Here is a 48,600-nt window from a genome sequence, read left to right as displayed (position 1 = left end):
TTGCCGGTGACTGTCTTGACTGACTGGTCAACCGTGTCACCAAGCTTCTTTGCAGAAGCGTCAATGCTCTTTTGAACTGTATCGTCCGAAAGACCAACAAGCTTCGTCGTTGCTGCATCCGCGCCAACCTTGGCCGCATCCGCCGTCGTCTTTACTGTCGCAAGATTGCCGGTGACTGTCTTGACTGACTGGTCAACCGTGTCACCAAGCTTCTTTGCAGAAGCGTCAATGCTCTTTTGAACCGTATCATCCGAAAGGCCTGCAAGTTTCGTCGTTGCTGCATCCGCGCCAACTTTGGCCGCATCCGCAGTCGTCTTTGCTTCGGTAGCCTTCTCTACAACCTTGTTAAACTGCCCCTTGTTCACCGCATCCGTATCGACAGTACCTTCCGCAACATTGCTGATTTTCGTACCGTTGCTGCCCTTGAGCTGAAGCTTGGTATAGTCAACAGTTTCATTGCCAGCCGCATCCTTGGAGACGCTATATTGCACTGCGCTATTACCAAGCCGGTTAATGCCGTCATAGGCAGCATTGAGTTGGCTGCCGTTAACAGCATCCGTGCTGGTCGCGCTCACCTGCCCCGGTGCAACATTGATGATCTGGCGTTTGACATCTGCTTTACCAACACTGACAACGGCCGTTGCTTTGGTGCTGTCAAATGCGTAGTCCTTGCCATTCAATGTAACGCTATCCACCTTATGCACATCTTCGGTTTCCGCATTTGAGCCCAGCGCAACACTGTTCTTCTTGCTCGCTTTGGACGAAGCACCAACTGCAATGGCGTATTCCTCTGATGCTTGCGAACTAGTACCAATGGCAATTGCTTTAGAGTTATTTGCCCCAGACGTATCGCCGATAGCTATAGAAGATTCGCCGTCAGACTTTGCTTGGGGGCCTATCGCCGTGCTCTTTTTCTTTGTCGATTTCGCTTCCCAGCCTATTGCAGTCGATGCCTCTTCCGTTGCCTTTGTGTCAGTACCAATGGCAGTTGCTCTCAGTTGATTTGCCTCAGATGAAGCGCCTATAGCTACAGAATATTCGCCGTCAGACTTTGCTTTTTTACCAATCGCCGTGCTATTTTTAGCAGTCGCAGACGTAGACGCCGCCCAGCCTATTGCAGTCGATCCCCAACCCAATGCCTTTGAGCCAGAACCAATGGCACCTGCATTATAACCTGCAGCCTCAGATGCATTGCCGAGAGCTATAGAAAATTGGCCGTCAGACTTTGCGCCAGAACCCAACGCAGCGCTCGAAGCACCACCCGAAGACGCTAGGATACCTACCGCCGTGCCGTGTTCAGCACCTGCAGACGCCGACCAACCTATTGCAGTCGATCCCCAACCCAATGCCTTTGAGCCAGAACCAATGGCACCTGCATTATAACCTGCAGCCTCAGATGCATTGCCGAGAGCTAGAGAATAATTGCCGCTCGACTTTGCACCAGGACCAAAGGCACCTGCATTCAAACCTTGAGCCTCAGATGCATTGCCGATAGCTATAGCAGAATCTTTGCTTGCTTTTGCAGCCCAACCTAATGCCGAACTGTTAAGTCCACTTGCATCACTCCCTGAACCAAAAGCAGAACCACCTACACCAGCATTTGAATTCGGGCCCACTGCAGTGCCGCCAGCGCCCGCCGCCTTGGCGTTGTCGCCGATAGCTATTGCGGGTACAGTGATTGTCGTTACTGTAGGCGCAGCAGCACCTGCTACTGCGGGTACAGCGGCACCTGTTGCTGCGGGCGCAGTGGCACCCGTTGTTGTGGGCGTAGAAGTAGCTGCTGCGGGCGCAGTGGCATCTACTGCTGCGGGCACAACAACCGTCGTTGTGCCACCTTTTGCCCCTGCATTAGTGCCGATGGCGATGTCGCCAAGAACGGTCGTGCTCGTGGTCGCTGGCTGACTGTTTGCATCGGTGTTAATCTTGATCTGCGGAAAGCGAGTTTCCGGAAGTGCGGTTGGCGTGGGAAACGATATGGTGTGGCCACCATCAGTTCTTTCTGGTGTAACAAATTCTGCAGTTATTGCAACGCCGGGCACCACCGCGTTTGACACACCACCACTCGGAAATGTGGTGCCGACTGGAAAAACCGTACCGACAGGAAACCGGAGAGGAAAACCAGTTCCGCTCGCTTTCATGACGACAGGTCCCTTAAAGAAAGTGCCTTTGTAAAACTCCCCCTTTTCCTGTGGGAAAAAGTAATCTTTATCGAGTGGCACGTTAAGCGGCACAACTACGCCATCAGCCTTAACCACGCCGTTTGGCGAAGTAACAACTGTTCCTTTGAGTGCGGTGAACGATATATATGATCTATTCAGGGCTTGCGCCTCAAAACCAAAGCCATTTTCTAGCCTGACAAACCCCGCTGGCACACCGGCCACGCCCACAGCCGGAGAAGAGGCAGTTACGGATTGAGCCAGCACGGGCGAAGCCAGAGAGACAACCAGCGCAGCCGCCATCATCCCCAAACCCTTGCGGCGCTTGAAGCCCAGTACCATGCAAGCAAGACGCAGGATAGCATTGAGACGGCGACGGGCGGAACGGCTCTCAGCCGAACCGGCGAGCCAATTACCGGCAAAACGAGCAGGCATGCTGGAGGAAACAGGTGCGTTGACTTTGGTCATATCAATCTCGCTCAAAAATAATATAGCAAATACTGAGGTAAATATCGGATATGCTTACAGAAATGCGTTCACAGAAGTTTATTACTGTGATGGATCAATAAAATTTAAATGCGGGAATATTTTTTACTTGGAAAGGCTAATGTGCCAGACCGGAACTTAATCATTGCCGCGATTATCAACGGCTTATTAACGTGTAAACAAGCAAAATACAAGAGTAAAAACTAGTTTTCAGTGTGTTAAATTCTGTTTTATGGAAAAATTTTATTATACTTTAGTATAGTAAACCCATACTAAAGTATAATACCTTGTCGCAATTTGTTAATTATCGAGCGTTCCGACCAGTTTTTTGAGTTGCTGTTTTTCAACGTCGGAAAGAGGTCCCGATTCTATTGAAACAGTGCGGCGGCGCCTCGCCGAAACGACAAGAGCCAAAGCACCGATGAGCAAAGCGCCTATTGGAAAACCCCAGAGCACGACCGTGCTTAATCGCAGCCGGGGCTTGAGCAGGACGAATTCGCCATAGCGGGCGACGAGAAAATCCAGCACCTGCTGGTCAGTATCGCCAGCCATAAGCCGCTCGCGCACCAGGACGCGCAGATCGCGGGCAAGATCCGCATTGGAATCGTCAATGGATTCATTCTGGCAGACCATGCAGCGCACCTGCGCAGAAATGGTGCGGGCACGTTTTTCAAGGACCGGGCTTGTCAGCATCTCGTCGGGGGAAAGCGCAAATGCGCTACTTGCGCCGAAACAAAGCAGCAGGACAAGGAAAGTTGCAATTGCGTTGCGGGTGCGGCTCATTGGGACACGCGGTTTTTTGCGGGGGCAATGCGGATTTTTGCGGTTTGCATCAGAGCTGCTTTACCCTTGGCGGGTGCACCGACACGCAACCGGCGGTCAAGCAAAGACAGGCAGCCGCCCGCCATCATAAACACGGTTCCAAGCCAGATCAATGTTACCAGCGGCTTCCACCATATTCGCACGACGATGCCACCATCGGCAGCCGCATCACCCAGAGCCACGTAAAGCTGGCTGAAGGCGAAGGTGCGGATACCGGCCTCGGTTGTCTGCATATTGCGAACAGGGAAGAAACGCTTGGCCGCCATGAGCGACGTTACCGGCTGTCCCTCATCGCTCAAAACGGTAAACCGGCCTTGCTCTTCGCTGAAATTGGAACCTTTGAAGGGCTCGATTTGATCGAAACGCAGCGTATAGCCGCCCGCCCGGATGCTTTCACCCGGTTTCATGACCAGAACGCTTTCGGTTGCGAAGGTGGTGGTTGCAACAATGCCCAGCAAAGTGACGCCAAGACCGAGATGAGCAAACGCGGTGCCGAAAACCGAGCGTGGCAGGCCAATGAGGCGCTGAAATGCGACTTTCAAAGAGGCTTTTCCGATACCGGCTTTCAGCGCAAGGTCTGTGAGCGCGCCGAGCATGAGCCACACGGCAAGCCCTATGCCGAAAGCCGCCAGAACGCCGGACGCCGAAGTTTGGTAAAGCACGGCAGCGACAACCAGCAAAGCACCGAGGAAAGCAGTCATGAGGCGCTGTGCCACGGCCAGGAGATCGCCGCGCTTCCACGCCATGAGTGGCCCGAATGGTACGGCGGCCAAAAGCGGGATCATTAGCGGGCCGAAGGTGAGATTGAAAAAGGGCGCGCCGACCGAGATTTTTTCGCCCGTCAGAAACTCGAGCAGAAGTGGGTAAAGCGTGCCGATCAGAACGGTCGCTGCAGCCGTGGTCAAAAACAAATTGTTGAGAACCAACGCACCTTCACGCGAAATCGGCTGAAACAGGCCGCCGGGTGCCAGACTTTGGGCACGCCATGCAAAGAGCGCCAAGGACCCGCCGATAAAGATAACAAGTATGGCAAGGATGAAAAGGCCGCGACCGGGATCGGTGGCGAATGTATGGACGGAGGTCAGTACGCCGGATCGGACAAGGAATGTCCCGAGCAGTGACAGGGAAAAGGTGAGGATTGCCAGAAGCACAGTCCAGATTTTCAGCGCCGAGCGCTTTTCCATGACCAGCGCAGAGTGAAGCAGAGCGGTGCCTGCGAGCCAAGGCATGAAGGACGCATTTTCAACCGGGTCCCAGAACCACCAGCCGCCCCAACCCAGCTCATAATAGGCCCAGTAAGAGCCCATAGCGATGCCGCCTGTCAGGAATGTCCAGGCCACGAGCGTCCACGGACGGACCCAGCGCGCCCAGGCCGCATCTATCCGGCCATCAATCAGCGCAGCAACCGCAAAGGAAAAGCACACGGAGAATCCGACATAGCCCAGATAGAGCAGCGGCGGATGAATGGCGAGACCGATATCCTGCAGGATCGGGTTAAGATCACGTCCTTCGACCGGTGCCGGGTTAAGGCGCGCAAAGGGGTTTGACGTGGCGATAATAAAGGTAAGAAATGCAGTGCCGACCCAAGCCTGAACCCCAAGCACATTGGCTTTCAGCGATGGCGGCAGATTATTGCCAAAGAAGGCGACGAGCGCGGTGAAGAAGCTCAGGATCAAAACCCAGAGCAGCATTGAACCTTCGTGATTGCCCCACACGCCGGTAAATTTGTAAAGCAGCGGCTTTTGCGAATGTGAATTCTCAAACACATTCTGAACGGAGAAATCGGAAAGCACATTGGCGCTTGTCAAGGCCGCAAACGAAATCGCGACAAGGGCAAGTACAGTGAAGGCGGCGGGAACGGCAACTGCCATCATCTGGTCGTCATTGCGACGCGCGCCCAGTATCGGCAGCACGGATTGAACGATGGATAAAGCCAGAGCGAGTACCAGCGCGAAATGTCCAAGTTCGACAATCATGGCTTCTTGCCCTCTTCCTGCCAGACACCTTTGGCCTTCAGGCTATCCGCAACTTCCTTGGGCATATAGTTTTCATCATGTTTTGCCAGCACGCTGTCGGCGATAAATTTGCCCGTGGGTGAAAAGCCACCCTCGATAACAACGCCTTGATCTTCGCGAAAAAGATCCGGCAATATGCCTTCATAGGTGACGGGAATGCTTTTTATCTTATCAGTAACTGAAAAGCTGATCTTGGTTCCCTCGCCGCGAACCACTGTTCCTTTTTCAACCAACCCGCCAAGCCGGAATCGCGATTGCGACTGAATGTCGGAAGCTTGAATATCGGAAGGCATGCGGAAGAATGCGATTTTCTGTTGCAGAGCAAAGAGTACGAGCGCAGCCGCCAACCCCAAAACGGCCAAACCGCCACCAATGACCGTCAGTCTTTTTTGCTTGCGCGTCATCAATCGTTCTCCGGCTCGTAAGCTAAACCGAGATCATCCGCCACGGCATCAAGACGGGCCATCTTTTCAGCGCTCAACGCTTTTTTGGCACGATCCAACGCTTCAATGGCATCATTAGGCCGGTTAAGAACGACATAGGATCGCACGAGCTTCTCCCAGCCCTCAACATCGTCCGGAGCTTTTTCCAGTTTCGCAGCGAGGCTGGTAACCATGCCTTCGATCATTGTCGCACGGCTTTCGCTGTCGGCATCCATCATTGCCTGCACCTGAGCCGCATCCGGCGCGGTCTTGTCGACATCGCTGACATCTGGCGCATCACCATTGATCTCGGTGTCCAGCCTGGTCAACGCTGCTTGCGCCTGATCGCGCCATGGTACATCAAGTGGCGCCTCCACCAGCAGCTTGCGGATGAGATCACGCGCTTCGGTCAGGCGGCCTTGCTGCATCCACCCGTCAATGATGTAGAATTGCGGGCGCATGTCTTTTGGATCCAGCGCCAATGCCTTGTTGAATGCTTCTTCGGCGCGGACCGTGATTTTACCGCCCGCTTCCGCGACCAGCGCCTGGCCCAGACCAAGCTGCCGCGCGGCGCTGTCGCCATTCAAGCGTATTGCATTTTGATACGCGGCAACTGCATTTGCAGGGCGGCCCATGCGCGTATAAATCGGCGCGAGGACCTCCCAGCCCTGACCGTCATCAGGGTTCAGTTTCAAATGCGCTTCTGCTCGGGCAACCAGCTCGTCAGGCGTGCTTTGATCGGCAGGGCGCGCAAGCCTTTCCGCCAGTGGCTGGCCGGGCAGATCCGGATTACCCGTACTTGCATAGACAGCCCATGAAATCAGGGGAATTGCGATGACCGTTATAAGTGTCATCCACTCACGGGTGGCGCTCTTGGCTGGGCGAACCACCTGTCCGTCTATTGCGGCGGCCTTGGCGGATTTCAGAAGCCGGCGCCCGATTTCCGCACGTGCCTGTTCGCCTGCAACTGGATCGATCAAGCCACGCTTTTCGTCAGCGTCTAGTTCACGCAATTGGTCTCGATAGACCTCAACATCATATTGATTGTCCGACACTGAAGCCGTGGTGCGCCGTGTTAACGGCAAAAGCACCAGCAACGTTGCGACAACGGTCAGAAATGCGGCAGAAATCCAGAAAATCATGCGTGAGACATAGACTCTCGCTTATCCAAAATCCAAACGCAATTTATTGATAGGGCAATTCGCCGCAAATGCACTTCGTTGACCGATCCCGATCACAGCCGCGTCCAGCTGCCGTCCTCATTGCGACACGCCGTTCCACGCGCAGATTGCGGCGTGCCATCAATACGGATGGTATGGGTATATTGGCGGCAGTTCTGCGATCCAACTTGGTAGGGCTGAGCCGCCACAACCTCGCCAGAACGATTGTTGCTGCTTTTCCACTCTACAACCTTGCCGGCCGGAGAATATTCCAAGGTCTGATACTCAGCCTGCAATGCCTGCTTGCGGTCTGCCGGTTCAAGCGATGCATTGCCGACCAGTCCATTACCGAGGGCGGCAAGAACGCTCGTTTTTGCAGCTTGTTTCGAGCCGCCGGTCCAGGAACCTAGAACCGCGCTATCGCCCTTGCCGCCGGATGTCGTTGAACAACCGGCAAGCGCAGCAATTGCGAGAAAGGGAATAGCGACATGAAATTTCATCACAAGCTCATTTTCAGATAAATCTTCAGGCCTTTATGACCTGATTGAATGGCGGCTTGCAAGCTTCATTCAGTTCGCAGCCGTTGGTAAAATCAGTCTCGCATGTAACCCGCCGAGTAGAGAACTGCGTTCAAGCGTTAGGGTTCCGCCATATTCGCGCACAGTGTCGTTCACAATCGACAGGCCCAAACCTGTGCCCGGCTTTGTTTCATCAAGCCGCTTCCCGCGTGCCAGCGCGTCCTGTATCTGCTCGGCAGCAAGACCCGGCCCGTCATCCTCGACGCTGATCTCAAATCCTTGCTCGACGCGGGCAAGTGTCAAGGTGATAATCCGGCGGCCCCACTTTCCAGCATTCTCCATCAAGTTGCCGACGATCTCCTCAAGATCTTCCTGCTCACCAGCAAAGATTGCATCGTCCATGTAATTGTTGAACTTGATGTCCATGTGGGGATTGAGCTTGGCGGTAACGCGCACCAGCCGCTCCAGTATCGGCGTTACGGGAGCGCGGAAGACAACACTATCACGCTGTGCGGCAACGCGGGCACGTTGGAGATAATGCTGCACCTGAATTTGCATAGCGGCAGATTGTTCGGCGATAAGGCGGCCTTCCGTGCCACCGATTGTCCGGCTTTCATTCACCAGAACCGATAAAGGCGTTTTCAGCGAATGGGCAAGATTGCCGACCTGCGTGCGTGAACGATCCATGATACGGCGATTATTGTCGATCAGCGCATTCATCTCGCGCGCCAGGGGCGCGATCTCGTTGGGCAAGTCTTCGTCAAGACGCGTAACCTTGCCCTCGCGGATATCGCCCAGTGAACGGCGCACACGATCAAGTGGGCGAAGCCCGAATAGAATAACGGCAGCATTGATCAAAGTTCCGCCCAGACCAAAAATGCCGAGATAGAAGTACAACGTATAGCGGAAATCTGCGATTTCTCCCTCGACTTCGCTCAGATTTCCCATCACCCTGAAACGTGCGACCCGATTATCCGCGTCAAGCACCACTTCGGTTTCAACGACCGACAATTGCTGGCCGTTCGGTCCGGCTTCCGTATATTGGCGCTGGAATGATGTATCGAAGGGAACATTGAGAGTTGAGGGTGAATCGATGTTTCGCTCTCCCAGAGAAACGGAGCGCAGCGAGCCCTTTAAATTATCCGCCGCAGGCTCGACTGACCAATACCAGCCTGAAAGCGGGCTGGAATATCGCACTTCACCGGGGTCAGGACGTCCTGCCAACGTGCCATCATTGACACTGACTGATGCGATAACACTGAAAAGATGGGCTGAAAGCAATTGCTGAAAGCTTTTCAGGCGTGCTTCGCCATAGAGCGTCGAGATGATAGTGGCGATGGCAATGAATGAGATGATGGTCCAGAGGGTCGAGAGCGAAATGACGCGGAACGACAGAGATCGCAAGCTTGGGAGATAATTTCTCAGCCGGATTGCCACGCAATACCCTCTTTAAAAGGCTTAAGATCCTAAGCCTTGCTGTCTTGCGACTTGATACGATAGCCCATACCGCGAATGGTCTCGATCAGGTCCATGCCCATCTTCTTGCGCAACCGGCCGACAAAAACCTCAATAGTGTTTGAGTCCCGGTCGAAATCCTGATCGTAAAGATGCTCGACCAGCTCGGTTCGCGATACGACTTCGTCCATATGATGCATGAGATAGGAAAGCAGGCGGAATTCATGGGAAGTGAGTTTCAGCGTGTTTCCATTGACAGTGGCTTTTGACGTTTTCGTATCCAGACGCAACGGACCGCAGGAAATTTCGGACGAAGCATGTCCCGCCGCGCGGCGGATCAAGGCGCGTAAGCGCGCAAGAACTTCCTCAATGTGAAACGGCTTGGCGACGTAGTCGTCAGCACCCGCATCAATCCCTGCCACCTTATCGCTCCAGCGATCGCGGGCTGTCAGCAAAAGTACGGGCATGATACGGGAATCCTGGCGCCATTTTTCAAGCACGGTCAGCCCATCCATCTGCGGTAGGCCGATATCCAGGATAACAGCGTCATAGGGTTCGGTATCGCCGAGAAAATGCCCTTCTTCGCCGTCAAAAGCCTTGTCGACAACATATCCAGCCTCCGTCAGCGCATCCACGAGCTGACGGTTGAGGTCGCGATCATCCTCGACGACAAGTATTCTCATGCAGTATTTCCTCGCGGACTTATGAGATCAGTTTGCTGGAACAGCAACTTCCACACGCCGCGGTCGTTCGCCGTCCTTACCGGGAACCAGAACGACCACTACGCAGACCTCTTTGCCGTTTTGGACAACAGATGTTGCACGCGCAAGGGTCCCCCCTTGCGAGTCCGCTACCTGCTGCCCCACCGACGAGCAATCCGCAGCTAAAGCAGGACCGGCGAAGACGACGCCGGCGCCCGAGATCAGACCCGCTAGGGGCAAGGAGAAGAGTAAGTGTTTCATCATGTTGTCATTAATATCGATTGCTGTCTGAACGATGAATGAACAGTTGGTGTCTCGCTGCTACAAATGCCACAGGTTCACGTCTTTTAACATCATATTTCTTTACGTGAAATGAGAGTTGTCGCGCTGATGCGTCCAAATAGCGCTACAACGCCGCTAATGGCGGTTAGGAATTGGACTATCGTCTCTGCAAGAGATGCATGATCGGCCCCTTCAAGCGAGCCATTGAAGAAGCCGGAGCACGACAAGCCAATTGTTACTATCGATGCCCAGATGGTCTTGGAAGCAAACCATGATTTTTCGTTGGTCATTAGCAAATTCCTTTAAATAATTGTCGGTTCAAAAAATACTGGAGAAAATTTACAGTGGGCCTCCTGACCAAGCCCGACTGAGGCGGAAATCATCGCTACTTTAAAGTCAAAAGCGACGGACGGATTGCCCAGATCCTTCAGCCGCTCAGAAGCACTGTAAGTCCAGTTGCTGGCAGTCACTTCAAATGACCTGACAGCCCGCTCTTCAAACAGTATTTCTATATGATAGGCCTCGCGCTCTTCCCCCAGCGGTATTTCTGGAGAAAGCCAGCTATCGGCATCAATTCTCCCGCGCCTGATCCAGACTATATCCATATCGCCATTTGGGCGCATTCTGGTGCTGATATGGACGGGCGAAAGCGGTTGCAGTACCCGCAATCCTCCCATTTTTGTTTTGGTGCTGTAAAACTGGTCGGAAAACTCTTCGCCTGAGCATCCAATGCGCCAGTTTAACTCCAATCCCGCCTCTTGGGGTTTCAAGCCTGCCGGAGAAACAGCATCATTGAGCAAAATGAAGGGTGCTCCCTCCTTTTTGAGCTGCATGGCCTCACGTTCGGTCCCGCATTGGCCACGCAACAGCCCGGTGAGTCGCCATACGTCGCTGCTTATTTCCTCCGCATTGAGAAATTGCAGCAATTCCCACTCTCCACCAGACGTTCCAACAAGTGCACTATTGGCACCGTTAAAAAGTTGGGAGCGTGTCACCGAACTCAGCTCTCCATCGTACAGCCTGACTGAAAGAGCCTGATTATTAAGCCAGCGCCCGCTGGCGCCTTCATTCAATGGTGCAACCAACTCGCCCATGACAGCGCTATGCGCCAACATTGCGCGCTGTTCAAAACCAGTCTGTTCCGGAGAGATAAATGCGCTTACTCCGTTCCAGGGCCGCGCAAATGCGGCAATCCGGAATTGATCGGCAGGACGCTCTATCCCCGGCCACATCGGAAGGTCTATCAACTCAAAATAAGGTCTGCCGCGAATAGCAAGGTCCGCACCTGATGCAACAGGCAATGCTGCCTCGGCGGGATACCGAACGTGTTTTGGTACTGCCCGCGCCTCCAGACGCCTCGTCGCCCCATCTTCAATCGAGGTGATTACAAAAGCACCTGCGGGCACTGTACCATGCGGGTCGGCAATTCTGATCCGGTCTCCAACTTTCAAATGCGCCTGTTTCCAGGGTAGCTCTAACGTTACTGATCGCCGGGACGCACGGCGCGACTGCATCCATTCTTCGGCAAGTGACTTGGCCTGACCGCTTTCCAGCATGGCTGCAATGCCGATGCTTTCCGTTCCTTTGCCGTTCTGGCGCTCGGCAAAGGCCATCGCCGCCTGATAATCCAGCATCGGGTCGCGATAGGCCAGCTCAACGCGTTCCGGCTGCTCCATTATTTCTGTCAGCCGCCATGTCAGCGCGGCAGCATCCTCGCGCTCGACGAACTCTTCAATCAATGGTGTTTGGGAATCTGTGCGGGTATTGCTTTGAAAGACAAGCGTTTTTCCGCTTTCAAATGCATCTATCCCGTAGACTGCGAGCAATGGCTCGATTGCGGATCGAACACTCGTTGGTTCGTCCAGCACGTAGCCACTGACAAATCCATCGACGCGACACGTATCGAAATCAACGATCCCATAATCTTTGAGAATGGCAGCTACCAATTCATCGAGCGCCACGCCTGAAAGCCGACCGTTCAGCCAATGACCCGATGTCCAATTGTCGCCATCAGACCACAATTTTCGGTTTAGCGGAAATTCCGGATGAGGCCGTGTATCCCAAGCCCAAACATAGAGCCGATCCTTATCAAGCATGCTACCGGCAAGGTCTGACCAGTGCGCAATATGTGCCCGCAAATAGCGATTCTGGGCCAGGTCATTTCGTCCTCGATCTGAAAAATAGGGAAATGCCCCCTCGGATGATTTCATATCGGGAAAAACATTGGGCTGGTTCGGGCCCTTATCGACAGCTGGGCAGCCTAGTTCCGTCAGCCAGATTTGCTTGGCAGCGGGCTGCCATACAGTAGGTGCGGTCTGTTCCACGCCACCAATCCGATTGTAATGACTGTTCCTCCACCATGAAGAAAGGTCTTTGAAACGATAGACCCATGGCTTGCCGGAGCCATCTGAAATCGGTGTTCGCACACGCATGGTCCGGTCATTCGGCGATGCATAATACCAGGCATAACCTTCCCCTGCAGTAATCTGCTCTTGCAACGCCGGCAGATCATAGGGTGCCACAAAGCCATCCGGATTAGGCACCCCATAATCTTCGTCACGCCAGTCACTGAGCGGCATATAATTGTCGATGCCAATGGCGTCGATTGCCGGATGCGCCCAAAGTGGATCAAGGTTGAAATAAACATCGCCTGAGCCGTCTTGCGGATGATGCCCGAAATATTCAGTCCAATCCGCGCCATAGGTGAGCTTACATCCAGCCCCACAACCCGGCGGATATCGGCGGCAAGACTGCAAAGCCCATTTACGAATGGGAAATGATCGTACGGCCCCCGAACCATGGTAAGCCCCCGCAGTTCCGAACCAAGGATAAACGCATCCACGCCGCCTGCACAGAGAGCCAGATGCGCGAGATGCAGCACAAAACGACGATAACCCCAATCTTCACCATTGCCTTGATAGTGGACGCGTTGATGCTTGATCTGATAATTTTCTGCCGTGGCGCTCCCTAGAAATTCGGCGATCTGGTTCACCGCCGCTTCTGTCTCGTTGACACTGCCAGCATGGTAAGGCGCAGGGTGACAGGTAATGCGTCCACGCCAAGGATGTGTCGCCTGATGTGTTGAACCATAGGGATCCGGAAGCTGGTTGTCCGCCGGTATATCAAGCATGATGAACGGGTAAAGCGTGACGCTCAGACCTCGCGTTTTTGCGTCCTCGATGGCGGCGATAATGCTCTCATCGGATGGCGTTCCACCATAGATCACCCCCTTGTCATCGCGGGAAATGAGGTGTGCACCGATGCGATCAACGCCTCCAGCGCACCATTTCTCGCTTTCGTTGTTCTGATTCCTGTCCATGACGCCCGGGCGAATTTTGCAATTCCCAGCACGCAAATCCGCGGCAAACCAAGGCACTACGATTGCAACATGCTTAAGGGCAGGACAGAGCCCCTGCAGCTCGTCCATCGACGCCTCCCAGTCCGTATCACCTCGCAGGCAATTATGGTTCAAAGCAATCGTCTGACCTTTACCCGGCTCATTGGTTACCAGTTTCGGCGAGAGTCCGAACTCCGTTGAGCCGGGTATAAGTGCTACCGCCTTGAGACTGCTGGCGACGGCTCCGATTGCTCTGATCACTTCAAACTGAAACTGCGGTATGCGATTGCCAAAATCATCGAGTGGAAAATGCTCGAAAACCACATAGGCCGTGCCCCGATATGCTGGTGCATTGCCGCTTCCCTGTTTGGCTTCAATCAATGGATCCGGCATTTGATTTTCGCCGCCGCAATGGACGCGGATTGTGCCTCGCGTCTGGTCGTATTCCTTACCGTCAGCCCATATGCGACGGATAAGGCTTATCTCTCCGGCGGCAACCGCAATGGCGAAATTGCCGAAGTAGGAATATTCAGCGACCTTCCGTCCGCCTTTACTGCCCTGTCGCTTTTGGGTTTTCTGCTCCTCGAAACGCGTTCCCCATATCAAAACGCCCGGCACCCGCGCCGCGCCATAAATGCGAGGAAGAGCAGCTCCCTCCTCGCCCATCGTCGGACGCATGGATGTCATGCGTGGCCCTTCGGCATTTTGTCCGAACAGCGCACGATCGATCAAATAGCCCCCCACCGAAGCAGCGGCTGTGGCTATTGCTGCTGTGACGGTACCTGAACCGAAAATAGCCGTAGCAGTCGTGGTGAGAACGAGTGTCGCCATATCATCAAGTCCCGTGGCAAATACTTCAAATTATTGAGGAAATCCAAACACGCCAGCAATCCGCCTGCGCCATTGCGGGATCAGCGCTGAATCCATGACGCAGTGTCCTTCATAGGCATGTGTAAAACTATCCGGGCTAGTCAGTATGCCCAGATGCTTTGCGGAAACTCCGTCACGCCAGCGGAATACAAGCATGTCGCCGGGGATTGCCTCTGCCGGATCTTTCGGAATCATGTGCCTGTGCGCAGCCTCCAGCAATGCGTCACCACCGCCTGATTCAGCCCAGTCCGGAGAATAAGCTGCGATGTCCTGCGGCTCGCGGTAATAAAGTGCTCGCCATATTCCGCGGACAAGACCAAGGCAATCGCACCCGACCTGACACTTGGAACCTTGGTGACGATAGGGTGTGCCAAGCCAAAGCCGGGTTTCAGCCAGAACGTCCTGTGCGATCGTCATGGGACCAGCGGCCCGCCATCAAAATTGCCTTTGCCGTCTGCAAAATTGTAGACTGCATCATTGCCTGGCAGATGAGGAAAACCACAAAAGTTCAAGGCATTTGCAAATTTTGCCTTGCACTGCGCAAAGCTCTTGTCACAACCGGCATCAAGCAGAAATGTATCGCCTATTTTGATGTCTGGAATTGGAGAATCCCGCAAGCTCAGGCGGATACCCTCACTGTGAGTCTGGTATGCCAGTACGACATTCCTGCTGCCATTGTCCCAGGTCAACGTTCCATTGCGAAACCAGTTGTTGTCCGATGGCTGCAAACCGGCAACCACAACCTCGCGGTCCGAGATCAGCCTAGTTACACTCCCCTCCTGTGCGCGGCTTTTGTAACCGCACCGGCTGTCACCCAGCCGCGCATCGCATTGCCGGGTTACCCGACGACCGCTTATCTTGTCGAGATCAACGGAACTGCTTTTGAGTTCTGCAACAAACCGCCCGCCCGAGCGGGTGATTGCGCCGATACGCGATGAACGCAACAAGGCATATTGTTCAGGCGATGCCCAATTGACGAGAAACGTCTCGACCGCCGCCCCATCGAATGCACCCCGCTCAATGTCATTATCGGAAATAGCAAGCGAAGAAAGCGCTCCTTCGATTTCTGCGGTATCGACACTCAGACCCAATGCGCTTGTGGCTTCACTGGCACTCAATCCAGTTTGCGGTTCGCAGGATACGCCTTCAATACGCAATGTTTTGTCGTGATCGGTGAAGCCATATACAATCTTGTCTGTTCGCCGGATGATCCAGCAAAAACAATGCGTTGTTATCTCGCCTGAAAGATGTGATTCAAGCGTTGCCGGCAAAGAGCTCATGCCTTGACCTCAATAATGGGAATGGACGGAATATCACCGGCGCTGAATGATCTAAGGCTGATCATCAGGCGGTCTGTGTCGAACCGCGCGGGTACATCGAAACCGAATCCCGCACTCACTGCTGCGCCCTGTTTGGGTATTTTCCCGGGCTGGAAAATGATCTTCCCGCTGATCAACTCAACAACAAAGTCGATCGCCTCTTTGTGCTCTATGCCCGCTACGGCCACCCGCACGCTGTCTTTTTCCACCTTGGTGATAGGCCTTACGTGCTCGCCATAACGCTTGATGAGTTGGAACACTCCATTGTGCCCGTCTCCCAGCCCAAGCATCTGATCCGTGGCAGCGATTGGCATGCCGGATTTGCCCGATAGATGATCAAAGGGATCGCGAAACCGGAAGGCATGCAGCGAGCCCCGCCGCGCCTCAAAAAATGCCATCACCTCTTCAAGGTCCGCCAGCGAACGCAATCCGGTACCAGCGTCATAGTGGCGTCGCGACTGGGACCAGCGTGCATTGCGCTGCTCGAATCCGGACGTGAGCGGCACGATTTCATTGCGCCATTCCGGTCCACCGGTCGCACCAAAGGAGACAGCCGCCGGAAAGCGGACGTCGTGAAAATCTGCCATACTTTATCCTTAAAGCGTTCTTGCGCCCCGGCGTGCGGCGCGTGCCAGCATGCCCGTTACTTGCGCCTCGGATTTGCGGAACGAAGCAGCATCCGTCGCAGTGACGTTAAATGTGACATGGACCGGCGAGCTGCCGCCCTGTGTGGCCACGCCAAGGCGCCCATCCGGTCCTCGTGCGAGTGGCATGATCGCCTCGCTGCCCGCTTCGCCCATAAGCCCAAGGGAGCCGCCAGCATTGAAATAGGTCGGAGTGTCGATAATGCCGCCTTTCGCAAAGGCTGTTGGCCGGTCAGCTGGGATCGGTACCGGTCCCTTGAAGGTACCAGGATTTGCCATGAAGCTTCCAATGAAATTGGAAAACAGGTCCGAAGCCATGTCCTGCAATGGTTTCAATCCGGAATTCAGCGCCATACCGGCGATGTTCATCGCCACTTGCTTCAGAACATCGTCCAGCCCTTTGCCACTTATTGCGGCGCTTTTCAGCGAACTGGTCAGGGTGCGTCCGAACAAATCGGATTTCTTCTGCAAGTCATCCAGTGCGCGATCCATTCCGCCGGTGTCAACGTCCATTTTTACTGTTAGATTTTCAGGCATTGATTTCCTGCTGTTTATCCGGAAAGACTTGCATCATTTGCTGAAGCTCACACTGCGTCAGTGCAGCCCGTGAGGGCGGTCGATAAAATGCTGCGTTCAGTTCACGCGGCGTCATCGCCCAGAATTCAGCCGATGAGAGTCTCAACACACCAAACCCGGCTGCCATCATCGCTGCCCAGGGAAATGGCTCAGTAGAATTCCCATCCATTATCAGAGGGTTACCTCCGCCGGTTCCGATTTTGATTCACCGAAGGTTGCGCTTAAAATTTCACTGACAATGCGAGCAAATCCAGTCGCACCGCCTTCAGCGCGCATTTGCGATACTTCATCAAGAGCCACAGCGTTTCCGCCGCCGCGTAGTCCCGCTGTAATGATTTTGAGAATGTCACCGGCTGAAAGCGGGCTGGTAGAAAACCGCTTCAGCAGCACAGCCAGATCTTCGGCGCCAAATGACGCTTCAAGCTCCGCCAATGCACCCAGGGTCAAACACAATGTCCATTCACGCCCATCAAGCATGGCGCTAATTTCGCCGCGATGCCGGTTCACCATCATGCGATCTCCGTGAACTTGACTGGCCCGGCCGACTCCAGAGCAATTTCAAACGTGACCTCGCCATTATGCGCGCCGCCATATTCCAGCGCGACGATCTGAAATAAACCCTGCAACAGGCCAAAGCCCGGAAGTACGATCTGCCAGTCAGGGATAGAGCCGTCAAAAAATGCCTGCCGGAACAGATTATCCGAATGTGCATCCTTGAAGATGCCCGAACCACTGATTGATGCCCGTTGAACAGCACTGCCGCCGAGCAGCTCCCGCCAGCGTCCGGCTGCGTCAGCATCTGTCACATCAACAGTTTCCGTGTTGAAAGCCAGGCGTTTGGAGCGCATGCCCGCGCAAGTGACATAGCCACCTTCCGCACCCGCAATCTTCAATAGAATATCCTTGCCTCTTTGGGCGACCATTGGTGTTCCTTTCAAATGGATTTTTCAAATCTCAACCGGACAGGTCTTCTGTCACCGCCCGGTAGCGCAATACGCCCAGATACCCATCCTGAGCGTCCTCGGCGCGTGCCTGCGAATATTGCAGGTTCAAATTCGTGAGCCGGTGGCCGCTCAGCACCAATTGTGAGCGCTCCAACAGGTGTTCGATCACATTCATGATCTCGAACACGGTTTTACGACCGCTCGCCCTGTTCCAGATATTGAGCGTAAACAGGTGCTCGCTGCCGCGTTCGGTCGCCGTGCTCCAGTCGTAAATATTGGAAGAACCCAACGTTACATAGGGAAACTCGGCTTTTAACGGCACGCGGTCATAAACCCGTCCCGCAATCAGCCTTTCCAGCGCACCGTCGATTTTCAAACACGCCAGCAATGCCTTTTGCAGTTCCAACCCGGCACTTTTCATGACTTGTCATCTCTTGGGGGTGGGGATTGTTTTTGAGCCCTGCTCGCCTTTTCAGCGGCTTCTTCCATCAGCTCCATCGCTTGCCAACGCAATGTACGGACCAGATCGGCCAAAGTGAGTTGCATGGTTACCTTCATCTGCCCTCCTCGCTCACACGTGCGACCAGATAGCGTCCCGTCTCGTCAGGGTCATACAATGTCAGTATCTGAAATATGCGCGCACCCTTGCGAAAACGCATGCTCGTGGAAATATCGGCGCGGTGCCGCAATGTAATCCTGTGGCTCAGCTCGGCAAGTTGCTGCTCGCCCAGCAATCGCACTCCCGGTCCAACTGGTTCAATTTGAGCCCAAAGGTTGGCGATTTCGCTCCAGCTTTCCTCCAGTTCGCCCGCTTCTCCAGCCAACATGGAAGATTTTTCCAGCAGCAACCCTTGGTTGAGACTGCCCGGATCAATGAACAGCGTCGCCATCAAAATGAAACCTTGCGCCAAAGTCCTACCGCCCGCTCGAACGCAGGAGGATAGGAGACAGGCTGTTGCGCAGCGCCATAAACGCCGCGAAACTCGTACCAATGGGCCACAAGCGTCAAGATGGCATGGCGCAACGCATCGGGTACATCCTTGCCTGTTTCACCGAAACCGGCAACGAAATCCACTTCCAAGGCAACGGAATTGGCCGTGCGTGAGCCAAGGTATAATCGTGCTGGGCGTGAAGCAGATTCCAGATGCAAATCCTCAGCCGCTACCTGCACCGGCGTTCCGTCAACATGATATGCACTCACCGAAACAATGGACTGGACCGGACATTTCCGCAGTTTTATCACTCCGGCGGTCGGCCATTGATCGATGTAAAGCCGGAAGGTTTGGCAGATCAGAGCAAGGCCCGTCTGCGTTTCCAACGTTTCGCGCGCTGCTTTGATAAGTCCATCAAGCAGTCCGTCTTCGCTATTATCTGTGAGGCGCAAAAATTGGCGCACCTCTGCCAGCGTCACCGGCTCAAGAGCCGGCGGCTTTATCAGTGTCATTGTCATGTTCAGGGTCTCGTTCCGAGTTGGAATTATTCGGTCTCGATCAAGGCATCGCAGCGTTGATTGAAATGAGATTAGACGGCTAGCCGGTCGGCAGGTTGGAGCAGTCTTCTATTTTGCGTTCATGATCTTTTGCCATGTTGATCATAATCTGAGTATCCAAGGATAGGCTGTATCCGCCATAGAGTGCACTCAGCAAAAACTCAGCCACTTTGCCGTAAGCAGCGGGTTCGGGACTATCAATAATCGCCTGATAATTACCTTGCGTACCATCCATCGAGAATCCCAGTCTTGCCAGACTATCGATCCCGTTCGGGTCCATTTGGTAATAACCCGCCTCACCTTCCTTCGGGCCAAAAAAACCTGAAGATGCCTCACACAACATGCGCTTATCATCATCGACGAACCTGCATTGCACATAGTTCTGCGAACGTTCGGTGGAAAGAATTAGATAACGGTCAAGTTCAGTCTCGCGACCTGCACTCGAATGAATTTTTGCCAATCGCGCAATGACCGGACACCGATACCGCTCAAGGAATTCGGCCAACTTGTCCGAAACCGCAATTTCCCCTGCGAAACAAGTCGATGGACCTGTGCAGCCGAGTGTCAGGCTAAAAATCAGCACGATAATCCGTTGAAAACGCATCCTTCAAAACTATGTGAATCTTTAGTGCGGTCAATTCGACATTGGTAGAAGAAGTCCGGACGGCCGCAAGACCGCCCGGACTGGATGATCAGACGCCGAACTTAAGCAGCTTGATCGCATTGAAGTCCTGAAGGCCACCGCCCACACGCTTGGTCGTGTAGAACAAAACGTAGGGCTTGGCGGAGTAAGGATCGCGCAGGACGCGCACGCCTGTGCGATCCACCACCAGATATCCTCTTGCAAAATCACCGAAGGCAATGGCAGCAGATTTGTCGGCCATGTCAGGCATATCTTCAGCCTCAACGAGGCCAAAGCCCAGCAGTGATGCCTGCGTGCCGGGCGTTGCGGGCGGCGTCCAGAGATAGTTGCCATCCTTGTCCTTAAGCTTGCGGATAGCCGCCTGCGTTTTGCGATTCATCACCCAATTGGCATTTTGGCGATAACCGGCTTTCAGCGCATAGATTGTGTCGAGCAGAACATCCGAAGCATCATTGGCGGAAAACGCCCCGGCGACGCCAGTCGATAGCGAGCCGAGTTTACCCCAGCCCCAGGCGGACTCTGCCACTGTGTCATAGGTCAGGAAGCCGCGTGGTTTGTTGACCCCGTCGCCATTGATAAAGGCCTTGCCTTCCTGCTCGGCAAAAGCCGTTTCCACCTCGGCAGAAATCCATTGTTCCACATCAACCACGCCGTCATCGAGCAGCGAGGATGTTGCCGCCGGCATGGCATAGAGCTCCATGGTCGGAAATTGCAGCTCAGCCAATTTGGAGCCTTCAGTCTGCGGACGTATGTCGGTCTCGCTAACCCAGCCTACGGATGGTCCCTTGATCGAAAACGGCTTCTTCAAAACTGAACCGGATACCTGTCCTACCGTGGCGATACTGCGGATGGGCGATATTTGCGCCAGTCGCGTTCCGATTTCGGTTTCAAGTTCCTGGGGCACCAAATAGCCGCCATCGGAAGCCGAACCGATCGAATGAGCCTTGGCCTCAAGTGATCGTACGCCGCTTTCATCGCCGCGCCGGACATAGCTTTCAAAAGCGTTCTTATGCTCCAGCGAGCGCAACGGGCTGACACCGCCATCCAGAGCGGGACGCACCTGCTTCAGTTCAAGCTGCTCCATTGCCCGCTTTTGCATGTCCAGAGCTTCGTCAAGTCGCTGTAGCTTTTCATTCGTGAGAACATCTACACGGGAACTTTTTTCGAGCGCGCCCAGGCGATAGTCATTGGTTGCTTTGTACTCGTCAAATGTTCGGGCAAATTCGTCGAAGCTCTCCATGCCTTCCAGAGTCTTTGTTTCCAGTACGTCATTGTATTCGTTCATTATTTTTCCTTCGGTTGTTAAAGAGGACATCAGAATGCGCATAGGCAATCGCTTCGCCCCAAGGTTTGGGGCAAAGGCAAAGACGCGCATGTCTGGCAGGGTTTAAGCGACCAGAGATCAGCCGCCGTTGATCAGCTCTGTACCGTTCGTAATTTTACGATGGTTCGGCCTTTGTTTTGACAGCGGCCAGGATTTTGCTGCCGATTGTTTAAATAGAGAAGATAGGCATTGTCGGGAAAATTCCGCTCAGAGACCCCGTCTTCTTCGAAAAGAAAATTTGTTACCAGATAAAGGTCTTTAGGAATTCCGACAGGTGTTCTGCAATCATTCCAATTTGCCGCCTCTCTGCCGAAACGCGTGGCTGGTTCGGATCAAATTTCAACGAAAGCCAGTGCTGGAACGCCTCATAAAGCGTCGAGCGACGCTTCAGCTCCAGATTTTCCGCTTCCAGATTTTCGATCCAGCGGCGGTTATAATGACTTGGTGTTGCGCGCTTCAGTGCGCTCAGCAGCAGTTCATTCGCTTTGATGTTCCACAACAGCCTTAGTCGATGTGTATAGGCCGGCATCTGCCTGGCGGGCGGTTGGCTTTTCACCTGCCCCACTCTGGCCGAAGGCAGCATGGGAAAGGTGACTACAGAGATTTCCCAAAGGTCCGCCTCGTGGATATGCCGCACGCCAGCGCCATCCGTCTTGGCGCGCACGGTTTTGAAACCGATGGAGAGGCCATCCACCGCGCCGGAGCGCATGAGTTCCAACACCTCCTGCGCCTTGGCAACGCCCTTTGCCAGCTTGCCCTCGACATAAAGTCCGCGCTTGTCCTCGCGCACAACTGTCCACACGCCAATTGGCTGGTTGGGATCGTGCTGCCAGAGCATGCGTATACCGCCTGCTCCCCGTTCGCGCACCGATTTCAGAAAAGCGCCCGCTTCTATGGCGTCCTTACCAAGGTCGATTTCGCCGAACAGACTGGCATAGCCGGTAAAACTGCCATCCGCAGAGACGTTTTCAATCGTGAGGCCGGTAAACTTCCTCTCAATGCCCGCAATGGCTTTTTGCGCAAGGTCGAGGCTAACCTGCATTGGCGGCATCCCCCTTGTCGGAGGAATCCGACCCAACAGGCGGTGCTTTTGTCTCGCCCATACGTGCAGCGATCCGGGCGAATACGCCCAGCGCTGTCCAGGCTGCGAGGCTTGCCGCGGCAGACCCCATCAGCATCAGTTCGCCATCACCAAGCTGGCCGCGAATATCGAGTTCCGCGGCGATCTTGATTCCGGCAACACCGCCGAAAGCAAGGCCGCAGACAATGCCAACGATGAAGCGGATGGCCGCATCGCTTTTATCGCGCGGCAGCATATAGGCGAGAGAGACAGCAGAGCCAGCAATAGCTCCCGCCGCCTTTGCCGCCAATATCCAGGCGGCATCGGACCAGTTTGTCATGATTTTCTCCGTCAATTTTCCTAGAGCGTTTGGCGTTTTGACAGATTCAAAACGACACTCTAAGTCTTTGATTTTACGCATCATTGCCCGCATTATTGCGGCGCGTAGCCGACTGCTTCACGCTTCTCCTCGTCGCTGAGGAATGGAGCAGCGGAGATACGCGCCCATAGCGCGTCGCGCTCCTGAGCCAGACCATCAATGCGGTCGAGATCAGGCTCAAGACGCAGATCCTTGCCGAACACAGGGCCAAGCCAGTTACTCATTGCCTTTGCCGTGCGTATCACCAAGGGCAGCACAGTCAGGCGATAGAAGGCGCGATTAGCCTCGGCATAATTGGCATAGGTATTGTCGCCCGGAATGCCTAGCAGCATGGGTGGAATGCCAAAGGCGAGCGCGATATCCCGGCTTGCCGTGTTCTTTGCCGCAATGAAGTCCATGTCGAGCGGCGAAAGCCCCATGCTTTTCCAGTCAAGTCCGCCCTCCAGCAGCAAAGGTCGCCCAGCCTTTGCCGCACCCGTATATCCTTCTTCCAGTTCGCTTTTGAGCCGCTCAAATTGATCTTCGGTGAGGTGGCTTGTCTCGCCCGGCGCATAGACCAGCGCACCGGAAGGTCGCGCCGAATTGTCTAAAAGCGCCTTGTTCCAGTTGCCGGAAGCATTGTGAATATCCAGCGCCATCAAAGCCGCTTCCAGTGGAGCAAAGCCGTAATGGTCATCGAGCGGATGAAACAGTTTCAGATGCAGGCCCCGCCCTTCATCAAGCGGGATTGTGCGCTTTTGCGCTCCCGCGTCATAGGCCAGAGCGACCGGCCAGCCATTGTCATCGGCGAGCACACGCACACGATCCGGGCGCAACAAATGTAGTTCGCTTGCTCCCCTGCCGCCTTGCACGCGCTCGATATAGGCATTCCCCGACAGAAGAATATGCCCGTAAAGCGCCTCAAAGAAGCTTGCTCCATCCGTGCCGCGATGTGGATTGGCCAAAAGCTCAAGCAGCGGGTGCTCGCCATGTTCTGCCTTGCCCTCATAAAGCAGCCATGGTGTGGCTGCGGCTGCTTCCGCCAAATGTCTTATGCAGCGATAGGCGACCGGATTGCGCATGAAACCTTGCCGCGAGAGGCCGACATAGCCGCTTTGCGACCAGCGGGCTTCCCGGTCAAATTGCAGAGCAACGAAACCCTGCGCCGACTTTTGCTGCAGATGCGGGTTCTGGTTCGCAGCGCTTTTGCGCCACGGCCAATTGATTGCCATGAGTGAAATTCTTTCTGTTGTGGAGTTTACAAGTGCATTATCGTTAGCCGACCACACGCACCCGTGGCCGGCTTTCGCGTCTGCCGAACAGATCGCTTAATGCCCAGACCAGCGCATCCACGCGGTCAGGGGAGCGGCCATTGGAAAGGCCCGTGTGGGAGAAGTCACACATCTCGTCCTCAAGCAGTGGAAATCGCGCCGCATGACGCACCCTGCTCTGCTCATAGAGCGCGGCAACCGGCTCGGCACGCACCGCCTTGCCGCGATTGGCGCGCACAGGTTTTACAGGAACATTCATATCCTCGGCTGCAATCACCGCCGACACCATGTCGCCGCCCTGATTGATCTCCGCGATCAACAGATCAGCTTCCAGCCTGTAATACAAAGCGATAGCACGCCGCGCCCATTCATGCGGCTTGGCCGGTGCGAAGCTTTCATCGGCAAGCACCCAGCCAATACCCTTCTCATCAAGCCCCGCGGCTACGATCCCGCAAGCATCGGACTTCTTCGTGGCGCTTGCGGGTGGATCAATGGCAATGACAATGCGCTTCAATTCCGGCACGTTCGGGCAGAATACCTCCTCCATCATCAGCCGCGACCAGAGCGCGCCTTCGCTCTCCTCGATGAGTTCGCCATCAAGTTCCTGTCTGCCAAGGCGGGTATCGCCATAAAGCCCGCTAATATGTTTGACAAAACCGGGAGCGAGAAACTCCGCATTCTCGCACATCTTCATGCGGCGCACCGGAATGCTCGGATCGGCCAGCATCTTCTTTAACAAAGGCAGCGGCTTCGGTGTGGTTGTGATCACTTGCTTCGGATTTCGGCCAAGACGCAGCCCGAACTGCAACATGTCCCATGTCGCCTGCACATTTTTCCACTTTGCCAACTCATCGCCCCAGCCAGCATCAAATTGCGGTCCGCGCAAGCTTTCAGGGTCTTCTGATGAAAACATCGACGCCGTCGCTCCACTGTTCCAGAGTAGACGACGCCTTGTCATTTCAAAGCGAGGGCGCTCGGCCCGTGAAACCGACATGATGCCGGATGGGCCGTCGATCATAACCTCGCGGACATCGGCCAATGTTTCGCCGACCAGAGCGATATGCATGGATTTCGATGTATCAAAGGGCGCAAACCCAAGGGCCATGCCATTGACCCATTCCGCCCCCATTCGTGTCTTGCCGGAGCCTCGCCCGCCAAGGATCAGCCATGTATGCCAATCAGTTCGCGGCGGCTGTTGTGTTGTCCGCCCCTGAAAAAGCCATTCCGGATGGGCCGCCAGTATCTCCCGCATGCTTAAATTTTGTTTCGACCAGCTCGCTTGCACGGATGTTGGCAAGTTCATCGATCCTCTCATCAATTCGTTTTAGAACCGCCGCGACCTCGTCGGGCGAAAGACCGCTGGCGCTCTGTGCTCTCGCCGCATCAAACCTCTCTTGAAGGTCGCTCACCTTGTCGATAGTGCGGGCCAGCAAGGCCAATGCGTCGAGCCGTGCCTTGCTTGGAATTTCGTTTTCAAAACTGGACAGTGTTTCCAGCTCCTTGCGCAAAAGCTCCATGATTTTTCTCGCAGCATGTAACTGGCTGTTACCCTGCTGTATCTCATCAAGCGAATAGCCATCGCGATAAATGCCGTTTAGAAACTGCTGTTCGTTAACGCCCAGCAATGGTGCAATCTCGTGGGGGGCAATGCAGTATTCGCGGCACAACGCAAAGGCGCTGCGCCGGCGCATGGCCATCGCATAAATAGCAGTCATAAAAAATCCCTGAAATATCGCGGCTAACCGGCGAGGAAGCCTTGGTCACAATTCCGACGATGACTAATATCTACAGCAGGACCGTTACGCAGTCAAGGACTATTTTCCTATAAAGGTAAATTTTCTTATGCTGCCTTTTTCCATGTGGCAGCCAGCAACCCCGCACCTATCATCAGCGAGCCGCCGGTACGATTGACTACGCGCTGGACGCTAGGCTTGCGAATTGTCTGCCGTGCCATTGAGGCCATCAATGCATAGGCCCCGGCATTCAATGTTGCCAGCACGAGGAATGTTGTTTCGAAAATGATCATCTGGGTGAGGATCGGCCGTGTCGTATCGAGAAACTGCGGCAGGAACGCCACGAAGAAGATAATGCTTTTCGGGTTGAGCGCAGTTACGACATAGGTATGCAGGAATATACGCAGTGCCTTTTCATTTTTTGCTGGCGTCTCACCTGTCACAGCATCCGCCACGGGCGCACGCCATAGTTTGATGCCGAGATAGATCAGATAGGCCGCGCCGATCCATTTCAAGGCGGTGAAAATCGTCGCTGACGCGGCAAGCAGCGCGCCAAGGCCGAGCATGGAAGCAGTCATGGCAGTGAAATCGCCGAGTGCAACGCCCGCGACAGTCGCCATTGCAAAGCGCCTCCCATGGCCAAGCGCATAAGAAATTACCAGAAGAATGGTCGGCCCGGGGATAGCAAGAAGTATTGCCGATGCTGCGACAAATGCCAACCAATGTTCAATAGCCATGTTCCCGCTCCTGTATATCTGGCGCTCAGAAGTCCATAAGAAGCAGCCATTTGCAAATGAAAAATTCAAGCGGCATTTCGATGCTCGAAAGGCAAGTTTTTCAGGCTTCTCTTGTCGCAGGACATAAAAATGAGCTAATCTGTCCTCTGGGGTGAAATGACAGGGCAACGCTTCAAAATAGCGAACTTCAGAAGCTGTTAAGCGTAATCGGATACACCATATTCTTTATAAGAATGTGGATATAGGGCAGGCACAGAGTTTCGATGAAAGAGACCAAGCCAGACAAGCGTAAACGTTTCAGAGTCTCGCCATTGCTAGGGCTTGATGCATGGATCGATTCAACGCTTTATGAGTTGCGCTTCCGTGCCGCCGAAACCTGGGAAGATCTGACGATATTTTTCCGCCGGTTCCATGTTTCCGGCTGGCGGCGTGCCATTATTGAAGTCTTGAGCGAAGGGTTCACCTGGGGCACGGCTGGCTCCGTGGTCATGCTGACGCTGGCGATACCTGCCTTTCACGAAACTGATAAGAACTGGCGCACGCGTGACGATTTCGCCGTCACCTTTCTTGATCGTTATGGCAATGAAATCGGCCAGCGCGGGATTCTCCACCGCAGTGCCGTTCCGATTGACGAATTGCCGGATCACGTCATAAAGGCTGTCCTTGCCACGGAAGACCGGCGCTTCTTTGACCATTTTGGCATTGATTTTCTTGGTCTTTCCCGCGCAATGACAGAAAATCTGCGCGCCAATTCGGTTGTGCAAGGCGGGTCGACAATTACCCAGCAGCTGGCGAAAAACCTGTTTCTGACCAATGAGCGCAGTCTTGATCGAAAGATCAAGGAAGCCTTTCTGGCTCTTTGGCTTGAGGCCAATTTGAGCAAGAAAGAAATTCTTCAGACCTACCTCGACCGCGCTTATATGGGCGGTGGCACATTCGGCATAGCTGCCGCATCGCAATTTTACTTCAACAAAAGCGTCAAGGACGTGAATCTTGCTGAAGCGGCGATGCTGGCCGGACTGTTCAAGGCACCGGCAAAATATGCCCCGCACGTCAATCTGCCTGCGGCCCGTGCTCGTGCGAACGTGGTGCTCAGTAATCTCGTTCAGGGTGGTCTGATGACGGAAGGACAGGTCGTCGGGGCCCGGCGCAATCCTGCGACAGTGGTTGATCGCGGACGTTTGGAAAGCCCGGATTACTTCCTCGACTGGGCCTTTGACGAAGTTCGCAAGGTCGCGCAGAATTTCAGCACCCATACATTGGTTGTGCGCACCACACTTGATACCGGCATCCAGAAGGCCGCCGAAGAATCCGCCGAGTATCATCTGCGCCAATATGGCAAGGAATATCACGTCGCGCAGGCTGCGATTGTTGTTCTGGAAAACAATGGCGCCGTAAGGGCGATCGTCGGCGGGCGCGACTATGGCCTCAGTCAGTTCAATCGCGCCACCGCCGCCTTGCGGCAGGCGGGCTCGTCCTTCAAGCCCTATGTCTATGCTGCCGCCATGGAAAAGGGCATGACTCCGAAAACACTCGTTTCGGGAGGCGCAGTGTCTTGGGGCAATTGGTCACCGCAAAATTATTCCCGCAAATATCTGGGCAAGATTGATCTCACGACTGCTCTGGTCAAATCGATCAACACGGTGCCCGTACGTCTCGCCAAGGATTATTTGACCACGGCTCCTATCGTCGCATTGGCAAAAGCCATGGGCGTTGAATCACCGATCAGCTCGCACAAGACCATGGTGCTCGGCACCTCCGGCATGACAGTCATGGATCAAGCCACGGGCTATAACGTCTTTGCGACCGGCGGCATTGTCGGCATGCGCCATGCGTTCACGCAGATATTGAGCCAGAATGGCGACATGCTTTGGGACTGGCGCAAGGATGGCCCAAAGCCCCATCGGGTTCTGACCGAGACTGCCGCAAATAACATGAACATTATGCTCTCGCAGGTGCCGGAATGGGGTACAGCACGGCGCGCCGTGCTTCCCATGACGCGTGTCGCGGGCAAGACGGGAACGACCCAGAGCTATCGCGATGCCTGGTTCGTCGGGTTCACCGGTAATTTCACGGCGGCGGTTTGGTTTGGCAATGATAATTTCACGCCAACCAAGGAACTGACAGGCGGCATTCTTCCCGCAATGACGTGGCAGCGTTTCATGAATTATGCGCACCAGAATATCGATTTGAAAGCTATTCCCGGCATCGATCCAACCATGCCCAAGCAGGAAAACGTAGTGGCTGAAAACAGCACCACCGATGCCGATAGCGAAATTATCAAGGCTGGCGAGCGTCCGCGCGTTCTTTCGAATGCGACTGTGCAGGTGCTTCGTGAGATTGATCAGGCCCTGAAAACATCACCGAAGCTGAAATTGCCTTTGCTTCCTACAAAAGTTTCCGCGCGCTAATTGCACGCAGCAGCGCCGCCGTGTAGTCATCATTCATGCTTCGTAATGTCTTCCTCGCCCTTATTGCGCTTGTGATTGCCGTCGGCGGCGGAACACTGAGCGCATGGTATGCGGTGAATCGTTTCGATGGCTTCAACGCGCTCGCCATTGGGCAATGGACTGCCCATCCGGATGCAGGCACGCCGCTTTCCGACCCTTACGCCAAGGCGCGCGCCGCCCGCGAAGGCGCTTTTCCGCTGGGTTCAGCCGAAGGTCTGGCGTTTTACGCTTACAATGATGATACGGGCGCAGCGCTTGACCGCCAATGCACCTACAGTTTGAGCGGAAATAGCCCGAATTCACGCTTTTGGACACTTTATGCGGCAGATCGCACCTTATTACCACTCGATCCCGGCACCGGCCGCCTGCCTGCATTGCATTCACGGCAAATTCTGCGCGGTGAGAATGGCGCATTCGTCGTTTCCGTTTCGCCAAAGGCACAGCCTGAAAACTGGCTCGCCACCTCGGGCAGCGGGCGGATGACCTTGGTGATGACATTGTACGACACGCCGGTGGGCAGCAATTCCGGTCTTGTCGACATGACCTTCCCGGCAATCACAAGGATTAGTTGCGATGGGTAAGCTATTGCGCGCCCTTCTGTTCGGTCTGGTCGGCGCAGGTATTATTCACATCGCCGTTGTGTTGCTCGTCCCCTATTACTCGGATCGAAATGCCTGGTCGCGTATTTCGGCCTATGGCGAGGATTGGCAGTTTCATACGGCAACCGGCGAACCCAAGCCCGGTATGGCACGGCTCGCATTTGACCCCTTGTTTCAAGCCGCCGCCTGCCGTTTTGATATTACAGATCTGCCCGCGCATATAACTGGTATCGGCACACTGCCCTACTGGTCGATCTCGGTTTACAATCGCCAAGGCGAAAATATCTACTCGATCAACGATCGCACAGCGATCGCCGACCAGTTGGATCTCGTCATTGCAACACCTCTGCAAATGATTGAACTCAACAAATCCAAGCCCGTAGCCGCTGAAAACTCCGTGCTGATCGAAGCCGATATGGATGAGGGTTTTGTTGTTATCCGTAGTTTCGTTCCCGATGAATCATGGGGCGAACAGGTTGCGTCCTTCCTGAAAAATGCCAACTGTTCGCCGCTGCTCTAGAACCCGGTTTTGCGTCTGGATAGGCAAATTTTCTTTGGATTGTAGCTTCGCTGTTACAGAATATGTGTACGACCAACCGACCCGATAAAGAGAGTGGACACTATGAAGAAGATTGCTGCTGTAACCCTTGCCCTGACGCTAAGCACTTCATTTGCCTTTGCCTATGACACGCAAAACGCCGAGCGTATCAAGACTTTGGTCGATACCGGCATGCAATATTACTGGTCGGGCGGTGACGTGAAAAAGGCCGAAGCCGAGATTTTCAAGGGCATCACCCTGCATGGCCGTTACGATGTGGTTGAGCAATCCTTTGCAGAAGCTTCCAAGCTGGCGCCCGAACGGCTGGATTTCCGGTTTGCAGTCGCGTCATCGCAAATCCTGCAGAAAAACCTCGACGGAGCCCGTGCGACCTATGAGGAAATCCTTGCCAAGGACCCAACCTCTTTTGATGCACAGGCATGGCTGGAGGCTCTGGGCCGTATACGCAATGACGAAACCGAAGCAAGCCTAGCGCATCAGGCGTTGGCCGGTCTCGACCGCGAGCGCGCCGAGGCATATCGCCAGCGTTTTGTTCGTGCCGAACAGATCATTGCTGAAAAGCCGAACACCGATGTGCCTATCCTTCCAGGTAAAGTCATGATCGTCACCTTGGGTTATGCTTTGGCCAAGGATGGAACAGCTGAAAAACCCTTGCTGGACCGGCTTGATGTAGCGCTGAAAGCTGCGCAGGCTAATCCCGAAGCGCGTATCATGGTGACAGGCGGCCAACCGCAATCCGGTGTCACCGAAGGCGACGTCATGATGAAGTGGCTGGTGGAGCGCGGTGTCAGCCGCGATCGCATTCTCATTGAAGACAAGTCAAAGGATACTGTGGGCAATGTCCTCAATGTCGCCAATCTTCTTAACCGCCACAGCGCTGACAGCGTCGTCCTGGTCACAAGTTCAAGCCACATGCGCCGTGCCCGGACATTGCTGGAAGATGCGCTCAAGCAATATGATCTTGACGCCAATGTCGTACCGGTTGTGGCTCTGGATGCCCCTTCCGTGGAAGAAGCAGCGAAGGTTTCAGCCGATGAACGCCTGGTGATTTACAGGGATCTGATGCGGGTATCCGGCCTTTGGGCCTATCCGGGCGTTCAGCAGTAATATTTGCATCCACCGCTTGGCACGAATGACATGCGTGGTTCGACGAGACGAACCACGCACTGTGCTACTGCAAGCCCCCAGAAAGAGGGATTCAAAGCAATCCCTCAAGCCCCGGCTGCACTTTTGACGGCGCGAACTCCTGCACGTCAATATTGGCGAGCTTGCGTGTGTAAAACGGGTCTTCTTCAAGCACTTTGCGCAGGACTGCTTCACTCTCAGCCTTGGCGAGAATGATGCCGCCGGTACGCGGTATTTTCCGGCCCGAGGCTACAAACATTCCGGTAGCGTAGTGCTTTTCGAGGAAGGCGACATGATCTGCCATTGCTGCATCGAGATCGGCTAGCGGCGCGATGTAGGTAAGGGAAACGATGAACATAGGGGACTCCTGATATGCGAGTCCTGATAGTTCCATAGCTGCATTTACAAGAACAGGTTCAAATCAACCCGGCTGGGGCAAATTGTCGAAAAACTGACGACGAAGCTTTGCCTTGTCACGTTTTTGCGGCTGGGCTGAATAATGTTCATAGCGCACGCCGGGAAAGATTGTGATCTCGGCTGTCGCCTGACGTTTCTTCTGATCCCGGTTGCTTCGCGTTCTGGCGCTTCCCGGAAATGCGATTACAAATCCCATTTGGTCCATCCGTAAGGTTCGTTGCTCTCCTGAACTCGAATGCTACGCAGATGCCTATTGGTACTTATGCCGTATGCGCGTGATTTGCGCCATTATTTAATAAGACACGTCGATGGTTAACGACTTGCTAACGCTTAGCGGCTAATTTTAGAAGCTGTTATTGCGTTGCGTGCAGTGTTGGAGTTTGTTCGTGAAGTATCCTGAGTTTCGGGCGCTTGAAGACCGCAGCGGCGGCAGCAAGGCTGACGATCTCCTGACCGCGTCCATTACTGCGTTCTGCAGCGTCGCGAGACCGGCAAAAAGCGATGCGCAGCAGCTTGAAGACCTCGCTGTTCCTCTCCTGCCCCTCACCTCTCCGCGCGTGCGCCGGCATGCGGCAGCCGTACTTTCCGAATTACCCCATGCGCCCCACCGTCTCATCATGGCTCTTGCCGAGGATGATGTGGATATTTCTGCGCCCATCCTGCTGCGCTCTCCCGTGCTGAAGACCGGCGATCTTATTGACATCATCCGGCGCAAAGGCCTTGGGCATGCCCGAGCGATAGCACGCCGCACAACATCTGATCCATTATTGCTGGATGCGCTGCACAGTTTCGATGATCCCGCGCTCGAACGCACATTGGCATTTCAACTGTCGACCGATGTTGACACGGTTGCGGCTCCAGAGTCCGAGCGCCTTCGCGAAACGCGGCAGGCACTGCGGGAACTGATGCTTAGCACTGATATCGGGCAATCCGACGATCAGGCGCTTGCCGACCGATTGATCGATGCAGCCCTGCTGGACCAGACCACTCAATTCCAGGAAGAATTTGCCCGCGCGCTTGATCTTGGCATGGAAAGTACAGTGCGCATCATTGGTCACGGGCTCAATGCTGAATTGACAATCGCCTTTGCCTCGCTTGGCCTTTCAGCGGAAGCGTCACACCTCATCCTTACCGGTCTTTTCGGGCTGGTGCATAAGGATCTGCATTCACTGCGGCTGTTCATCCAGTCTTATCGCCAGATTGACCAGGAAAAAGCCCGGGCTACAGTCGCACGCTGGAAGATTCAGGAAAACTCTGCGGCACTGCGCCAGAAATTGCGTGAGATGGCCAAGGATGTCGAGAATACAGCCCGAAAGGTTTCCTGACCGCTGCAATTTCCCCACATTGGCAAGGACGATCATTGCATTCAGCTTTTTAATCTAAACATCAACCACCGAAAACAACTCAGACCTATCCCCGCGATAATCCTCAATTTCAACAATCCAAAGATCGCGGTCCCAGCGCTTCTGCTTTTCCAGATCATCATTGATGTCCATCTCAGCCGAGCCTGATTTCAGTCGTGTAAACAAGCGCTCGTCGGGCTTTGTCTCATCATAGACCATTTGCGGAGCCGGACCGAACAGGTCATATGTGCCATCGGAATTGCGAAGTTTGATGAAAATCGCTCCGGCTTCCATTGCTCCCCTGTTGCTTAATGCAGCAAATGCGCCGGTGTCATTGACCCTCCGCACCAGTGCTGAAACCCAAAAGTCAGATGTCAGGCGCATGGGCACAAATCCTTGCTGGGACGGAAATTTGCGTCCTGATGGGCCGAAAATGGTGGATTTCGAGCACCGGAGCAGTGAACTTTTGGGTTCATAAGCACCGGAGCACAGAAAAACGACATTTGCAGGCCATCAGGGCGTGAATTAGTTGATAAGGCCGATTTCCTGCATCTTGGCCAACAGCGTCGCGTCTGGCTCGCCCGTTACTGGCAGGCGGAAGAGTTTCTGAAATTCACTGACGGCTACCTTCGTGGATTCACCGACCTTGCCGTCGATTTCCACTTTGTCGTTGCCGAATGCGCGTAAACCGGCCTGGACGCGTACGATTTCCGGTGCGGATAGGCCGCCTGTTGCGGCATCGTTCACCTCGGCATTGGCCGACGAAGCAGAAATTTTCTGTACCGTTGCTTTTTCAGGAGCAGAATCCGGCTTCTTGGCCGGAACAGCAATGCTTGCCGTCGTGTCGTCCGCATTGCCAACTGGAGCCTCGGCCTCAACACCGAGCTCAGCGCTGGCCTTGCGGTAGGCCTCGATAGCCGCGCGTGTGCCTTTGCCGGAAATACCGTCCACCGTTCCATTGTAGAAGCCGAGGGCCAGCAGTTTCTGCTGAAGCTGTGCCACTTCCGGATCGCCGCCCGGCCCCAATACCGGGTCACCATTGATGGCAGCGGCAATTGCATCCTGGCTTTTCGGAACCGGAACAGAATTGACCTTGCGGATTGGTGCATCCACAGATGTCCGTTTTTCTCCCGATAAAGCAGGCTTTTCCTGCTTTATCGGCTTGAACACCAATTCGGGCCGCGTCGAGAAAAAGACGCCCTCATGCACATGCGGCTGATACCACAGCGCATTGGCCGAGATGAAACCAAGCGTGACCAGAAAGGCGGTTGTGCCGCCTGCGATGCCAGGATTGCTGGCGATCAAACCACCGGCTGCAATCAAAGCCCGCAATGCAGGGCTTCGTTTAGGTGCGCGGCGCTTGGCGGTCCGGCTGCTAGGCCGACTTGCGGGCTTCCCCATGGGAACCTCCCTTTACATCGCTGATCTCTTTGAAGTCGACAATATTGGCGGCAGGCTCTTCGCTGCGCTCGTCGCTGGCGATAATACGGCCAGAGCGGGGGATACGGACGTCAACAATTGTGCCCTGCCCTGGAACGCTCTTGATCGTCAGTTCGCCGCCATGAAGACCTATCAGCCCTTTTACAGTGGCAAGACCCAAGCCAGTGCCTTCCTGAGCGCGCGTATAGTCGTTCTGCACCTGGCGGAAAGGCTGGCCCAAAGTCTTCAGATCTGCTTCGGCAATACCGATGCCCGTATCACTGACCGAGAACATCAGCGTGTCATCTTCAACCTGCGCGTCGATCGTCACAACGCCGCCAGCTTCGGTGAATTTCACCGCATTGGACACAAGATTGATCAGAACCTGATGGATGGCGCGATTATCGGCAACGACATTGCCGATACGGGGGCTGACGCGATCGCACAAGGTGACGTTCTTCTGCAAAGCCTGATGCGCCATCATATCGTGCACCATTGTCACGGTGTCTTTGAAGGCGAAGCTTTCCGCATGGATAGGATAGGCTCCCGCTTCAATCTTCGAAACATCGAGAATGGCATTGACCACTGAAAGCAGATGATTGCCGGAACGATGCACCAACTCGACATATTCGCGCTGGCGGCTATCGGGCAGCTTGCCGCAAATTTCCTGCAACAGGATGTCGGAAAAACCAATGATGGAATTAAGCGGCGTGCGCAGTTCGTGGCTCACTGTGGACAGAAAACGGCCTTTTGTAATTTCGACTGTCTCAACTTCGCGGCGCGCTGCAACAAGTGCGTTGCGATCCGCAACGGCCTGCGAGATATCCGTTGCGACGATAAGAAAGCCCTCGCCCTGGCTGTGAGGCACAGCGCTCAAATGATAAGTTGCGAACCTGACAAGGTGTGGCTGGCCGCAAGTCTCTGCCGGCGCAACACAACGCAGCTTGACATCGACATGGGCTTTGGCCGCGCCGCGCTTCATGTCGCTGAGGAAACCAAGGAATTGAACACGATCGGCCACGTGCACCCGCTCGAACAGCGGCGTGCCGATCAGCAGATTGCGTGCAATACCAAACTGTTCTTGGGCGTTGGATGAAAGTGATTTCACCAGCCCGTCGCTGCCAATACTCATAACCACGCCATCAATGGCGCTTTCGAGATCGGCAACGCGATCATCGCGGCGAGCGGCAGCAACGCGCTGAACAAGTCCTTTCGTTATCCGCACAATCAATGTTGCAGAATAGGCCAGAGAAGCCAGCAACGAGAGCGGCGAAAGGCCAACTTCTGCATTCTTGAGCAATGACACAATAAGCAGAACAGCCAGTATCGCCGCCGATATCGCGCCAGCCAAACGCAGCGAACGCTCGCTTCTATAAATGAACCAGGCTTCAACAGGCACAGCGGCAGCCAGCAGCCAAAGCAGCAAATTTGGTGCTGATGAAGCAATCCCGATAGCGCAAATAGATGCGCCATAAGCGATAAGTGCACCAAGGCCGATCTTCAGGCCATCCTTGGATATTGCCAGAGCACCGCAGAAGATCATCGACAAAGCCAGAACGCCAATAACTATGCTTACAATACCGGCCATTTCGCCAGCCAACAGGTGATTGGTGAACACCGCCATTGCAAGCACCAAAGGCATGGCAAGAAACGCGCCCGCCATCCGCGTATCGCGCTCACGGGTTACCGGGCAGGCAACGGATGTATTGACCCAACGCCTGCACAAATCGTGGAAGCGACCGGCAATATCAAGCCGCCGGCGCGAGCTGGCATCGGCAAAGTCATGCCGCCGGTGGGCGTCAGCCCCGGCAAAGTCAGAATGTGTGACGGAATGAATCGGCACCAATTTTTTCCTGCTTTCCGCAAAACCCTGGTTGTCGCCCGGATAAAGCGGTCATTTCATGAATGCTCTTTCAAGCACTCTTGTCAGCGTTAACTTTTGCAGACGAGGCTTTAAGGAAAGGATAAAACTGGGGGATCGAATGAGCCGTAAACCCGGTTTCGAGCGATTGTGACTGGCATGGTAAATGAAGAGTTTCGGTCAAACACAAATTGGCGTGTCGAATCGTCCAATCAACGATTTGCGCCTCAACAGTTGTTAATGCTTGGTTTCTATAGTGGCTCAAATTGAGACGCAGGCTTCAACGCTATGTTGCTAAGCCTGTGTCACAGTCTTCGCGTAGGTCGTCTTGGGACGGTGGGTTTTGCGCCAAAGGGTTGGGCTATGTTCTTTTTGATCAGATTTGCGATCAAGTTCTGCTTCTGGATGACAGTCGTGTCATTATTCATGCCTTCGATCTCCAATGAGAAGGGCGGACCCAGCCCGCTTGAAGCCCTGCTGGCAGCGCAGGACACAATCAGCGATCTGTCGGATTTCTGTACCCGCAAACCCCAGGCCTGTGAAACTGGCAAGGCGGCGATCGCAAATGCTGGCGTACGTGCCGGTGAAGCCGCCAAAGTCGGATATGAATATCTCGATGCCCAGCTCGGCAAAAAATCCGATGATCCGGACTCGGTGGTTGCGAGAGCGCATGGCGATGCGCCAGATACCAGCGATGCTGAAGCAATCAAAGCAAAACTGCGTGAAATGGCTTTACGTGAGATTATCAACGCCGCCACCCGCGAGCGTGAAGAAACAAGCAAAATAGACGCCAAGGCTCATACGGGCTCAGTCAGTAAGAATTGAATTGCATAAAAACGGTGACGTTCGCAGTTAGGAACACTATATGTGCCCTGAACAGGACAATACCATGGCACAGACTATTGACGACATTATTGGCGATTTCGACTTCATCGACGATTGGGAAGAGCGCTATCGCTATGTCATCGACCTTGGTCGTGATCTCAAACCCTATCCGGAATCAGCCCGCGACGCCGTGCATAAGGTCAATGGCTGTGTCAGTCAGGTCTGGCTCAAAAGCACGCTTTCAGCAGGACCAGATCCCGTTATCGAATTTGTCGGCGACAGCGACGCACACATCGTTCGCGGTCTGGTTGCTATCATGATGGCGCTTTACTCAGGCAAAAAAGCTTCGGAAATTCTCGCTATCGATCCGGAAGCCGTTTTGCGGAAGCTTGGCCTTAATGAAAATCTGACGCCGCAACGCTCGAACGGTCTGCGTTCGATGGTCGCCCGCATCCGCCGGGAAGCCGAAACAGCGCTCGGCTCGGCGGATGCAACGCAGCATTAAGCCAAATTCGTCAGAGCAAAATCATTGCCCTTAGCTTATTGAGGGACGGTAACCTTCCGTGCCCCAGTGAATAATGCTTGAAGTGCGGCGCGTTGGCGCTGGCGGATTGTAATGTCTGTCTAGCACAGCCAGTGCTGTTTTCAGGATCAGTTTTGCTGAACGGACCGGCCATTGCCGCTCACGCTCGACTATTTCCAATCCCTTGAGAAAGCAGCACACATCGACCAAGACGCCCGCAAGTTCAGGTCCGACCGCATTGAGCGCCCGCTCCACACGTTGGCGAGCAGCCAAGGCCGCCTCTGTAATTTCGAGCACACCATTGGAGCGCGAACCACTGCCAGTCACATCCCAGTTAACACTGATCGAGGGCATCAGATTGCCAAGGGTGAAATCCCGACGCAATTGCTCTCCCGCCTTGAACGCCGCTTCGTTGATCAGTGGCCGGCCCGTGCCATCCTTGCGTTTACGCAGATTTGCAAGCGGCGACTCGGCCTCATTGGTGCGAACTTTGCTTGGGCCATGTTCGTCCGGGAGCGTTATGAACGCCTCGTTTCTATGCTGACTGGCAAAGGCATCAACATCGGTGGCGCTCCGCAGCAGCCATGCCTTACCTGCATCGGAAATTTTCAACTCCGACTTACAGGGCACCACGAGTCCCGTCATTGCTGCATGGGCGATAACATCTCTTTTAACGCTCAGCACACCATATGCGGCGCTTTCAAGCATCAATTTTTCCGGCGCTGCCGCTTCAGCGAGTTGCACTGCACCCTTGGCGAGAAATCGTAAAAGGCGCGCAATCATGGCTTGATCGATTGTGGAGTGCCCGTTCATCGACGCACCCTCCCACTTTGAGCAAAGGCCGCCCGAATAACTGTTTCAACCATATGAACGATGCGGTCGAAATCTGTATCCTCGCGCATATCCTCAATCAGATGACAGGCATGGGCCACCGTACTGCGATCTCGCCCGAAGACACGACCGACCTGCGTCATGGACATGCCGAGTGTGACATGCACCACATACATGCCAATTTGGCGAACGCGCGCAACGGCTTGTTCGCACCGCGAGTTTGATCGCAAATCGCAACCTGAAATGTTAAAGAGAGCGGACAACACGTCTAGAACATGTTCACATATCTGGAAATGTTGCTCGCCTAGGACGTCATTCCGAGTAATGACAGCCAGAATCGGCGTAGTCCCGTCGCGACGCGCGCGCAGGGCTTTGACTATTTTTTGCGCATCCGCCGCTGACCTTATCGTATGGTTGAAATTCGGAACCATTACTCTACTCCACCTCTTTAGTAGGAATATCTTCTTATACCCCCACCATCAAGAACGTGGATAAGTTTTTGCCAATACAACCATTATCCATTTGTTTTAATTATATTATTTGTTTTTCTACTCATTATAAATAGGTCTTTTATCCTACATCACTGCCAATCCATCATAATACCGGCCACACTGAAAGGAGTGGTCCAATGTCGATATGCGAGTTGAAGAAAGAGCGTGGCGCGTTTCTGGCGGCCAAGGAAATTACCGCGGGCGAGGCCCGGCAACGTTTAGCCCTGCAAATATTTTGTAATATTGATCTCGACCAATTGCCTGGAAAAGATGAGGCGAGCCGAGTTCGTATGTGCCGGCGTCTGATACGGCTCATAGAGCGCGAACGGCTCAAGGGAACAAGTGGGCATTGGAGTTATGATCTCAATCGCCACATTGGTCTGAAACAGGCATTGGACAGGTTGCAGGGTCAGGCAAAACCAAAAATGGCCATTTAACAAAAACGGCGCCCAAGGCGCCGTTTTTCAAATCCAAATAGTCAGTTCCAATAGTGGGAGTGCAATCTAGCCTCCCGCATCCGCTTGCCATCAGACCCATTCAAAAATGTGATCTATTGGCTTTCCGCAGGAGTTGAACTCTTACCACCCGACCGAATATCGGTCTTAAGCGGCCTTCTTGCGCTTACGACCAAGACCCATATTCTTGGCAAGGCGCGAACGAGCTGCTGCGTAGTTTGGCGCAACCATCGGATAGGAAGGATCAAGATCCCACTTCTCACGATACTGTTCTGGCGTCAGGCTATAATGAGTCATCAGGTGACGCTTCAGTGATTTAAACTTCTTGCCGTCTTCGAGGCAGACAATATAGTCATCTGCAACGGACTTCTTTGGGTTGATTGCAGGTTTTGGTTTTTCCTGAACAGCAACAACCGCCTCTGAGCCACCGTTAACGCGACCAAGCGCTGAATGTACCTCGGCGATGAGCGTCGGCAAATCGCCGGCCGGTACAGAATTATTGCTGACATAGGCAGCAACCAATTCAGCCGTCAGCTCAAGCAAAACATCGCTGGCCGTGGAGTTTGAATTGTCGAATGTGGTCATTAAAGTCCAATTCCTTCGTCTAATTTGAAATATCGGGAGGGGAGTTAAAAAACACCAATATAAAGCTCTAGGGCGCTCTGTTTTCCGACGCCTTTGGCGATCCTCTTTTTCGGATTTTGGTGAATTTGTCAAATCAATACTTCATTTACAAAAGAAATATTTCAAACGACATCAAATTCAGAGATTAACCACCAATCGCGCCAAGAAGCCATACTAACCCCACTCAACGAATGCACGCACCTGCCGACGACGCGCATTCGAGAATTTACCTATATAACTAATACAAAAAATGGCAAAAATGAGGAATATAACGTTTCACGCAAAGCATTCTATAATAACGGATGTTGTGGAGTGCAGTGTTCATGCTTACATTTGCATTGAAAGGAACAAAAAATGAATACAAAAACGTTCAAAGTGGTAAAAACTGATGCAGAATGGCGTGAGCAGTTAACACCAGAACAGTATCAAATTACGCGAAACCATGGAACGGAGCGCGCATTCTCCAGTCCGAACTTCGATAGTAAACTCAAAGGTGTTTATAAGTGCGTTTGCTGTGATCGCCCGCTTTACAAGTCAGAAGCAAAGTATGAGTCCGGTACAGGTTGGCCAAGTTTTACAAATCCAATCGAACCTGACGCAGTGATTGCTGTGGAAGACCGGTCCTATGGCATGCTCCGCACGGAGATTAAATGCTCTGATTGCGATGCCCATCTTGGTCATGTTTTTCCGGACGGGCCCGCTCCCACGGGCCTGCGTTACTGCATGAATGGCAATGCCTTGGTCTTTGACCAGGCCTAGTGCGAACCACTGGGCCGAACGCTTCCATTTTAATCTGTCCAACTATCAACTAAAGCCGCATTGACGCGATACCGGCTTATATGAAATCTGCGTTGCAGCCCGGAAAATCGTGCCGGGCTGCGAGATGGACCTTATCGCCAACCTTTGAAAGTTCTCCATGACGAATTCGCCACGCTTTTCCGCTCATCCCGTTCCAAAATCCGAAAAGAAGCCTGTTTCTGATACCCGTCATGGCATTACCCGTGTGGATGATTACGCTTGGATGCGTGCGGAAAACTGGCAGGACGTCTTCCGTGATCCATCGACGCTGGAACCGGAAATCCGCAGCCATTTAGAGGCGGAAAATGCCTATCAATCGGTGCTTATGGCCGATACCAAGCCATTGCAGGCCAAGCTGTTTGAAGAAATGAAAGGCCGCATCAAGGAGGATGATTCGTCTGTGCCCTCCAAGGACGGTCCCTATGCCTATGGAACCTCGTTCAAGACCGGCGGCCAGCATCCACGCTTTTTCCGCACACCACGCGATGGCGGCGAGCAGACAATGCTGCTCGACGGTGATATCGAAGCGCAGGACAAAGCCTATTTCAGCCTTGGCTCTGCCGATCATTCGCCCGACCACACCAAGCTGATCTGGGGCGTCGACGACAAGGGCTCTGAATATTACACGCTGAAAGTGCGCGATCTCGAGACAATGCAGGATAATGCCGAAACTGTCAGCGATACGTCAGGCAGCGGCGTCTGGAACGCGCAATCGGACGGGTTCTACTATACGCGCGTTGATGCCAATCATCGCCCTTCCCGCCTGTTCTTTCACAAGCTTGGAACGTCGGAGAGCCAAGACCGCCTGATTCATGAGGAAAAGGACCCGGGTTTCTTTCTGGGTGTTGGGGGCAGTTCCCTTGATGATTTTATCTTCATTGATATTCACGATCACGAGACCTCTGAAGTTTGGCTGATTCCGGCAAATGATGCTTCCGCTGAGCCAAAGCTTGTCGCGGAACGTCAACCCGGCGTTGAGTATAGCCTGACCGAAGGCGGCGACGTTTTCTACATCCTCACAAATGCTGATGGCGCCAAGGATTTCAAAATCATGAGCGTTCCGGTGGCAACGCCGGAAAAAGCCAATTGGAAAGAAGTCGTTGCCCACAAGGCGGGACGTCTACTGCTTGGACACTCAGCCTACAAGAATCACCTAGTTTGGCTTGAGCGCGAAAATAGTTTGCCTCGAATTGTTATTCGTGACCGCCAGACCGGTGAAGAACATGCCATTGCATTCGATGAAGAAGCCTTTTCGCTCGGCCTTTCCGGCAGCCCCGAATATGATACCGAGGTGATCCGCTTTTCCTATTCGTCGATGACGACGCCGACGCAGCTTTACGACTATAATATGCGGACACGCGAGCGTTCATTGCTTAAAACGCAGGAAGTGCCATCCGGCCACAATCCGGACGACTATGTAACCCGCCGCCTTCTCGCGCCCGCTCATGATGGCGAAACTGTTCCGGTTTCCATCGTTTATCACAAGAACACCAAGTTGGATGGCTCCGCCCCTGCGCTGCTTTACGGCTATGGTTCTTATGGCCACAGCATTCCGGCCAGCTTCAATACCAACTGCCTTTCACTGGCAGATCGCGGCTTCATCTACGCCATTGCCCATATTCGCGGCGGCAAGGATAAGGGCTATGATTGGTATGAAAACGGTAAGCGCCTCAATAAGCTGAATACGTTCAAGGACTTTATCGCTGCCTCCGAGCATCTTGTTGCGGAAGGCTTCACCAGTCATGACCGGATCATAGCGCAAGGTGGTTCTGCAGGCGGCATGCTGATGGGTGCCATTGTCAACATGGCACCACAGAACTTTGGCGGCATCATCGCCGAAGTACCCTTTGTTGATGTGATCAATACAATGCTTGATGACACCCTGCCCCTCACCCCGCCAGAATGGACGGAATGGGGCAATCCGATTACCTCGGCAACCGACTACTCCTATATGGCATCCTATTCGCCTTACGATAATGTCACGGCACAGGCTTACCCGCCGATCCTTGCCGTGGCAGGACTGACGGATCCGCGTGTCACCTACTGGGAGCCAGCAAAATGGGTTGCCAAGCTACGCGAGCTAAAGACCGACAATAATCCGGTGCTTTTCCGTATCAATATGGATGCCGGGCATGCAGGCGCTTCCGGGCGTTTTTCAAGGCTGGAGGAAGTTGCCTATACGCAGGCCTTTGCCTTGAAATTGGTTGGTAAGGTCGAAGCTTAAGACCAAAGGCAAACCTGGATACGCCACATGTGAAGCCTTGCCGATACCGGCTGCCTTCACATGGGCGGCATCTGTTCGAATTTCGTTAGCGAAGGATCGATCGTGTCCCACGCAAGGCCGCGGATGGCGTAAGTGACCACCTGCGGATTGAACCGACTTGGATCGTCAAGGCTGGTCGCGGGGACAGCGACCATGTCCGGCGTTGCTACCGAGTTCAAGTAGACAAGCGTTCCGCAGGTCGGACAGAAGGCGTGAATCTTTTCGATCCCGCTATCGCCTGCGACATTCCATGTGCTCGCTTTGCCGGTGATTTTCATAGCGGCTCTATTGACGAAAGTCAGGTAAGAGCCATGCCCGGTTCCACTTCGTTTCTGGCAATCATGGCATTGGCAGTGGTTTTCGAAGATGGGTGCGCTGCTTATTTCATAGCGAATTTCGCCGCAGGCGCATCCGCCTGTGTAAGGTTTGCTCATAACTCTCTCCCAATAAGCACTAGATCGATGACGACGCGGTTGCGTCAGTCCTTCCCGTCGACAATGCTGCCGATATTCTCGACCACTTTCTTCCAACCTTCGCTCATGCTCTTGAACGCGCTGTCGTTTTTCGGCAGGACGAAGCCGGAATGGATAAGACGCAGGCGCGTGCCGCTTTCACCCTTGGACAGGATGAATGTGACCACGGTGTCGAGCTGTGAGCCATATCCGGAATTACTGCTATGCCCGCCTTTCCAGGCATAGGAAAAGCGCTCATACGGCTTTACCTCAAGCACTTCGCAGTGGATGGTGCCGTCCCAAGCGCCCGCTGGCGTGGTTTTGTAGGTGAAGTGTTTGCCTTCCACGGGCTCGAATCCGGACGGAATCATCAACCAGCGTCCCATCAAACTCGCAGTGGTCAATGTTTTCCAGATTGTTTCCGGCGAATGCGGAAAAATCTCGTCCACCACTATTTCTTGCGTATCAGGCTTTAATGCTGCTTCGTTCATGGATCGATTTCCTTCAGCAATGTTCTAAGATTGGCAAAACGCTCGCGCCAGAAGACAGCATAATGGTCCATCCAGTTGACGAGTGGCTCAAGCCCTTCCGGCTGAGCGCGGTAGTAAACTTTTCGACCTTCGGGACGCTCAGCAACCAGACCGGCCTGCTTGAGTGTCTTGAGATGTTGCGAAATAGCGCCTTGCGTCACGCCGCTGCCGCGCGTGAGCTCGACAACAGTAATTTCCTGGTTCTCGATAACCTGTTCAAATACGGCCCGCCTTGTGGGATCGGCCAATGCGCGCATGACGGCGTTTATAGGATCTGCTTCTATCATGCCAAAGCATTAGCGTACACTAATTCATTAGTCAATACTAATTTAATAAGATGCAGGCATAAATGAATTGGCTGTAGTCTCGCCATGAATGGCATATAGTTGAACCCTGCCCGCAGCGGGATCGACTGGTTTCGCATAGGAGAATTAGAATGAAGCGCATGACTCAGATTTTGATGTTTGGAATGGCCGTCGCCATTCAGGCTGCACTTTTGTCCGCAGGCATCACGCCAGGACAAGCTGCCGTTCGCAAGAATGTCAGCGAATATGCCGGTGAACGCTGCAACGCGCCGCCGATTGGCTCGGGTATAGTCTTTGGTCGTTATAGCGGGACCACGGACAATCCGATGATTTCCTTTGGTGATGACCAGACAACGGTATCTTTCCAACGCTGCTTTGGATCCATGGAGGAATGCCAGGGCTGGCTCTACACGATGCGCAGCAAATATACCGATGGAAATTCCGTGCTCATTGGTTGCAAGCGGCGATAGTCATCCCAGCCAATGTCGCCGCGACGTATTATTCTTCGCGTGAGGCAAGGCACGGATCGAGGACGATATGGGTTTTATCCAATATTCTCATGCCGCCGCGAATGAGAATATTATCTCCAAGTTTCAACCCGTTACCTGAATAGGTGATGCACATCACCTGCACGCCCGATTGCGGACATATCGCCAGATACCAAAGCGCTTCATCGCTATGAATATAGGTGAGAGGCCCCGAAGCCCATAGATCGATGCGATTGCCTTCAGGTGTTTCAAGCCCGGCAATTATTGCCGCCAGGCCTTCGCACGATGCATTTTGTTTGGGCATCTCCTCCGGTCCGGCCAAGCCTGGACGTTCGGAAAATACGGTACCCTGCGCCAACGCTGCAGAGCTAAGATCGCTGAGCATAAATAAAACAAGGCAGTAATTACGCGCTGATTTGGAAAACATTGCTCTGGCTGCCGCTCCTATCACTGTAGAAGCCGCCAATGGATGACACAATTAGGCTCGCTGCAAGCAACGAATTCCAAGGCCTGGCATAAGTAAATCTTATGTCGCCGGCAAATCACTGCGCGGCGGGATAGCCATTCGCATGGGCTGGAATAGCTTTCAGATAGGCGGCAATCGCATCCCGGTCAGACGGTTGCAGATGGGACATGTTCTGCACCACATCGGCCATGGATCCGCCCAGCGAATCAAAATCAGGCGTGAATCCGCTTTCGAGCGAATAGGCGATATCCTGCGCCGACCAGGAATCAATACCGCCCTCGCCGCCGGTAATATTAGGCACTACACCCTTGCCTTCCGCTGCCTTGGCACCCGCAAGCCACAATGTCTTATCTGGTCCGCCAATGGCGTTGCGCGGTGTATGGCATTCGCCGCAATGGCCAGGGCCTTCGACCAGATATTGACCGCGCTTGATCGCATCCGTTGCATTGGCAATCGTCAGCACCGGCTGATCGGACAGATAAAGCCGCTTCCACAGGCCAATGCCGCGCCGCACGGTAAAAGGGAAGCTCAGCTTATGCGGGCCTGCAACATTTTCCGAGGGCGGCAAAGTCTTCATGAAGGCATAAAGATCGGCAATGTCCTGCAATTGCATGCGAGCATAGGATGTATAGGGAAAGGCAGGATAATAGTGTCTTCCGTCCGGTGAGACACCATGGGTCATCGCATTGGCAAAATCAGACAACGACCAGCCTGCAATTCCCTGATTGGCAGGCGAAATATTCGGCGTCACAAAGGTGCCAAAGGGCGTGACCAATTCCTCGCCGCCACTTAAAACCAGTCTGGCATCACCAGTCGCGCCCGGAGCGGCGTGGCAGGAAGCGCAGCCGCCTTGCCAGAATACGCTCTGTCCACGGGTTGCATCGCCCGGCGTGGTGGCTGCCAGCTTTGTCTCATCAAGTCGAGTTGGCGCAGACAGCAACCAAAAACCTGCGCCGCCAAGGATCAGGAGGCTGAGTAGGAATTTGAAAATCCGGCGCATCACCGGAAAATCAGTTCTTTTTTATGCGGAAAGCCTGATGACAAGTGCCGCAATTCTGCGTCACCTGATTGAATGCAGTCTTGAAGCTTTCAAGGTCCTTCGGATCAGCGGCAACGGCGGCAGCCACATCGGCTTTATATTTGTCGATAGCAGCAACAAAGGCCGCATTATCTTCCCAGATTTTCGGCGAAGCCGTTGTATCGCCCGTATCACTGCCTGCAGGGAAAAGGGTGGCAGGATCAAGCTTCTGCGCATCATCATTGATCTTTTTCAAAGCTGTCATGACGGTGGCGGCATCAAAGGGTTTTTCTCCCTTGGCGATGGGAGCGATGCTTCCGACTGCCTTTCCCTGATCCTTCATGAGTGCTTGCCTGTCGGCTATGGGATCGGCGCTTGCCGTGGTGGCAAAAACTGCAAGTGCCAGCAATGGCGCGGCAGACAAAGCAATCAGTCTTTTCATCGAATAGAGTCCTACTCTTGTGGCTAATAAAAACTTGGCTTCAAGGGCTTGGGATCACTCTAGTCAAAAGTTTTCGAATTGCACGGGCACAGCGCAATCACATTTTCGTTTGCTGGCGGTTTCAGTAAAAACCCATTTATGCGCTGGCCGAAGTGGCAATCTCGATTTGTCCGTGAAGAAACTCTTTGAAGCTGATACCTTGCGCCGCCAGAGCTTTAGGAAAGAGCGAGGCGTTCGTTAGGCCGGGCAGAGTATTGATCTCAAGGAAGATCGGACCGTCGGCAGCGATGATGAAGTCGCTTCTCGAATAGCCGCGCGCTCCAATGGCTGAGTGCGCTTTTAAGGCCAATGTTTGCAGCGATGTATTGGTCTTCTCGTCAAAGGTGGAAGGGCAAAGCTCATTTGTCTGAGACGATAGATATTTTGCTGCGTAATCAAATACGCCATCGGCGGGCCGGATTTCAACCGGCGGCAGCGCGATCAGTTCTCCCTCATGCTCCAGGATACCGCAGGTGGCGTTTACCCCCTCAATGAATGGCTCTATCAAGTAGGCTTCTTTCTGCATCACCTGTTCGAGCTCATGAATGTCTTCTGGGTTGTTCACAAACAAAAGACCATAGCTCGATCCGTCTGCTACCGGCTTTGCTACGAGCTTTCCATAGGTGCCAAGATCGTTGGCAGCAGATGCGAGCGAGAGAGTTGGCGGAGTTGCAATGCCAAGCACGGCAACAGCTTCCTTACTGGCAACCTTGTCAAATGCCAGTCGACTGGCCTTGGACCCGCAACCGGTAAATCTGGCACCACGTGTCTCACAAAGAGCGGCGAATTCCCCATTTTCTGCCATGCCACCGTGCAAACCAAGGATAAGCACGCGATGCTCCTGAGCGGCGCGATCAATCGCGTCTTCAATGGATCCAATAACTTCGCCAATGGCTGGCAAATCGACCTCAAAGGGGCGCGAATGCCCCATAAGATGGTCCCGCTCGCAGCTTCGGATAATCCCGTCGCTGCCCCAGAACCAGAGATCCGCTTCCGGAAGCGTAGCGGCGATGGCTTGCGTACTTGCAACTGAAACGAGGCGCTCTCGATTTTCGCCGCCAAAGAGGATTATGTTGCCCATGCAGTTGAATTCCCCAGATCTTTACAACGGGCCCACCTCTTATGGATTTGATGGCTTTTTCAAGGAGCGGCCACGCCCACAACCATTCAACCGGCTGCCTGAAACTGCCTTCGGAAAGCAGGTCACACAAAAAAGCCCCTCCATCTTGTGATGAAGGGGCTTTGTTCATGTTGCCGCAGCGAGCCTGGTTACAGATCGAAGATGATCTGCGCGTTGCCTGTCCGGTAATAATGCGGACGATAGTGGCGCGGGCGATCATATCGACGGTCCCAACGGCGATAATGTGGCCGGTCCCAACTGCGGTAGTACGGCCGATCATATCGACGATAATGCGGGCGGTCCCAACGGCGATGATGGCGGCGCTCCCAGCGATCGCGGCGATCCCAACGGCGTTCGTAACGATCGCGACGATGCCACCTGCGGTGATCAACCTTCTGAACCAGCGTGTCAGCACCGGTTCCAGTCGCTTCAATCGATCTTTGCACCGTTGCAGGTGCGGCGCTGGCCGATCCCGCAGTTCCCAGAGTACCAACCGATATCAAAACAGCACAAATTGCTGAAATCAGCTTTCTCATTGTTCCTCCAGTGAACACCTCTCAGAATGAGGGCATCCAGCGTGTTAAAAGTCCCTAAGGCATTAGACTTAAGTCTAATCTTCTGAACGACAGATGAACAACCAATATGGCAAGGCGAAGGCGTAAAATTTTTGCCGGATGACACGCTGGCCACTGGGCATTAAAAATGCCAACCTGCCTCGAATAATCGCGTCCGAGGCTGGCTACTCATGGAAGATATGCCCCCACGGCAAGGTCCGCTTGCAGGCATTAAGGTACTGGAATTTATAGGGCTTGGCCCTGCTCCGCATTGCGCCATG

Annotated in this window: 55 protein-coding genes and 3 pseudogenes (1 of these 58 running past the window's edge); 12 read left to right on the top strand and 46 right to left on the bottom strand. The window is 53.9% G+C overall.

Features of this window, described 5'->3' with window-relative positions; genetic code table 11:
- From V9K95_RS11820 to V9K95_RS11670, 30 genes and pseudogenes are all read right to left on the bottom strand, one after another.
- Window positions 1-2,624 (bottom strand): annotated as a pseudogene (locus V9K95_RS11820) (hypothetical protein); the annotation flags it as partial.
- Between the two features lie 318 nt (window positions 2,625-2,942).
- On the bottom strand, window positions 2,943-3,425 hold the full coding sequence (locus V9K95_RS11815) for a cytochrome c-type biogenesis protein (protein ID WP_307283661.1): 483 nt from the start codon (window positions 3,423-3,425) through the stop codon (window positions 2,943-2,945).
- Entirely contained in the window at window positions 3,422-5,440 is a 2,019-nt protein-coding gene (locus tag V9K95_RS11810; RefSeq protein WP_336440939.1) for a heme lyase CcmF/NrfE family subunit, read from the bottom strand. Before V9K95_RS11810 ends, V9K95_RS11815 begins: the two co-directional genes overlap by 4 nt.
- Window positions 5,437-5,883 (bottom strand): cytochrome c maturation protein CcmE, encoded by a 447-nt coding sequence (gene ccmE / locus V9K95_RS11805; RefSeq protein WP_307283657.1) that lies wholly within the window; start codon window positions 5,881-5,883, stop codon window positions 5,437-5,439. Before ccmE ends, V9K95_RS11810 begins: the two co-directional genes overlap by 4 nt.
- On the bottom strand, window positions 5,883-7,043 hold the full coding sequence (gene ccmI / locus V9K95_RS11800; protein WP_336440938.1) for a c-type cytochrome biogenesis protein CcmI: 1,161 nt from the start codon (window positions 7,041-7,043) through the stop codon (window positions 5,883-5,885). Before ccmI ends, ccmE begins: the two co-directional genes overlap by 1 nt.
- A gap of 92 nt (window positions 7,044-7,135) precedes the next feature.
- The gene (locus V9K95_RS11795) at window positions 7,136-7,561 is read right to left on the bottom strand and encodes a hypothetical protein (protein WP_115051938.1); all 426 of its coding nucleotides are present in this window, start codon (window positions 7,559-7,561) and stop codon (window positions 7,136-7,138) included.
- Window positions 7,562-7,630: 69 nt separating this feature from the next.
- A complete protein-coding gene (locus tag V9K95_RS11790; protein WP_115052198.1) occupies window positions 7,631-8,932 on the bottom strand; it encodes an ATP-binding protein in 1,302 nt (433 codons plus the stop codon).
- A gap of 113 nt (window positions 8,933-9,045) precedes the next feature.
- On the bottom strand, window positions 9,046-9,717 hold the full coding sequence (locus V9K95_RS11785; RefSeq protein WP_115051939.1) for a response regulator transcription factor: 672 nt from the start codon (window positions 9,715-9,717) through the stop codon (window positions 9,046-9,048).
- A 27-nt stretch (window positions 9,718-9,744) separates the two neighbouring features.
- Window positions 9,745-9,996 (bottom strand): hypothetical protein, encoded by a 252-nt coding sequence (locus tag V9K95_RS11780; RefSeq protein WP_115051940.1) that lies wholly within the window; start codon window positions 9,994-9,996, stop codon window positions 9,745-9,747.
- A 92-nt stretch (window positions 9,997-10,088) separates the two neighbouring features.
- Window positions 10,089-10,307: a hypothetical protein gene (locus V9K95_RS11775; protein ID WP_115051941.1), complete on the bottom strand. Its 219-nt coding sequence runs from the start codon at window positions 10,305-10,307 to the stop codon at window positions 10,089-10,091.
- Between the two features lie 12 nt (window positions 10,308-10,319).
- Window positions 10,320-14,185 (bottom strand): annotated as a pseudogene (locus V9K95_RS23695) (baseplate multidomain protein megatron).
- Between the two features lie 30 nt (window positions 14,186-14,215).
- The gene (locus V9K95_RS11760; protein WP_336440937.1) at window positions 14,216-14,641 is read right to left on the bottom strand and encodes an NlpC/P60 family protein; all 426 of its coding nucleotides are present in this window, start codon (window positions 14,639-14,641) and stop codon (window positions 14,216-14,218) included.
- On the bottom strand, window positions 14,638-15,504 hold the full coding sequence (locus V9K95_RS11755; RefSeq protein ID WP_336440936.1) for a DUF2163 domain-containing protein: 867 nt from the start codon (window positions 15,502-15,504) through the stop codon (window positions 14,638-14,640). Before V9K95_RS11755 ends, V9K95_RS11760 begins: the two co-directional genes overlap by 4 nt.
- Window positions 15,501-16,130, bottom strand: a complete 630-nt coding sequence (locus V9K95_RS11750; RefSeq protein WP_336440935.1) for a DUF2460 domain-containing protein — start codon at window positions 16,128-16,130, stop codon at window positions 15,501-15,503. Before V9K95_RS11750 ends, V9K95_RS11755 begins: the two co-directional genes overlap by 4 nt.
- Window positions 16,131-16,139: 9 nt before the next feature.
- Window positions 16,140-16,724, bottom strand: a complete 585-nt coding sequence (locus V9K95_RS11745; protein WP_336440934.1) for a phage tail tape measure protein — start codon at window positions 16,722-16,724, stop codon at window positions 16,140-16,142.
- Window positions 16,717-16,932 carry a rcc01693 family protein gene (locus V9K95_RS11740; protein WP_336440933.1) on the bottom strand — a complete coding sequence of 72 codons (216 nt, stop codon included), beginning with the start codon at window positions 16,930-16,932 and terminating at the stop codon, window positions 16,717-16,719. Before V9K95_RS11740 ends, V9K95_RS11745 begins: the two co-directional genes overlap by 8 nt.
- A 2-nt stretch (window positions 16,933-16,934) precedes the next feature.
- Complete coding sequence (locus V9K95_RS11735; protein ID WP_435530246.1) at window positions 16,935-17,273, bottom strand: gene transfer agent family protein; 339 nt, start codon at window positions 17,271-17,273, stop codon at window positions 16,935-16,937.
- A complete protein-coding gene (locus V9K95_RS11730) occupies window positions 17,273-17,686 on the bottom strand; it encodes a phage major tail protein, TP901-1 family (protein WP_336440931.1) in 414 nt (137 codons plus the stop codon). Before V9K95_RS11730 ends, V9K95_RS11735 begins: the two co-directional genes overlap by 1 nt.
- A gap of 31 nt (window positions 17,687-17,717) precedes the next feature.
- A complete protein-coding gene (locus tag V9K95_RS11725; RefSeq protein ID WP_336440930.1) occupies window positions 17,718-18,128 on the bottom strand; it encodes a DUF3168 domain-containing protein in 411 nt (136 codons plus the stop codon).
- On the bottom strand, window positions 18,125-18,265 hold the full coding sequence (locus V9K95_RS11720) for a hypothetical protein (protein ID WP_336440929.1): 141 nt from the start codon (window positions 18,263-18,265) through the stop codon (window positions 18,125-18,127). The genes V9K95_RS11725 and V9K95_RS11720 overlap by 4 nt, the downstream gene beginning before the upstream one ends.
- Window positions 18,262-18,597 (bottom strand): phage head closure protein, encoded by a 336-nt coding sequence (locus tag V9K95_RS11715; RefSeq protein ID WP_336440928.1) that lies wholly within the window; start codon window positions 18,595-18,597, stop codon window positions 18,262-18,264. Before V9K95_RS11715 ends, V9K95_RS11720 begins: the two co-directional genes overlap by 4 nt.
- Complete coding sequence (locus V9K95_RS11710; RefSeq protein ID WP_336440927.1) at window positions 18,597-19,157, bottom strand: head-tail connector protein; 561 nt, start codon at window positions 19,155-19,157, stop codon at window positions 18,597-18,599. The genes V9K95_RS11715 and V9K95_RS11710 overlap by 1 nt, the downstream gene beginning before the upstream one ends.
- Before the next feature lie 79 nt (window positions 19,158-19,236).
- Entirely contained in the window at window positions 19,237-19,701 is a 465-nt protein-coding gene (locus tag V9K95_RS11705) for a hypothetical protein (RefSeq protein WP_336440926.1), read from the bottom strand.
- Window positions 19,702-19,888: 187 nt separating this feature from the next.
- Window positions 19,889-21,124: a phage major capsid protein gene (locus V9K95_RS11700; protein WP_336440925.1), complete on the bottom strand. Its 1,236-nt coding sequence runs from the start codon at window positions 21,122-21,124 to the stop codon at window positions 19,889-19,891.
- Window positions 21,125-21,701: 577 nt separating this feature from the next.
- Window positions 21,702-22,205 (bottom strand): annotated as a pseudogene (locus V9K95_RS11695) (HK97 family phage prohead protease); the annotation flags it as partial.
- Window positions 22,195-22,563, bottom strand: a complete 369-nt coding sequence (locus V9K95_RS11690; RefSeq protein WP_336440924.1) for a DUF6107 family protein — start codon at window positions 22,561-22,563, stop codon at window positions 22,195-22,197. The gene V9K95_RS11690 and the pseudogene V9K95_RS11695, both read right to left, overlap by 11 nt.
- Window positions 22,564-22,655: 92 nt before the next feature.
- On the bottom strand, window positions 22,656-23,813 hold the full coding sequence (locus V9K95_RS11685) for a phage portal protein (protein ID WP_336440923.1): 1,158 nt from the start codon (window positions 23,811-23,813) through the stop codon (window positions 22,656-22,658).
- Window positions 23,814-23,856: 43 nt separating this feature from the next.
- The gene (locus tag V9K95_RS11680; protein ID WP_336440922.1) at window positions 23,857-25,104 is read right to left on the bottom strand and encodes a DNA-packaging protein; all 1,248 of its coding nucleotides are present in this window, start codon (window positions 25,102-25,104) and stop codon (window positions 23,857-23,859) included.
- Window positions 25,031-25,567, bottom strand: a complete 537-nt coding sequence (locus V9K95_RS11675) for a hypothetical protein (protein WP_307283641.1) — start codon at window positions 25,565-25,567, stop codon at window positions 25,031-25,033. The genes V9K95_RS11680 and V9K95_RS11675 overlap by 74 nt, the downstream gene beginning before the upstream one ends.
- Window positions 25,568-25,692: 125 nt before the next feature.
- Window positions 25,693-26,322, bottom strand: coding sequence for a LysE family translocator (locus V9K95_RS11670; RefSeq protein ID WP_115051946.1), 630 nt, complete (start codon window positions 26,320-26,322; stop codon window positions 25,693-25,695).
- A gap of 263 nt (window positions 26,323-26,585) precedes the next feature.
- On the opposite strand from V9K95_RS11670, the gene V9K95_RS11665 reads away from it, so the two are divergent.
- From V9K95_RS11665 to V9K95_RS11650, 4 genes are all read left to right on the top strand, one after another.
- Window positions 26,586-28,733 carry a transglycosylase domain-containing protein gene (locus V9K95_RS11665; RefSeq protein ID WP_115051947.1) on the top strand — a complete coding sequence of 716 codons (2,148 nt, stop codon included), beginning with the start codon at window positions 26,586-26,588 and terminating at the stop codon, window positions 28,731-28,733.
- A 35-nt stretch (window positions 28,734-28,768) separates the two neighbouring features.
- On the top strand, window positions 28,769-29,353 hold the full coding sequence (locus V9K95_RS11660; protein ID WP_115051948.1) for a DUF1214 domain-containing protein: 585 nt from the start codon (window positions 28,769-28,771) through the stop codon (window positions 29,351-29,353).
- Window positions 29,346-29,891 (top strand): DUF1254 domain-containing protein, encoded by a 546-nt coding sequence (locus V9K95_RS11655; RefSeq protein WP_115051949.1) that lies wholly within the window; start codon window positions 29,346-29,348, stop codon window positions 29,889-29,891. Before V9K95_RS11660 ends, V9K95_RS11655 begins: the two co-directional genes overlap by 8 nt.
- Before the next feature lie 102 nt (window positions 29,892-29,993).
- Window positions 29,994-31,037: a YdcF family protein gene (locus V9K95_RS11650; protein ID WP_336440921.1), complete on the top strand. Its 1,044-nt coding sequence runs from the start codon at window positions 29,994-29,996 to the stop codon at window positions 31,035-31,037.
- Window positions 31,038-31,128: 91 nt separating this feature from the next.
- Here V9K95_RS11650 and V9K95_RS11645 read toward each other — a convergent pair whose 3' ends face one another.
- Window positions 31,129-31,413, bottom strand: a complete 285-nt coding sequence (locus tag V9K95_RS11645) for a YciI family protein (RefSeq protein ID WP_336440920.1) — start codon at window positions 31,411-31,413, stop codon at window positions 31,129-31,131.
- A gap of 63 nt (window positions 31,414-31,476) precedes the next feature.
- The gene (locus V9K95_RS11640; RefSeq protein ID WP_162802427.1) at window positions 31,477-31,668 is read right to left on the bottom strand and encodes a hypothetical protein; all 192 of its coding nucleotides are present in this window, start codon (window positions 31,666-31,668) and stop codon (window positions 31,477-31,479) included.
- Window positions 31,669-31,858: 190 nt separating this feature from the next.
- Between V9K95_RS11640 and V9K95_RS11635 the strand changes: the two genes are divergently transcribed.
- The gene (locus V9K95_RS11635) at window positions 31,859-32,797 is read left to right on the top strand and encodes a DUF2336 domain-containing protein (protein WP_336440919.1); all 939 of its coding nucleotides are present in this window, start codon (window positions 31,859-31,861) and stop codon (window positions 32,795-32,797) included.
- Between the two features lie 54 nt (window positions 32,798-32,851).
- On the opposite strand, the gene V9K95_RS11630 is transcribed toward V9K95_RS11635, so the two are convergent.
- The 3 genes from V9K95_RS11630 to V9K95_RS11620 all read right to left on the bottom strand — a co-directional run bounded on the left by V9K95_RS11630 (window position 32,852) and on the right by V9K95_RS11620 (window position 36,077).
- Window positions 32,852-33,199 carry a DUF1491 family protein gene (locus tag V9K95_RS11630; RefSeq protein ID WP_115051954.1) on the bottom strand — a complete coding sequence of 116 codons (348 nt, stop codon included), beginning with the start codon at window positions 33,197-33,199 and terminating at the stop codon, window positions 32,852-32,854.
- A 141-nt stretch (window positions 33,200-33,340) separates the two neighbouring features.
- On the bottom strand, window positions 33,341-34,216 hold the full coding sequence (locus V9K95_RS11625) for a peptidoglycan-binding domain-containing protein (protein ID WP_336440918.1): 876 nt from the start codon (window positions 34,214-34,216) through the stop codon (window positions 33,341-33,343).
- Window positions 34,191-36,077: a sensor histidine kinase gene (locus V9K95_RS11620; protein WP_336440917.1), complete on the bottom strand. Its 1,887-nt coding sequence runs from the start codon at window positions 36,075-36,077 to the stop codon at window positions 34,191-34,193. The genes V9K95_RS11625 and V9K95_RS11620 overlap by 26 nt, the downstream gene beginning before the upstream one ends.
- Before the next feature lie 381 nt (window positions 36,078-36,458).
- Between V9K95_RS11620 and V9K95_RS11615 the strand changes: the two genes are divergently transcribed.
- Window positions 36,459-36,920, top strand: a complete 462-nt coding sequence (locus V9K95_RS11615; protein WP_336440916.1) for a DUF5330 domain-containing protein — start codon at window positions 36,459-36,461, stop codon at window positions 36,918-36,920.
- Window positions 36,921-36,984: 64 nt separating this feature from the next.
- Window positions 36,985-37,425: a SufE family protein gene (locus V9K95_RS11610; protein ID WP_115052199.1), complete on the top strand. Its 441-nt coding sequence runs from the start codon at window positions 36,985-36,987 to the stop codon at window positions 37,423-37,425.
- 30 nt (window positions 37,426-37,455) lie between these two features.
- Here V9K95_RS11610 and V9K95_RS11605 read toward each other — a convergent pair whose 3' ends face one another.
- Both V9K95_RS11605 and V9K95_RS11600 read right to left on the bottom strand, forming a co-directional pair.
- Window positions 37,456-38,256, bottom strand: coding sequence for a DUF6456 domain-containing protein (locus V9K95_RS11605; protein WP_336440915.1), 801 nt, complete (start codon window positions 38,254-38,256; stop codon window positions 37,456-37,458).
- A complete protein-coding gene (locus tag V9K95_RS11600; protein ID WP_115051959.1) occupies window positions 38,253-38,705 on the bottom strand; it encodes a helix-turn-helix domain-containing protein in 453 nt (150 codons plus the stop codon). The genes V9K95_RS11605 and V9K95_RS11600 overlap by 4 nt, the downstream gene beginning before the upstream one ends.
- A gap of 197 nt (window positions 38,706-38,902) precedes the next feature.
- Between V9K95_RS11600 and V9K95_RS11595 the strand changes: the two genes are divergently transcribed.
- A complete protein-coding gene (locus V9K95_RS11595; protein ID WP_336440914.1) occupies window positions 38,903-39,202 on the top strand; it encodes a cytoplasmic protein in 300 nt (99 codons plus the stop codon).
- 165 nt (window positions 39,203-39,367) lie between these two features.
- Here the strand turns inward: V9K95_RS11595 and V9K95_RS11590 are convergent, their stop codons facing one another.
- Complete coding sequence (locus V9K95_RS11590; protein ID WP_115051961.1) at window positions 39,368-39,805, bottom strand: MucR family transcriptional regulator; 438 nt, start codon at window positions 39,803-39,805, stop codon at window positions 39,368-39,370.
- A 393-nt stretch (window positions 39,806-40,198) separates the two neighbouring features.
- Here V9K95_RS11590 and msrB point away from each other — a divergent pair, with 393 nt between their 5' ends.
- Window positions 40,199-40,603, top strand: a complete 405-nt coding sequence (gene msrB, locus V9K95_RS11585; protein ID WP_115051962.1) for a peptide-methionine (R)-S-oxide reductase MsrB — start codon at window positions 40,199-40,201, stop codon at window positions 40,601-40,603.
- A gap of 157 nt (window positions 40,604-40,760) precedes the next feature.
- Complete coding sequence (locus V9K95_RS11580) at window positions 40,761-42,866, top strand: S9 family peptidase (protein ID WP_336440913.1); 2,106 nt, start codon at window positions 40,761-40,763, stop codon at window positions 42,864-42,866.
- Window positions 42,867-42,922: 56 nt separating this feature from the next.
- On the opposite strand, the gene V9K95_RS11575 is transcribed toward V9K95_RS11580, so the two are convergent.
- Genes V9K95_RS11575 through V9K95_RS11565 form a run of 3 tightly spaced genes read right to left on the bottom strand, consistent with a single transcriptional unit; the run spans window position 42,923 to window position 44,174 of the window.
- Window positions 42,923-43,339, bottom strand: a complete 417-nt coding sequence (locus V9K95_RS11575) for a GFA family protein (RefSeq protein WP_307283594.1) — start codon at window positions 43,337-43,339, stop codon at window positions 42,923-42,925.
- A gap of 44 nt (window positions 43,340-43,383) precedes the next feature.
- A complete protein-coding gene (locus V9K95_RS11570) occupies window positions 43,384-43,848 on the bottom strand; it encodes an SRPBCC family protein (RefSeq protein WP_336440912.1) in 465 nt (154 codons plus the stop codon).
- Window positions 43,845-44,174: an ArsR/SmtB family transcription factor gene (locus V9K95_RS11565; protein ID WP_336440911.1), complete on the bottom strand. Its 330-nt coding sequence runs from the start codon at window positions 44,172-44,174 to the stop codon at window positions 43,845-43,847. The genes V9K95_RS11570 and V9K95_RS11565 overlap by 4 nt, the downstream gene beginning before the upstream one ends.
- A gap of 149 nt (window positions 44,175-44,323) precedes the next feature.
- Between V9K95_RS11565 and V9K95_RS11560 the strand changes: the two genes are divergently transcribed.
- The gene (locus V9K95_RS11560; protein ID WP_336440910.1) at window positions 44,324-44,662 is read left to right on the top strand and encodes a metallophosphoesterase; all 339 of its coding nucleotides are present in this window, start codon (window positions 44,324-44,326) and stop codon (window positions 44,660-44,662) included.
- Window positions 44,663-44,690: 28 nt separating this feature from the next.
- Here V9K95_RS11560 and V9K95_RS11555 read toward each other — a convergent pair whose 3' ends face one another.
- The 5 genes from V9K95_RS11555 to V9K95_RS11535 all read right to left on the bottom strand — a co-directional run bounded on the left by V9K95_RS11555 (window position 44,691) and on the right by V9K95_RS11535 (window position 48,301).
- Window positions 44,691-45,107 (bottom strand): hypothetical protein, encoded by a 417-nt coding sequence (locus V9K95_RS11555; RefSeq protein WP_336440909.1) that lies wholly within the window; start codon window positions 45,105-45,107, stop codon window positions 44,691-44,693.
- Window positions 45,108-45,222: 115 nt separating this feature from the next.
- A complete protein-coding gene (locus tag V9K95_RS11550; protein WP_307283575.1) occupies window positions 45,223-46,146 on the bottom strand; it encodes a cytochrome c in 924 nt (307 codons plus the stop codon).
- Between the two features lie 10 nt (window positions 46,147-46,156).
- Window positions 46,157-46,606 carry a c-type cytochrome gene (locus V9K95_RS11545; RefSeq protein ID WP_336440908.1) on the bottom strand — a complete coding sequence of 150 codons (450 nt, stop codon included), beginning with the start codon at window positions 46,604-46,606 and terminating at the stop codon, window positions 46,157-46,159.
- Between the two features lie 136 nt (window positions 46,607-46,742).
- On the bottom strand, window positions 46,743-47,726 hold the full coding sequence (locus V9K95_RS11540; RefSeq protein ID WP_307283569.1) for a D-alanine--D-alanine ligase family protein: 984 nt from the start codon (window positions 47,724-47,726) through the stop codon (window positions 46,743-46,745).
- A 188-nt stretch (window positions 47,727-47,914) separates the two neighbouring features.
- Window positions 47,915-48,301, bottom strand: coding sequence for a hypothetical protein (locus V9K95_RS11535; RefSeq protein WP_115051972.1), 387 nt, complete (start codon window positions 48,299-48,301; stop codon window positions 47,915-47,917).
- A 209-nt stretch (window positions 48,302-48,510) separates the two neighbouring features.
- Here V9K95_RS11535 and V9K95_RS11530 point away from each other — a divergent pair, with 209 nt between their 5' ends.
- Window positions 48,511-48,600: the beginning of a CaiB/BaiF CoA transferase family protein gene (locus V9K95_RS11530; RefSeq protein WP_336440907.1), read on the top strand. Its footprint extends 987 nt past the window's final position; 90 of the gene's 1,077 nt are visible here — the first part of the coding sequence; the start codon lies at window positions 48,511-48,513; the stop codon falls past the right edge of the window.

This window comes from Phyllobacterium sp. CCNWLW183 (assembly GCF_037203775.1).
Taxonomy (GTDB): Bacteria; Pseudomonadota; Alphaproteobacteria; order Rhizobiales; family Rhizobiaceae; genus Phyllobacterium; species Phyllobacterium ifriqiyense.
Note: the sequence above shows the minus strand (reverse complement) of the source record. Positions and strands in the feature narration are given on the sequence as shown.

Excerpts from the sequence above, each read along its gene's own strand:
- V9K95_RS11815 (WP_307283661.1), bottom strand. The coding sequence starts at position 3,425 with ATGAGCCGCACCCGCAACGCAATTGCAACTTTCCTTGTCCTGCTGCTT.
- V9K95_RS11810 (WP_336440939.1), bottom strand. The coding sequence starts at position 5,440 with ATGATTGTCGAACTTGGACATTTCGCGCTGGTACTCGCTCTGGCTTTA.
- ccmE (WP_307283657.1), bottom strand. The coding sequence starts at position 5,883 with ATGACGCGCAAGCAAAAAAGACTGACGGTCATTGGTGGCGGTTTGGCC.
- ccmI (WP_336440938.1), bottom strand. The coding sequence starts at position 7,043 with ATGATTTTCTGGATTTCTGCCGCATTTCTGACCGTTGTCGCAACGTTG.
- V9K95_RS11795 (WP_115051938.1), bottom strand. The coding sequence starts at position 7,561 with ATGAAATTTCATGTCGCTATTCCCTTTCTCGCAATTGCTGCGCTTGCC.
- V9K95_RS11785 (WP_115051939.1), bottom strand. The coding sequence starts at position 9,717 with ATGAGAATACTTGTCGTCGAGGATGATCGCGACCTCAACCGTCAGCTC.
- V9K95_RS11780 (WP_115051940.1), bottom strand. The coding sequence starts at position 9,996 with ATGAAACACTTACTCTTCTCCTTGCCCCTAGCGGGTCTGATCTCGGGC.
- V9K95_RS11775 (WP_115051941.1), bottom strand. The coding sequence starts at position 10,307 with ATGACCAACGAAAAATCATGGTTTGCTTCCAAGACCATCTGGGCATCG.
- V9K95_RS11760 (WP_336440937.1), bottom strand. The coding sequence starts at position 14,641 with ATGACGATCGCACAGGACGTTCTGGCTGAAACCCGGCTTTGGCTTGGC.
- V9K95_RS11755 (WP_336440936.1), bottom strand. The coding sequence starts at position 15,504 with ATGAGCTCTTTGCCGGCAACGCTTGAATCACATCTTTCAGGCGAGATA.
- V9K95_RS11750 (WP_336440935.1), bottom strand. The coding sequence starts at position 16,130 with ATGGCAGATTTTCACGACGTCCGCTTTCCGGCGGCTGTCTCCTTTGGT.
- V9K95_RS11745 (WP_336440934.1), bottom strand. The coding sequence starts at position 16,724 with ATGCCTGAAAATCTAACAGTAAAAATGGACGTTGACACCGGCGGAATG.
- V9K95_RS11740 (WP_336440933.1), bottom strand. The coding sequence starts at position 16,932 with ATGGATGGGAATTCTACTGAGCCATTTCCCTGGGCAGCGATGATGGCA.
- V9K95_RS11735 (WP_435530246.1), bottom strand. The coding sequence starts at position 17,273 with ATGGTGAACCGGCATCGCGGCGAAATTAGCGCCATGCTTGATGGGCGT.
- V9K95_RS11730 (WP_336440931.1), bottom strand. The coding sequence starts at position 17,686 with ATGGTCGCCCAAAGAGGCAAGGATATTCTATTGAAGATTGCGGGTGCG.
- V9K95_RS11725 (WP_336440930.1), bottom strand. The coding sequence starts at position 18,128 with ATGAAAAGTGCCGGGTTGGAACTGCAAAAGGCATTGCTGGCGTGTTTG.
- V9K95_RS11720 (WP_336440929.1), bottom strand. The coding sequence starts at position 18,265 with ATGAAGGTAACCATGCAACTCACTTTGGCCGATCTGGTCCGTACATTG.
- V9K95_RS11715 (WP_336440928.1), bottom strand. The coding sequence starts at position 18,597 with ATGGCGACGCTGTTCATTGATCCGGGCAGTCTCAACCAAGGGTTGCTG.
- V9K95_RS11710 (WP_336440927.1), bottom strand. The coding sequence starts at position 19,157 with ATGACAATGACACTGATAAAGCCGCCGGCTCTTGAGCCGGTGACGCTG.
- V9K95_RS11700 (WP_336440925.1), bottom strand. The coding sequence starts at position 21,124 with ATGAACGAATACAATGACGTACTGGAAACAAAGACTCTGGAAGGCATG.
- V9K95_RS11690 (WP_336440924.1), bottom strand. The coding sequence starts at position 22,563 with ATGACAAACTGGTCCGATGCCGCCTGGATATTGGCGGCAAAGGCGGCG.
- V9K95_RS11685 (WP_336440923.1), bottom strand. The coding sequence starts at position 23,813 with ATGGCAATCAATTGGCCGTGGCGCAAAAGCGCTGCGAACCAGAACCCG.
- V9K95_RS11680 (WP_336440922.1), bottom strand. The coding sequence starts at position 25,104 with ATGCGGGAGATACTGGCGGCCCATCCGGAATGGCTTTTTCAGGGGCGG.
- V9K95_RS11675 (WP_307283641.1), bottom strand. The coding sequence starts at position 25,567 with ATGACTGCTATTTATGCGATGGCCATGCGCCGGCGCAGCGCCTTTGCG.
- V9K95_RS11670 (WP_115051946.1), bottom strand. The coding sequence starts at position 26,322 with ATGGCTATTGAACATTGGTTGGCATTTGTCGCAGCATCGGCAATACTT.
- V9K95_RS11665 (WP_115051947.1), top strand. The coding sequence starts at position 26,586 with ATGAAAGAGACCAAGCCAGACAAGCGTAAACGTTTCAGAGTCTCGCCA.
- V9K95_RS11660 (WP_115051948.1), top strand. The coding sequence starts at position 28,769 with ATGCTTCGTAATGTCTTCCTCGCCCTTATTGCGCTTGTGATTGCCGTC.
- V9K95_RS11655 (WP_115051949.1), top strand. The coding sequence starts at position 29,346 with ATGGGTAAGCTATTGCGCGCCCTTCTGTTCGGTCTGGTCGGCGCAGGT.
- V9K95_RS11650 (WP_336440921.1), top strand. The coding sequence starts at position 29,994 with ATGAAGAAGATTGCTGCTGTAACCCTTGCCCTGACGCTAAGCACTTCA.
- V9K95_RS11645 (WP_336440920.1), bottom strand. The coding sequence starts at position 31,413 with ATGTTCATCGTTTCCCTTACCTACATCGCGCCGCTAGCCGATCTCGAT.
- V9K95_RS11640 (WP_162802427.1), bottom strand. The coding sequence starts at position 31,668 with ATGGGATTTGTAATCGCATTTCCGGGAAGCGCCAGAACGCGAAGCAAC.
- V9K95_RS11630 (WP_115051954.1), bottom strand. The coding sequence starts at position 33,199 with ATGCGCCTGACATCTGACTTTTGGGTTTCAGCACTGGTGCGGAGGGTC.
- V9K95_RS11625 (WP_336440918.1), bottom strand. The coding sequence starts at position 34,216 with ATGGGGAAGCCCGCAAGTCGGCCTAGCAGCCGGACCGCCAAGCGCCGC.
- V9K95_RS11615 (WP_336440916.1), top strand. The coding sequence starts at position 36,459 with ATGTTCTTTTTGATCAGATTTGCGATCAAGTTCTGCTTCTGGATGACA.
- V9K95_RS11610 (WP_115052199.1), top strand. The coding sequence starts at position 36,985 with ATGGCACAGACTATTGACGACATTATTGGCGATTTCGACTTCATCGAC.
- V9K95_RS11605 (WP_336440915.1), bottom strand. The coding sequence starts at position 38,256 with ATGAACGGGCACTCCACAATCGATCAAGCCATGATTGCGCGCCTTTTA.
- V9K95_RS11600 (WP_115051959.1), bottom strand. The coding sequence starts at position 38,705 with ATGGTTCCGAATTTCAACCATACGATAAGGTCAGCGGCGGATGCGCAA.
- V9K95_RS11595 (WP_336440914.1), top strand. The coding sequence starts at position 38,903 with ATGTCGATATGCGAGTTGAAGAAAGAGCGTGGCGCGTTTCTGGCGGCC.
- V9K95_RS11590 (WP_115051961.1), bottom strand. The coding sequence starts at position 39,805 with ATGACCACATTCGACAATTCAAACTCCACGGCCAGCGATGTTTTGCTT.
- msrB (WP_115051962.1), top strand. The coding sequence starts at position 40,199 with ATGAATACAAAAACGTTCAAAGTGGTAAAAACTGATGCAGAATGGCGT.
- V9K95_RS11580 (WP_336440913.1), top strand. The coding sequence starts at position 40,761 with ATGACGAATTCGCCACGCTTTTCCGCTCATCCCGTTCCAAAATCCGAA.
- V9K95_RS11575 (WP_307283594.1), bottom strand. The coding sequence starts at position 43,339 with ATGAGCAAACCTTACACAGGCGGATGCGCCTGCGGCGAAATTCGCTAT.
- V9K95_RS11570 (WP_336440912.1), bottom strand. The coding sequence starts at position 43,848 with ATGAACGAAGCAGCATTAAAGCCTGATACGCAAGAAATAGTGGTGGAC.
- V9K95_RS11565 (WP_336440911.1), bottom strand. The coding sequence starts at position 44,174 with ATGATAGAAGCAGATCCTATAAACGCCGTCATGCGCGCATTGGCCGAT.
- V9K95_RS11560 (WP_336440910.1), top strand. The coding sequence starts at position 44,324 with ATGAAGCGCATGACTCAGATTTTGATGTTTGGAATGGCCGTCGCCATT.
- V9K95_RS11555 (WP_336440909.1), bottom strand. The coding sequence starts at position 45,107 with ATGTTTTCCAAATCAGCGCGTAATTACTGCCTTGTTTTATTTATGCTC.
- V9K95_RS11550 (WP_307283575.1), bottom strand. The coding sequence starts at position 46,146 with ATGCGCCGGATTTTCAAATTCCTACTCAGCCTCCTGATCCTTGGCGGC.
- V9K95_RS11545 (WP_336440908.1), bottom strand. The coding sequence starts at position 46,606 with ATGAAAAGACTGATTGCTTTGTCTGCCGCGCCATTGCTGGCACTTGCA.
- V9K95_RS11540 (WP_307283569.1), bottom strand. The coding sequence starts at position 47,726 with ATGGGCAACATAATCCTCTTTGGCGGCGAAAATCGAGAGCGCCTCGTT.
- V9K95_RS11535 (WP_115051972.1), bottom strand. The coding sequence starts at position 48,301 with ATGAGAAAGCTGATTTCAGCAATTTGTGCTGTTTTGATATCGGTTGGT.